50 protein-coding genes, 1 tRNA gene and 1 pseudogene (1 of these 52 cut by a window edge) are annotated in these 46,616 nt (G+C 40.0%); 30 read left to right on the top strand and 22 right to left on the bottom strand.

Annotated features, from left to right (window positions below):
• Nucleotides 1–489 carry the 5' portion of a hypothetical protein gene (locus FMM05_RS11290; RefSeq protein ID WP_143373488.1) on the bottom strand. 3 nt of this gene lie to the left of the window's left edge, so 489 of the gene's 492 nt are visible here — the first part of the coding sequence; it begins with the start codon at nt 487–489; its stop codon lies off the left edge, out of view.
• Between the two features lie 137 nt (nt 490–626).
• Entirely contained in the window at nt 627–1,118 is a 492-nt protein-coding gene (locus FMM05_RS11295) for a DNA-deoxyinosine glycosylase (RefSeq protein WP_143373489.1), read from the bottom strand.
• A gap of 188 nt (nt 1,119–1,306) precedes the next feature.
• Between FMM05_RS11295 and FMM05_RS11300 the strand changes: the two genes are divergently transcribed.
• The 6 genes from FMM05_RS11300 to FMM05_RS11325 all read left to right on the top strand — a co-directional run bounded on the left by FMM05_RS11300 (nt 1,307) and on the right by FMM05_RS11325 (nt 8,718).
• Nucleotides 1,307–1,975, top strand: a complete 669-nt coding sequence (locus FMM05_RS11300; protein ID WP_143373490.1) for a YciE/YciF ferroxidase family protein — start codon at nt 1,307–1,309, stop codon at nt 1,973–1,975.
• Between the two features lie 84 nt (nt 1,976–2,059).
• Entirely contained in the window at nt 2,060–2,716 is a 657-nt protein-coding gene (locus tag FMM05_RS11305; RefSeq protein ID WP_143373491.1) for a DUF6766 family protein, read from the top strand.
• A gap of 35 nt (nt 2,717–2,751) precedes the next feature.
• Nucleotides 2,752–3,909, top strand: coding sequence for a zinc-dependent alcohol dehydrogenase (locus FMM05_RS11310; RefSeq protein WP_143373492.1), 1,158 nt, complete (start codon nt 2,752–2,754; stop codon nt 3,907–3,909).
• Between the two features lie 93 nt (nt 3,910–4,002).
• On the top strand, nt 4,003–4,788 hold the full coding sequence (gene ku / locus FMM05_RS11315) for a non-homologous end joining protein Ku (RefSeq protein WP_143373493.1): 786 nt from the start codon (nt 4,003–4,005) through the stop codon (nt 4,786–4,788).
• Nucleotides 4,789–4,793: 5 nt separating this feature from the next.
• The gene (gene ligD / locus FMM05_RS11320; protein WP_143373494.1) at nt 4,794–7,478 is read left to right on the top strand and encodes a DNA ligase D; all 2,685 of its coding nucleotides are present in this window, start codon (nt 4,794–4,796) and stop codon (nt 7,476–7,478) included.
• Nucleotides 7,479–7,512: 34 nt separating this feature from the next.
• Nucleotides 7,513–8,718, top strand: a complete 1,206-nt coding sequence (locus FMM05_RS11325) for a S41 family peptidase (RefSeq protein ID WP_143373495.1) — start codon at nt 7,513–7,515, stop codon at nt 8,716–8,718.
• Nucleotides 8,719–8,763: 45 nt separating this feature from the next.
• Here the strand turns inward: FMM05_RS11325 and sucD are convergent, their stop codons facing one another.
• The 8 genes from sucD to FMM05_RS11365 all read right to left on the bottom strand — a co-directional run bounded on the left by sucD (nt 8,764) and on the right by FMM05_RS11365 (nt 16,295).
• Nucleotides 8,764–9,636 (bottom strand): succinate--CoA ligase subunit alpha, encoded by an 873-nt coding sequence (gene sucD, locus FMM05_RS11330; protein WP_143373496.1) that lies wholly within the window; start codon nt 9,634–9,636, stop codon nt 8,764–8,766.
• A gap of 124 nt (nt 9,637–9,760) precedes the next feature.
• Complete coding sequence (locus tag FMM05_RS11335) at nt 9,761–10,123, bottom strand: nuclear transport factor 2 family protein (protein ID WP_143373497.1); 363 nt, start codon at nt 10,121–10,123, stop codon at nt 9,761–9,763.
• 7 nt (nt 10,124–10,130) lie between these two features.
• The gene (locus FMM05_RS11340; RefSeq protein WP_143373498.1) at nt 10,131–11,060 is read right to left on the bottom strand and encodes a UDP-3-O-(3-hydroxymyristoyl)glucosamine N-acyltransferase; all 930 of its coding nucleotides are present in this window, start codon (nt 11,058–11,060) and stop codon (nt 10,131–10,133) included.
• Nucleotides 11,061–11,163: 103 nt separating this feature from the next.
• On the bottom strand, nt 11,164–11,730 hold the full coding sequence (efp, locus tag FMM05_RS11345; protein ID WP_143373499.1) for an elongation factor P: 567 nt from the start codon (nt 11,728–11,730) through the stop codon (nt 11,164–11,166).
• Between the two features lie 61 nt (nt 11,731–11,791).
• On the bottom strand, nt 11,792–12,574 hold the full coding sequence (gene lpxA, locus FMM05_RS11350; protein ID WP_143373500.1) for an acyl-ACP--UDP-N-acetylglucosamine O-acyltransferase: 783 nt from the start codon (nt 12,572–12,574) through the stop codon (nt 11,792–11,794).
• Complete coding sequence (locus tag FMM05_RS11355; RefSeq protein ID WP_143373501.1) at nt 12,571–13,980, bottom strand: bifunctional UDP-3-O-[3-hydroxymyristoyl] N-acetylglucosamine deacetylase/3-hydroxyacyl-ACP dehydratase; 1,410 nt, start codon at nt 13,978–13,980, stop codon at nt 12,571–12,573. The genes lpxA and FMM05_RS11355 overlap by 4 nt, the downstream gene beginning before the upstream one ends.
• A gap of 27 nt (nt 13,981–14,007) precedes the next feature.
• The gene (gene lpxD, locus FMM05_RS11360) at nt 14,008–15,027 is read right to left on the bottom strand and encodes a UDP-3-O-(3-hydroxymyristoyl)glucosamine N-acyltransferase (RefSeq protein WP_143373502.1); all 1,020 of its coding nucleotides are present in this window, start codon (nt 15,025–15,027) and stop codon (nt 14,008–14,010) included.
• A 23-nt stretch (nt 15,028–15,050) separates the two neighbouring features.
• Nucleotides 15,051–16,295 (bottom strand): HD domain-containing protein, encoded by a 1,245-nt coding sequence (locus FMM05_RS11365; RefSeq protein ID WP_143373503.1) that lies wholly within the window; start codon nt 16,293–16,295, stop codon nt 15,051–15,053.
• A 189-nt stretch (nt 16,296–16,484) separates the two neighbouring features.
• On the opposite strand from FMM05_RS11365, the gene FMM05_RS11370 reads away from it, so the two are divergent.
• Complete coding sequence (locus FMM05_RS11370) at nt 16,485–16,772, top strand: hypothetical protein (RefSeq protein WP_143373504.1); 288 nt, start codon at nt 16,485–16,487, stop codon at nt 16,770–16,772.
• 153 nt (nt 16,773–16,925) lie between these two features.
• Here FMM05_RS11370 and FMM05_RS11375 read toward each other — a convergent pair whose 3' ends face one another.
• On the bottom strand, nt 16,926–17,300 hold the full coding sequence (locus tag FMM05_RS11375) for a hypothetical protein (RefSeq protein ID WP_143373505.1): 375 nt from the start codon (nt 17,298–17,300) through the stop codon (nt 16,926–16,928).
• A 130-nt stretch (nt 17,301–17,430) separates the two neighbouring features.
• On the opposite strand from FMM05_RS11375, the gene porX reads away from it, so the two are divergent.
• The 10 genes from porX to FMM05_RS11425 all read left to right on the top strand — a co-directional run bounded on the left by porX (nt 17,431) and on the right by FMM05_RS11425 (nt 25,234).
• On the top strand, nt 17,431–18,984 hold the full coding sequence (gene porX / locus FMM05_RS11380; RefSeq protein WP_143373506.1) for a T9SS response regulator signal transducer PorX: 1,554 nt from the start codon (nt 17,431–17,433) through the stop codon (nt 18,982–18,984).
• Between the two features lie 16 nt (nt 18,985–19,000).
• Entirely contained in the window at nt 19,001–19,408 is a 408-nt protein-coding gene (gene tsaE, locus FMM05_RS11385; protein ID WP_143373507.1) for a tRNA (adenosine(37)-N6)-threonylcarbamoyltransferase complex ATPase subunit type 1 TsaE, read from the top strand.
• 53 nt (nt 19,409–19,461) lie between these two features.
• A complete protein-coding gene (locus FMM05_RS11390; RefSeq protein ID WP_143373508.1) occupies nt 19,462–20,655 on the top strand; it encodes an alanine dehydrogenase in 1,194 nt (397 codons plus the stop codon).
• A gap of 39 nt (nt 20,656–20,694) precedes the next feature.
• Complete coding sequence (locus FMM05_RS11395; protein ID WP_143373509.1) at nt 20,695–21,168, top strand: DinB family protein; 474 nt, start codon at nt 20,695–20,697, stop codon at nt 21,166–21,168.
• 158 nt (nt 21,169–21,326) lie between these two features.
• Nucleotides 21,327–22,154, top strand: a complete 828-nt coding sequence (locus tag FMM05_RS11400) for a sulfite exporter TauE/SafE family protein (RefSeq protein WP_143373510.1) — start codon at nt 21,327–21,329, stop codon at nt 22,152–22,154.
• 86 nt (nt 22,155–22,240) lie between these two features.
• The gene (locus FMM05_RS11405) at nt 22,241–22,618 is read left to right on the top strand and encodes a DUF4258 domain-containing protein (RefSeq protein ID WP_143373511.1); all 378 of its coding nucleotides are present in this window, start codon (nt 22,241–22,243) and stop codon (nt 22,616–22,618) included.
• A 91-nt stretch (nt 22,619–22,709) separates the two neighbouring features.
• Nucleotides 22,710–22,787: transfer RNA gene (locus tag FMM05_RS11410), tRNA-Val, on the top strand.
• A gap of 271 nt (nt 22,788–23,058) precedes the next feature.
• Nucleotides 23,059–24,411: a site-specific integrase gene (locus FMM05_RS11415; RefSeq protein WP_143373512.1), complete on the top strand. Its 1,353-nt coding sequence runs from the start codon at nt 23,059–23,061 to the stop codon at nt 24,409–24,411.
• A 168-nt stretch (nt 24,412–24,579) separates the two neighbouring features.
• The gene (locus FMM05_RS11420) at nt 24,580–24,897 is read left to right on the top strand and encodes a type II toxin-antitoxin system HigB family toxin (protein ID WP_143373513.1); all 318 of its coding nucleotides are present in this window, start codon (nt 24,580–24,582) and stop codon (nt 24,895–24,897) included.
• A complete protein-coding gene (locus FMM05_RS11425; protein ID WP_143373514.1) occupies nt 24,875–25,234 on the top strand; it encodes a helix-turn-helix domain-containing protein in 360 nt (119 codons plus the stop codon). The genes FMM05_RS11420 and FMM05_RS11425 overlap by 23 nt, the downstream gene beginning before the upstream one ends.
• 70 nt (nt 25,235–25,304) lie before the next feature.
• Here the strand turns inward: FMM05_RS11425 and FMM05_RS11430 are convergent, their stop codons facing one another.
• On the bottom strand, nt 25,305–26,402 hold the full coding sequence (locus FMM05_RS11430; RefSeq protein ID WP_143373515.1) for a carboxymuconolactone decarboxylase family protein: 1,098 nt from the start codon (nt 26,400–26,402) through the stop codon (nt 25,305–25,307).
• The gene (locus FMM05_RS11435) at nt 26,371–26,877 is read right to left on the bottom strand and encodes a (R)-mandelonitrile lyase (protein WP_317129568.1); all 507 of its coding nucleotides are present in this window, start codon (nt 26,875–26,877) and stop codon (nt 26,371–26,373) included. The genes FMM05_RS11430 and FMM05_RS11435 overlap by 32 nt, the downstream gene beginning before the upstream one ends.
• A 183-nt stretch (nt 26,878–27,060) precedes the next feature.
• Here FMM05_RS11435 and FMM05_RS11440 point away from each other — a divergent pair, with 183 nt between their 5' ends.
• From FMM05_RS11440 to FMM05_RS11465, 6 genes are all read left to right on the top strand, one after another.
• Nucleotides 27,061–27,957, top strand: coding sequence for a helix-turn-helix domain-containing protein (locus tag FMM05_RS11440; RefSeq protein ID WP_143373516.1), 897 nt, complete (start codon nt 27,061–27,063; stop codon nt 27,955–27,957).
• Between the two features lie 68 nt (nt 27,958–28,025).
• A complete protein-coding gene (locus tag FMM05_RS11445; RefSeq protein WP_143373517.1) occupies nt 28,026–28,898 on the top strand; it encodes a helix-turn-helix domain-containing protein in 873 nt (290 codons plus the stop codon).
• A 169-nt stretch (nt 28,899–29,067) separates the two neighbouring features.
• Complete coding sequence (locus FMM05_RS11450) at nt 29,068–30,270, top strand: NAD(P)-dependent alcohol dehydrogenase (protein WP_143373518.1); 1,203 nt, start codon at nt 29,068–29,070, stop codon at nt 30,268–30,270.
• A 9-nt stretch (nt 30,271–30,279) separates the two neighbouring features.
• Nucleotides 30,280–30,753: a cyclophilin-like fold protein gene (locus tag FMM05_RS11455; RefSeq protein WP_143373519.1), complete on the top strand. Its 474-nt coding sequence runs from the start codon at nt 30,280–30,282 to the stop codon at nt 30,751–30,753.
• 28 nt (nt 30,754–30,781) lie between these two features.
• The gene (locus FMM05_RS11460) at nt 30,782–31,972 is read left to right on the top strand and encodes an MFS transporter (RefSeq protein WP_143373520.1); all 1,191 of its coding nucleotides are present in this window, start codon (nt 30,782–30,784) and stop codon (nt 31,970–31,972) included.
• 10 nt (nt 31,973–31,982) lie between these two features.
• Nucleotides 31,983–32,621, top strand: coding sequence for an NAD(P)H-dependent oxidoreductase (locus tag FMM05_RS11465; protein ID WP_143373521.1), 639 nt, complete (start codon nt 31,983–31,985; stop codon nt 32,619–32,621).
• A gap of 64 nt (nt 32,622–32,685) precedes the next feature.
• Here FMM05_RS11465 and FMM05_RS11470 read toward each other — a convergent pair whose 3' ends face one another.
• Both FMM05_RS11470 and FMM05_RS21175 read right to left on the bottom strand, forming a co-directional pair.
• Nucleotides 32,686–32,967 carry a hypothetical protein gene (locus tag FMM05_RS11470; protein ID WP_143373522.1) on the bottom strand — a complete coding sequence of 94 codons (282 nt, stop codon included), beginning with the start codon at nt 32,965–32,967 and terminating at the stop codon, nt 32,686–32,688.
• Nucleotides 32,968–32,974: 7 nt separating this feature from the next.
• Nucleotides 32,975–33,139 carry a helix-turn-helix domain-containing protein gene (locus FMM05_RS21175; RefSeq protein ID WP_235894398.1) on the bottom strand — a complete coding sequence of 55 codons (165 nt, stop codon included), beginning with the start codon at nt 33,137–33,139 and terminating at the stop codon, nt 32,975–32,977.
• Nucleotides 33,140–33,621: 482 nt separating this feature from the next.
• Here FMM05_RS21175 and FMM05_RS11480 point away from each other — a divergent pair, with 482 nt between their 5' ends.
• The 3 genes from FMM05_RS11480 to FMM05_RS11490 all read left to right on the top strand — a co-directional run bounded on the left by FMM05_RS11480 (nt 33,622) and on the right by FMM05_RS11490 (nt 36,504).
• Nucleotides 33,622–35,550: a sensor histidine kinase gene (locus FMM05_RS11480; RefSeq protein WP_143373523.1), complete on the top strand. Its 1,929-nt coding sequence runs from the start codon at nt 33,622–33,624 to the stop codon at nt 35,548–35,550.
• Nucleotides 35,551–35,554: 4 nt separating this feature from the next.
• Nucleotides 35,555–35,956: a response regulator gene (locus FMM05_RS11485; RefSeq protein WP_235894399.1), complete on the top strand. Its 402-nt coding sequence runs from the start codon at nt 35,555–35,557 to the stop codon at nt 35,954–35,956.
• A 71-nt stretch (nt 35,957–36,027) separates the two neighbouring features.
• The gene (locus FMM05_RS11490; RefSeq protein WP_185965566.1) at nt 36,028–36,504 is read left to right on the top strand and encodes a hypothetical protein; all 477 of its coding nucleotides are present in this window, start codon (nt 36,028–36,030) and stop codon (nt 36,502–36,504) included.
• 197 nt (nt 36,505–36,701) lie between these two features.
• Here FMM05_RS11490 and mobB read toward each other — a convergent pair whose 3' ends face one another.
• Both mobB and mobA read right to left on the bottom strand, forming a co-directional pair.
• Nucleotides 36,702–37,982, bottom strand: coding sequence for a conjugal transfer protein MobB (gene mobB, locus FMM05_RS11495; protein ID WP_143373526.1), 1,281 nt, complete (start codon nt 37,980–37,982; stop codon nt 36,702–36,704).
• Nucleotides 37,983–37,985: 3 nt separating this feature from the next.
• On the bottom strand, nt 37,986–38,417 hold the full coding sequence (mobA, locus tag FMM05_RS11500; protein ID WP_143373527.1) for a conjugal transfer protein MobA: 432 nt from the start codon (nt 38,415–38,417) through the stop codon (nt 37,986–37,988).
• A 471-nt stretch (nt 38,418–38,888) separates the two neighbouring features.
• Here mobA and FMM05_RS11505 point away from each other — a divergent pair, with 471 nt between their 5' ends.
• A complete protein-coding gene (locus FMM05_RS11505; RefSeq protein WP_143373528.1) occupies nt 38,889–39,932 on the top strand; it encodes a DUF932 domain-containing protein in 1,044 nt (347 codons plus the stop codon).
• Nucleotides 39,933–40,178: 246 nt separating this feature from the next.
• On the opposite strand, the gene FMM05_RS11510 is transcribed toward FMM05_RS11505, so the two are convergent.
• From FMM05_RS11510 to FMM05_RS11530, 5 genes are all read right to left on the bottom strand, one after another.
• Nucleotides 40,179–41,189, bottom strand: coding sequence for a hypothetical protein (locus FMM05_RS11510; RefSeq protein ID WP_143373529.1), 1,011 nt, complete (start codon nt 41,187–41,189; stop codon nt 40,179–40,181).
• A gap of 186 nt (nt 41,190–41,375) precedes the next feature.
• Nucleotides 41,376–41,615, bottom strand: a complete 240-nt coding sequence (locus FMM05_RS11515) for a hypothetical protein (RefSeq protein WP_143373530.1) — start codon at nt 41,613–41,615, stop codon at nt 41,376–41,378.
• 11 nt (nt 41,616–41,626) lie between these two features.
• On the bottom strand, nt 41,627–42,628 hold the full coding sequence (locus tag FMM05_RS11520; protein WP_143373531.1) for an SPFH domain-containing protein: 1,002 nt from the start codon (nt 42,626–42,628) through the stop codon (nt 41,627–41,629).
• 1 nt (nt 42,629) lies between these two features.
• Nucleotides 42,630–43,928 carry a zinc ribbon domain-containing protein gene (locus tag FMM05_RS11525; RefSeq protein WP_143373532.1) on the bottom strand — a complete coding sequence of 433 codons (1,299 nt, stop codon included), beginning with the start codon at nt 43,926–43,928 and terminating at the stop codon, nt 42,630–42,632.
• Between the two features lie 133 nt (nt 43,929–44,061).
• Nucleotides 44,062–44,583, bottom strand: coding sequence for a hypothetical protein (locus FMM05_RS11530; RefSeq protein ID WP_143373533.1), 522 nt, complete (start codon nt 44,581–44,583; stop codon nt 44,062–44,064).
• 161 nt (nt 44,584–44,744) lie between these two features.
• Here FMM05_RS11530 and FMM05_RS11535 point away from each other — a divergent pair, with 161 nt between their 5' ends.
• From FMM05_RS11535 to FMM05_RS11545, 3 genes and pseudogenes are all read left to right on the top strand, one after another.
• Complete coding sequence (locus tag FMM05_RS11535) at nt 44,745–45,188, top strand: hypothetical protein (RefSeq protein WP_143373534.1); 444 nt, start codon at nt 44,745–44,747, stop codon at nt 45,186–45,188.
• Between the two features lie 113 nt (nt 45,189–45,301).
• Nucleotides 45,302–45,883: a DUF421 domain-containing protein gene (locus FMM05_RS11540; protein ID WP_221932266.1), complete on the top strand. Its 582-nt coding sequence runs from the start codon at nt 45,302–45,304 to the stop codon at nt 45,881–45,883.
• 265 nt (nt 45,884–46,148) lie between these two features.
• A pseudogene (locus FMM05_RS11545) lies at nt 46,149–46,494 on the top strand (PRTRC system ThiF family protein); the annotation flags it as partial.
• Between the last annotated feature and the right edge of the window lie 122 nt (nt 46,495–46,616).

The raw sequence follows: 46,616 nt of genomic DNA on the forward strand, positions 1-46,616 counted from the left end.
CTGACGGTTTTTGTAAGCCGTAGTCATACTAAAAATTTTATTAAAGTAGTTGTCAAGGCATAAAAGGTCGGCATCAGATTTGCCACCACTTTTAATTACACCTTTATCTGTAAGAAATTTTTCAGCACCCATCGGCTGGGCATGTTTCTTTTTAGCTGTCTTTTTAAGGAATATAAGGTTGCTTATTGTTACCCTGTATTTGCCTTCCCTTAACTCAATTTCAAAATCAAAGCTAAAGTCGTCTTTTAAAAAGTCTGATGTGCCCGGACAGGTATTTTTAAGCTCGGTACCGGTGCCTTTATAAACACCACCTTCAGATGATGTAATTTTTAGGCGCACGTGCCTGGAAATAATGGCCGGAATATTAGTTTCCTCACTAATAAAAACATTTTCCCATATAAGCTTTTCATTGCTAATAATAAAACTATTAGCCTGGCTAAAACCGGACAACGAGCACAGGAGTAACAGCAGTAAAGCAATTTTTTTCATCGCTAATAAAAAGTTTATATATTGGCTTAAAACCGTACCAAAGATAAATATTTTTTTAAGCTGCAATGCAAAATTTCCTTACAATTAAATACCAATTTCATTACAATATTCATCATATAAATTGTAACCTATGTGCCTCATTTTAAAACCGGAAGCAGCTTTTGCTGCCATATTTCCAGTTTTTGAGTAAACGTTTTAGTAGCATTGGCCCCACTTGGCGATGGCAGCACATCATATTCTACGTTATTTTTCCTGCCTACATACCTGTCATAATAAGCCGCTGCATTTTTACTGGAAAAGAAAACGTACTTTATTTGTGGATAGGTTTTATAAAAAGCGTCAAAATTATTAGGCACTTCATTTTTAATATTGCTGTCCAGGCTTCCCTCACGCTCACAATACTGCAATACATCCCATAAGGCAATGTGGTTATTTACCAGTAAACTTAACTTATCATTATATACATGGGTTAGCTCTTTATTATAAAGAGTGAACAACAAACGCCAAAACTGGTTACCCCGGTTACCATAGTATTCCTGTACTTGTAATGATTTTTCTCCCGGCATCGTTCCAAGAATCAATATTTTAGAATTATAATTCACAATAGGTTCAAAAGCTTTTTTCATCATTTTATAATTAAAAAACATAATTATATAATTACTTAAACTTATTTTAAGTATTCTATAACACAGCGAGTTAAAGTATTGTTACAACAAATTGTTTTATGATTTTATTAGCAAGGTGTGGCTTAACCATTATCTAACTTTGATTAAGTTCGAGAGGGAAAATACAAACTAATAATCAATACATAAACATTATGGCAACTACCAAAACTACTGCTAAAAGTACAAAAAGTACAGCAGCATCACGAAGTACAGCGGCAAAAACAACTGCGGCTAAATCTACCACTGCAACAAAGGCTACAGCAGCTAAGAGCACAACAACTAACCGCGGCGTTGTAAAAGCAAAATCTACTGCGGCAGAAGGATTAAAAGAACTATTTATAGACAGCCTTAAAGATATTTACTGGGCTGAGAAAGCTTTAGTTAAAGCATTGCCTAAAATGGCTAAAAATGCTACCACCCCTAACCTTATTGAAGGCATAAACAACCATACTGCCGAAACTGAAGAACAAATTGCACGTTTAGAGCAGGTGTTTACCCTTATTGGTAAAAAGGCTGTGGCAAAAAAATGTGAAGCTATGGATGGCCTTTTAAAAGAAGGTACAGATATTATGGAAAGCACTGAGCAGGGCCCGGTACGCGATGCGGGTATCATTGCAGCCTCACAAAAAATTGAGCATTACGAAATTGCTACTTACGGTACACTTTGCGCTTTTGCAAAAACATTAGGTTTAGATGAAGTTGCCGATATTCTTCATACAACACTTGAAGAAGAAAAAAGAGCAGACATTACACTTACAGAAGCCGCTTACAACACCATTAATTTTGATGCTGCTGATGCAGATGATAGTGAGATGGAGTAATACAGCAGCATTGTTGAAAGATGGGGTTTATTTAAACCCCATTTTTTATGGACTAATGTTTTCTTTAACCCAACACGTTTAACCATGAAAGAATTCATTAAAAACAACAGCCTGTCTATAGTATTTATAATTCTGTTTGTTATAACTCTTGCGGCGCAAATAGTGTTTGGGCACCAGGAATATAATAAAGAATTAATAGATAATGGAGGTGCAGCTGTAAACTTGCAGCAATATCTTACATCGGGTCATTTTGTTGAGTCTACTTTTGAGAATTGGGAAAGCGAATTCCTGCAAATGGCTCTTTTTGTAGTGCTTACCATTTTCTTAAAACAAAAAGGATCATCTGAGTCTAAAAAATTTGATGGTACCGATGAAGTTGATGAAAAGCCCAATCCAAACAAAGAGGGTACTCCGTGGCCGGTTAAAAAGGGCGGCTTTATTTTAAAGCTTTACCAAAATTCACTAACCATAGCATTGCTACTATTATTTATTATATCGTTTGTACTTCATTTTTACGGAAGCCTTTCCGACCAAAATGTTGAAAATAAACTTAAAGGTGAAGCTTTAGAAACCACAGCAAATTATATTACCGATTCACGTTTTTGGTTCGAATCATTCCAAAACTGGCAAAGCGAATTCTTATCGGTATTTGCTATAGTAGCTTTATCTATTTATTTAAGGCAACAGGGATCGCCACAATCCAAACCCGTAGATGCCCCGCACGATGAAACCGGCGAATAATTATACATTTTATAAACCAAACTAAATACCATTTTATGAAAGCACTTGTATTTCACAAACCAAAAGACGTAAGGGTAGACACCGTTGATGACCCAATTATCGAAGAGCCAAGGGACGTCATCCTAAAAGTAACATCTACAGCAATATGCGGATCTGACCTGCATATTTATAACGGTTACATTCCGCAGCCGCACAGTATGGTTATGGGCCATGAGTTTATGGGTATTGTAGAAGAAGTAGGTAGCGGCGTAAGCAACCTAAGGGTTGGGGACCGTGTAGTGGTGCCCTTCCCTATCTCATGCGGCACCTGTCACTTTTGCAACATGAGCCTGCCAACACATTGCGAAAATTCAAACCCGGAAATGTACGGACCAGAAGGCGGATTGGCTAAAGGCAAAGGCGGCGCATTGTTTGGCTATACCGATCTTTACGGAGGTTATAGCGGTGGCCAGGCTGAGTACGTTAGAGTGCCTTATGCAGATTACGGTCCGCGTAAAATTTCAGACAACCTTACCGATGACCAGGCCCTGTTTTTAACCGACATTTTCCCTACCGGATGGAGTGCAATAGACTGGGCAGAACTTAAAGGTGGCGAAACTGTAGTGGTATTTGGTTGTGGCCCGGTAGGCATCATGGCAATGAAATCTGCATGGTTGCGTGGTGCCGGAAGGGTAATTGGTGTAGATATATTAGATTACCGTTTAGAAAAAGCAAGGCTTGCCGCTAACGCAGAAACTATTAATGGTAAGGATGTAGATGCGGTAGAAGCAATTAGAGCTATGACGGGCGGCTATGGTGCCGATGTTTGCGTGGATGCTGTGGGTATGGAAGCCGAACATTCGTTTTGGGCAAGTGCAAAAAACCTTATACAAGGCGAAATGGGCACTATGAAAACACTACAACGCTGTTTTGATGCCGTGCGCCGTGGCGGTACGGTAACCGTTGTTGGCGTATACGGTACTCCATTTGATAACTTCCCGTTACACCAGTGGTTTGATAAAGGTATTAAACTTAGGGGCGGCCAGGCGCCGGTGCACAATTACATAGATAACCTTATTAACCTGGTAGAAACCGGCAAGGTAACGCTTGAAGATGTAATAACACATACAGTTGCGTTAAGCGATGCCGCAAAAATGTACGACATCTTTAATAACAAAGAAGATAATTGTGTGAAAGTAGTATTAAAACCTTAGTTTTCAATACATACAATCTCTAACTTTAATAAGCGATAACCATAACGGTTATCGCTTTTGTTGGCTTAATAAAGCCCTAATACAACACAAACTATGAAAGCGATCTGGAAAGGAAGCATAAGCTTTGGGCTGGTAAACATCCCTATAAAGCTATACAGCGGCACACAAACACACAACATTAACCTGGATATGATTCGCCAAAAAGACAAATGCAAAATACAATATGTGCGCGTTTGTAAAAAAGACGGCAAAGAAGTATCATGGGAAGATATTGCTAAAGGCTACCGTAAAGAAAATGGCGATTATATTATAATTGACAAGGATGATTTTAATAAGATATCTCCCGAAAAGACTCAAACAATAGACATTTTTGAGTTTATTAAGGAAGAAGAAATTCCATCTAAATACTTAGAGAAGCCTTATATAGTAGAGCCTTCTAAAGATGCTAAAAAGGTTTATGCATTATTGAGAGAGGCTCTCAAAAAGTCGCAAAAAGTTGGGCTTTGCAAATTTGTAATGCGTACTACGCAGCATCTTGGGATACTTAAGGTTGAAGATGATGCCATACTGCTCATCCAGATTCGCTTTAACGATGAATTACGCGATCCTGAAGAGGCTACGCTCATCCCAACCGATATTAAAATCGCTAAAAAAGAGCTTGATATGGCACTCACCATTATCGACCAGCTTACCGATTCTTTTGACCCCTCTAAATATAAAGACACTTATAAAGACGAACTAATTAAACTCATTAAGAAAAAAGGTGCTGCCAAACCGGGCGAAAAGGTAGAAACCCCTACCCGTTCCCGTAAAAAAACTGCCGCTAAAGACGATTTGTTAGAACAGCTTAAGGCCAGCCTTGCTGCCATTAAAAACTAAGTGTTATGCCTAAATTATCTGAATATAATAAGAAAAGGGATTTTAAAAAAACTGCCGAACCTAAAGGTAAAGTAAAAAAAGGCGGCAAAGAGTTGCATTTTGTAATTCAGAAACATGCGGCCTCCCACCTGCATTTTGATTTCAGGCTGGAGATAGATGGTGTACTTGTTAGCTGGGCTGTACCTAAGGGCCCCAGTGCCGATCCATCCGTTAAGCGCCTTGCAATGCATGTAGAAGATCACCCAATGGATTATATTAATTTTGAAGGCACTATACCCAAAGGCCAGTATGGTGGCGGCACTGTTATGGTTTGGGATACCGGTACATATCTTGCCGAAGGCAGCGATAGTGTTGCTGAAAGCGAAAAACTATTGCGCAAGATGCATGACGAGGGTAATATAAAAGTGGTTATGAGCGGCAAAAAAGTAAACGGCTCTTACCACTTGGTACACATGCACGGCAAAGACCAGGAATGGCTGCTTATGAAAGCAAAAGATGAATATGCCGATAAGAAAGAATTTGATCAAACATCGGTGCTTGCCGGCAGGACGATGGATGATATTGCCGATGATAAAAAATCAGATGTATGGAACAGCAATCGGGATGAAGAAAAGAAGTTAGCGGGTAATAAGGATGCTATTCCTGAAGATGTTGGCACAGATAGCAGCTCTCCTTCCTTTACTGCCGATGATGTGGCCGATGCTAAAAAATTAAAAGAATTTCCTGTTGACTGGCTCCCACAACTCGCAACATTAACCGATGAAGTTTTTGATAATGATGAATGGATTTATGAAACAAAGTATGATGGTTACCGGGCTATAATTCAGGTTAATGGCGGTAAAGTTAACCTTGTGTCGCGCAATGGTATTTCATTTAATAAAAAATACGCCCCTCTGGTACAAGCTTTTGAAGCTGTTACGAATGACGTAGTTTTAGACGGCGAGATTGTGGTAGAAGATGATAAAGGTATGAGCCATTTTCAGTGGCTGCAGTATTTTGCCGAAAATCCAGATCGTGGCAAATTAAAATGTTATGTGTTTGATATACTTTATTTTAATGGGTTCGACCTTACTTCGCTCAATCTTGTTCAACGTAAAAAAATATTAGAGGCATTGTTGCCGCAATCTGATGAGATTATCTATTCAGGACATATTGTTGGCGATGGCAGCAAAGCGCTAAAAAAAGTAGAAAAAGATGGCGGCGAAGGGCTTATTGCTAAAAAGGCAAACTCCAAATACCATATCAATAAGCGTAGTAAGGACTGGCTGAAAATCAAAGTTAGCAAAGAGCAGGAAATGGTTATAGGCGGCTTTACAGACCCGCAGGGTTCAAGAAGCGGTTTTGGGTCGTTATTGCTTGGTTATTACCAGGATGGAGAGTTTATTTACTCCGGTAAAGTGGGCACAGGATTTAACGAAGATTCGTTAACAGACATGCACAAAAAACTACTCAAACTGGAGCAAAAAACATCGCCGTTTAAAACTAAGCCAAAAGAACGTGGTGCTCATTTTGTTAAGCCGGAACTGGTTGCCGAGATTAAATACAGCGAATGGACCGAAACAGGAAGCCTTAGACACCCTGTGTTTATTGCATTACGAACCGATAAAGATCCTAAAGATGTTACACGGGAGCAAGCCATAGCTAAAGATAAATTAGTTAGCAAAGAAAAGATGAAAAAAGTAACTTTAGATACTAAACTCAAAACTTCAGTAAAAAATACAACTGTAAAGGAAGAAACTGTAAAAGGATCAAAACCGAAAGTGAAATCTAAAACAACTGTTTCTAAGTCGGTTTCTAAAAAAGGATGGGATAAAACTAAAGCACCGGTTACCCATCCTGATAAAGTATTCTGGCCTGTTGAGGGCTATACCAAAGGCGACGTAATAAATTATTACGATGAAATGTCGCAGTGGATAATGCCATACATTAAAGACCGCCCACAATCTATGCGAAGGACGCCGAATGGTATTGATAAAGACGGTTTCTTTCAGAAAAACGTTGCCGATTCAGCTCCGGACTGGGCACAGACCGAGAAAATCCATTCTGATTCAACCAAGGAAGATATTGAGTATCTTATTTGTAATGACAAAGAGACCCTTATTTACATGGCAAACCTGGGTTGTATAGAAATTAATCCGTGGAGCAGCCGAGTAGGCAGCCTTGATAATCCCGACTATATTATTTTTGACCTTGATCCTAACAAAGCATCTTTAAAAGACCTGGTTACCACTGCCAATAAAGTAAAAGAAATTTTAGACAGCCTTGGTATTACCGGTTATCTTAAAACATCGGGCGGTAAAGGGCTGCATGTATTTATTCCCATAAAACCTAAATACAGTTATGACCAGAGCCGTGATTTTTCACATATTATAAGCCAGGCTGTTAACAGTGCATTGCCGGATATTACCAGCCTTGAGCGGATGCCCAAAAAACGTATTGGCAAAGTGTACTTAGATTTTTTACAAAATGGCAAAGGTAAAACTATGGCCTGTGCATATTCGCTTCGCCCGCGTGAAGGAGCTACAGCAAGCACTCCATTAGATTGGGAAGAGCTCAACGAAAAAAAATTCGACCTTAAAAATTACAATATTAAAACCCTGCCAAAACGTGTAAAAGAAAAGGGAGACTTGTGGGCCAACTTTTTTAAAGATGCAGTAGATTTAAAAGCTATTTTAGATAAGTTATCCTGATGTAAAGCATTTTTATATATTTGTAAGAAAAGAGATGAATTTCTTACGTTTAGCCCCTATTACCTGCATAATTTTATTTGCTTTAGACTACCAAAATGTACAAGCGCAAAATATCTATAAAGAAGATTTTTTAGAGTTTTGGGAAGACTACAATTCCTACTACGGGTATTTTGATGAAAGCGGTATCGATTGGAATAAAGCCAAAGAAATTTATTTACCTGCAACCGATACCATTAAAAACAATTACGAGTTTACCTGCTTTTTAGAGCGGGTTGTAAACGAATTTCATAACGGGCATGTATCGTTAAATACAAATTACACAACCTCTAACAGGATTATTCCCAGTGGTGCTGATGTGTATGCGGTAAAAAAGGGAAATGCTTATGTAATATCCGATGTCAGGCTAAATTCAATAGCAGAAAAATGCGGGATTAAACCGGGTATGGAAATAAAGCAATTTAATAATAAACCTATTAATGCACAGCTGGAAAAATTCCTGCCAAAGTCGGCTACTGCCTATACTCCGGCAATGTACGATTATGCAATAAATATGCTATTTGCCGGAACTTATGATAAAAAAAGAGAATTTACCGTAAACGAAAACGGTACTTTAAAAACCTATAAGCCAGATGATATTGAAGTTAAAAACTTTGAAGATCTTATCGAATACAAAATCCTTGATGGAAACATTGGCTATATAAAGATCAATAATTCATTAGGTAACAACAGCCTTATTACTGCTTTTGATAAAGCCTTAGATGAATTAATGCAAACCAAAGGCATTGTTTTAGACCTTACCGAAACTCCCGGTGGTGGAAACACTACCGTGGCCCGAGCAATTATGGGAAGGTTTACAGACAAAGAACTCCCTTACCAAAAACACGTAATTAATGAGAAAGAATACGGAACTGTGCGCTCCTGGATAGAATATGTAGTACCCAGAAAAACAACCTACAAAAATAAAGTTGTGGTTATGGTGGGCCACTGGACAGGCAGTATGGGTGAAGGTATGGCTATAGGATTTGATGCCATGAAGAGGGCAAAGATAGCCGGCACAAAAATGGCAGGATTAATAGGCGCTATTTACTCTTTTAATATGAAGAATACTAAAATTGGCTTCCAGATTCCGTATGAGAAAATGTACCACGTTAATGGTACACCACGGGAAGATTATTTACCGCAATATCTTACAAACAACAGTACCGAAACTTTTACCAAAGCGCTAAAACTTATAAAATGATAAAAGCCCCAATTTGGGGCTTTTATATATATGATAATTAAAGGATTAACCTAAAATTTCTTTAACTTTTAATCCAATTTCAGCAGGAGAGTCTACAACGTGTATACCGTTCTCCCTCATGATGCGTTTTTTAGCTTCGGCTGTATCATCAGACCCGCCAACAATTGCACCGGCATGGCCCATTGTACGGCCTTTAGGAGCAGTTTCACCAGCTATAAAGCCAACAACCGGTTTCCTGTTTCCATCAGCTTTAACCCATGTGGCAGCATCAGCTTCAAGCTGGCCACCAATTTCACCAATCATTATAATGATTTCAGTTTCAGGGTCATTCATAAGTAATTCAACAGCCTCTTTAGTAGTAGTACCAATAATTGGGTCGCCACCAATACCTATAGCTGTAGTAATACCTAAACCTTGTTTAACAACCTGGTCTGCCGCTTCATAAGTAAGAGTACCTGATTTAGAAACAATACCTACAGTACCTTTTTTAAACACAAAGCCTGGCATGATACCAACTTTAGCCTCTCCCGGAGTAATAACACCCGGGCAGTTAGGGCCTATAAGGCGGCAATCTTTATCTTTAATATAATCAAAAGCTTTAATCATATCTGCAACAGGAATACCTTCTGTAATTGTAATAATTACTTTAATACCTGCTTCGGCAGCTTCCATAATTGCATCAGCAGCAAATGCAGGCGGAACGAATATAATAGTAGTATCTGCACCGGCAATTTCTACTGCATCTTTTACAGTGTTAAAAACAGGGCGGTCTAAGTGCGTAGTACCACCTTTACCAGGGGTAACACCACCAACAACATTAGTACCATATTCAATCATTTGGGTAGCGTGAAAAGTACCTTCACTGCCTGTAAAACCCTGTACAATTATTTTGGAATCTTTATTAACTAAAACACTCATGATATATATTTTATTAATTTTAGTATTAGCGGTACAAAAATAGGTTTTTAACCAATACCTATAAAGGTTTTTTTATTATTTGTATATCAATTTTGCAGAATTCTCTACCTTATCTTTAAATTTACTAACCGGGATGGCTCATTAAATGCGCTTTAAATAATTTGTCATGTTTAACTTCCCAAATTACCATAAAATGACCCAGTATCATATCTTCCTGAGGGTTTTCTATAGTCGTAACATGATGTGTATAACGCACAGAAACAATATTGCCCTCTGATATTATTTGTTTTATATGAACGTATGATGTTACGTACGATTTTGCAAGTTCCCCGGCAAGGGCAAGTATATCATCTCTGTCAGCCTCAAAATAGCCTTTTGTACTGTACCATTCCAGGTTAAAATCTTTATGGATGTATGTTGCCATAATTTGAGGATTATGCAAAGCACCCGATCTGTAATATTCCTGTACAATCTCTTTTGCTGCCATATCTAATTTATTTTATTCTTTCTAAAATTTCAGGTATGCGCTTAACATTAGCCATTTGTTTTAATTTTTCGCGTGCTTCTTCGGCAGGGCTGCCAAAATATGCTTTACCGCCCTCTAATGATTTAGATACACCTGCCTGTGCTTGTATAACCGCTTTATAACCAATGGTTATAGCACTGGTTACACCCACCTGTCCCCACATAGTAACTTCATCTTCAACAATAACACAACCTGCAATACCGGTTTGCGATGCAATTAAGCATTTTTTACCAATAACAGTGTCATGCCCAATGTGTACCTGGTTATCAATTTTAGTTCCTTCACCAATAGTGGTATCGCCTGTAACGCCTTTGTCTATAGTACAAAGCGCTCCTATACCTACATTATCCTGAATTACAACACGGCCACCTGATAACAGCTGATCAAAGCCTTCAGCGCGTTTTTTATAGTAAAAAGCGTCGCCGCCAAGTACTGTACCGGCATGTATAATTACATTATCGCCAATAATTGTATTGTCGTAAATAGCTACATTAGAATGTATAAGGCAATTTTTACCAATGGTAACGTTATTACCTACAAAGGTATTGGGTTGAATAACAGTACCCTCACCTATTTTAGCTGTTGGCGCAATTGAGACATTAGACTGTTGAAATGGCCTGAAATGGCGTGTAAGTGTATTAAAATCCCTGAATGGATCATCAGATATTAAAAGCGCTTTACCCTCAGGGCAATCTACTTTTTTATTGATAAGTATTACTGTGGCGGCCGATTGTAAAGCCTTGTCGTAATATTTTGGGTGGTCTACAAAAACAATATCGCCGGGTTCTACCACATGTATTTCGTTCATGCCGTATACCGGATAATTATCATCTCCTACATACTCGCTGGCAATAATGGCTGCGATTTCCTTTAAAGGATAAACATTTGGGAATTTCATTCTTTATAAAGTATAAGCTAACTTACTATATTTTTTTTGATACTGCCTGATTTCCTTTACGGAAATGCTATAAATAACAAAGTCGGCTTTCGCCGACTTTCAATTATTGTTTTACACGCTCAAGGTAAGAACCTGTAGCAGTGTCAATTTTAATTTTATCACCTTCGTTAATAAACAAAGGTACGTTTATAGAAGCTCCTGTTTCTAATTTAGCAGGCTTGGTAGCATTTGTAGCAGTGTTACCTTTAACACCCGGCTCAGCATAAGTAACTTCAAGAACAACTGAAGCAGGCATATCTACAGATAGAGGTGCTTCGGTTTCAGCATTGATGATTACCATTACATTCTCACCTTCTTTCAGTAGATCCGGTGCATCAAGAATGTCTTTGTGTAATGAAATTTGCTCATACGTTTCGGCGTGCATAAAGTGGTATTGGTCGCCTTCAGGATACAAGAACTGGAATTTGTGTGTTTCTACCCTTACGTCGTCGATTTTGTGGCCTGCAGAAAAAGTATTATCCAATACTTTACCATTAGTAAGGCTTTTAAGTTTTGTTCTTACGAAAGCCGGGCCTTTACCTGGTTTAACATGAAGAAACTCGATTATTTTGTATATGTCATGGTTAAATTTAATGCATAACCCGTTCCTGATATCTGATGTACTTGCCATTATAAGTATGTTTGAAAATTCTAATTTATTTGTTTATGTATCGTATTGCAGCAGCAGGCTATTAATAGCCTGTATAACCTTTCATTATACCTCTTGATGAATTTCTTATGAAAAGTATGATCTCATCACGCTCTGGAGTTGCCTCCATTTCGGCTTCTATAAGGCTAAGCGCTTGGGTAGTATTATAGTTTTTTTGGTATAAGATCCTGTAAATGTCCTGTATCTCCCTGATTTTTTCTGATGTAAAACCACGCCTTCTTAAGCCGATAGAGTTGATACCAACATAAGATAATGGCTCTTTAGCGGCTTTAGTAAATGGCGGTACATCTTTACGTACCAGTGACCCTCCGGATATCATGGCATGGTCGCCTATGCTAATAAACTGGTGTATGGCTGCAAGCCCACCAATAATAGCATAGTTACCTATAGTTACGTGGCCTGCAAGGGCGACACCATTAACTATTATGGCATTATCGCCAATATGGCAATCGTGTGCAATGTGTGCAGTAGCCATGATAAGACAGTTTTTACCTATTTTGGTAACACCCGATGCCACTGTACCTCTGTTTATTGTAACCGACTCACGTACAGTTGTATTATCCCCTATTATTGCAAGTGAATCTTCACCTCCAAATTTAAGGTCCTGTGGTACAGCAGATATTACTGCGCCGGGAAATATATTGCAATTTTTGCCAATCCTGGCGCCTTCCATAATAGTAACGTTAGACCCTATCCAGGTTCCCTCACCTATCTCCACATTGTTGTGGATGGTGGTAAAAGGCTCAATAACCACATTTTTGGCTATTTTAGCGCCTGGATGTACATATGCTAAGGGTTGGTTCATACTGTAGTAGTGTTTTGTTGTGGGTTTCTGGCTATTTGCGCCATAAGTTCGGCTTCGGCAACCAGTTTACCGTTAGCATAAGCTCCTGCATGCATATGGCAAATACCCCTGCGTATAGGCGATATAAGGTTACAATTGAATACAAGTGTATCGCCGGGAAGTACTTTATGCTTAAACTTAACGTTATCTATTTTCATAAAATACGTAAGGTAATTTTCAGGATCCGGTACAGTGCTTAAAATCAATATACCCCCTGTTTGCGCCATAGCTTCTACTATAAGTACGCCCGGCATAACCGGTGCACCAGGAAAGTGGCCTATAAAAAAGCTCTCGTTCATGGTAACGTTTTTAAGCCCTACCACGTGATTTTCGCTCATTTCTAATATCTTATCTACTAATAAGAACGGCGGCCTGTGAGGCAGCATGGCCATAATTTTATGGATGTCCATCAACGGTTCCTTATGCAGGTCATACACCGGCACCTGGTTGCGCTGTTCTGCCTTAATAATTTTAGACATCTTTTTAGCAAACTGAGTGTTTACAAAATGTCCCGGCTTATTTGCTATTACTTTACCTCTAATACGGGTACCAATAAGGGCAAGGTCGCCTATAACATCCAGTAATTTATGTCTTGCAGCCTCATTAGGGTAATGCAGTGTAAGGTTATCTAAAATGCCGTTTGGCTTAACAGTAATACTGTCTTTGCCGAAAGCAACTTTAAGGCTCTCCATAGTTTCGGGAGAAATTTCCTTATCTACATAAACGATAGCGTTGTTAAGGTCACCGCCTTTAATAAGGCCGTTTTGTAGTAAAGCTTCAAGCTCGTGTAAAAAACTAAACGTGCGCGAATCGGCAATTTCAGCTTTGAAATCCCTAATATTTTTTAAAGTAGCATTTTGTGTACCAAGCACTTTAGTACCAAAGTCTACCATAGTAGTAACCTGGTAATCATCAGCCGGCATAAGTATTATCTCGCTGCCGGTTGCCTCATCAATATATGAGATAACCTCTTTAACAACATACACTTTACGTTCGGCATCCTGCTCTTCTACTCCAACCTTTTCAATAGCCTCCACAAAATATTTAGAAGATCCATCCATTATAGGAGGTTCAGATGCATCCAGCTCAATAATAACATTATCAACATCACAGCCTACAAATGCAGCAAGCACATGTTCTGATGTTTGTATCTTAACACCTTTTTTTTCAAGGTTTGTACCTCGTTGTGTATTAATTACATAATTAGCATCTGCTTCTACAACAGGCTGGCCTTCAAGGTCTACCCTTACAAAAGTGTATCCGTTGTTTACAGGTGCGGGCTTAAAAGTCATTGTAACCTCTTTTCCTGTGTGCAGGCCCACTCCCTTTAATGAAATCTCACTCCTGATTGTGGTTTGTTTAACCATTATATGATTTTTTAATTTACTTCTTTGTTACGATTTAACTTTTTTAAGATCCTCTAAATCAGCTACTATTTTAGGCAAGTTTCTAAAATGAACATACGATTTACTAAAATCACCGTATGCCATTGATGGCGAACCCTGTATAATATCTCCATCCGGAATGTTCTTTGCAACCCCAGATTGCGCCTGTATCCTTACATTATTACCTATAGTAATATGGCCCACAATGCCTACCTGGCCGCCAATAATACAATTGCTGCCTATCTTTGTAGATCCCGCCACACCGGTTTGCGATGCTATAACGGTATTCTCACCAATTACTACATTGTGTGCAATTTGTATCTGGTTATCAAGCTTAACACCCTTTTTAATAACTGTAGATCCCATTGTAGCCCTGTCTATAGTTGTACACGAACCTACATCAACATTATCTTCTATTACAACATTACCTATTTGCGGTACTTTGCTGTAAATGCCCTCTTCATTAGGCGCAAAGCCAAATCCATCAGACCCTATAATAGAACCCGAATGTAAGGTGCAGCCACTTCCTATCTCAGTTTCAGAGTAAACTCTTACGCCGGCAAAAAGAATGGTATTATCGCCAATGGTAACATTATCGCCTACAAAAGTGTTAGGATATATTTTTACATTATTACCTATTTTTACATTTTTGCCTACATAGCAAAAACTGCCCAGGTAAAGGTTATCGCCATATGTAACCCCTTCTGATAATACCGAAGGCTGCTCTATGCCTGATTTCATTAATTTAACCTCGTTATAGTATTCTAAAAGTTTAGAGAATGCCTTATAAGCATCGTCAACTTTAATAAGTGTAGTAAAAATATCGTTCTCCGGCTCAAAAGTACGGTTAACAATAGTAATAGATGCCTGAGTGGTGTATATGTAAGACTGGTACTTTGGGTTAGCCAAAAAAGTAATGGCTCCCTCTGTCCCCTCCTCTATTTTAGATAGCTTATGTACTTCGGCCTGTGGGTTGCCCACAATGTCGCCCTCCAGTATACCTGCTATTTGTTCTGCTGTAAATTTCATCCCGACAAAAATATAAAATTAAATTAAAACGCAGCTTTTTCCAAAAGCACTTTTGGAAAACATAGGTAATACTTAGTTACCGGTTTAGATAACGCCTTTAAATTCAACTGGTCTGATGCCTCAACTACATCTTCAATAGTACGGTCTTTACGTAATATATGTATGGGTTCGCCTGTTTTATTGTAGGCTTGGTTTTTAATTTTGCCCTTAAACACAAAATATTCAGCTTCTTTTTCCGTTAACGCATACTTTTCCATCACATCTTTTTTCAGCAACAATACCTCTTCTTTAGATACTTTGTCGCTTTGCATCCTTATTTTTGGCAGGTCTCGGTTAATGATCATCTTACTCAGTTCGCTCAACACAAAATCATCATTAAACTGCCATGCCTTAATGGCGCTTATGATATCAAAATCATCAAGGTACGAAAATTTAGTGAGCACCTCGCCGTTAAAATCTTCCAGCGATATTTTATTTTGGAGGAAAAACTGCAAAGGATCACTTGCAGTTAAAACCACCCCGTTATGAGCCAGCTCTTTAGCACGTTTTAATATTTTGGTGAGTATAAGTTCGGCTGCTACACTGGTTTTATGCAAATATGCCTGCCAGTACATTAGCCTGCGTGCCACAAGGAATTTCTCTACAGAGTAAATACCTTTCTCTTCAATAACCAGCATATCATCCTGAACGTTAAACATTTGAATCAACCGTTCAGAATTAATATTACCCTCTGCAACACCACTGTAAAAACTGTCACGCTTAAGGTAGTCCATACGGTCCATATCAAGCTGGCTCGATATAAGCTGCAGCATGAACTTGCGGTGGTATTCGCCTTTAAATATTTGTATGGCAAGGGTTAGTTTGCCTTCAAAAATTGCATTAAGGCTATCCATAAACAAAAGCGATATAGCTTCATGGTTTACATTTTCTACAATGCTATGCTCCATAGCGTGTGAGAATGGTCCGTGCCCAATATCATGCAACAATATGGCGATAGACAAGGCGTTTTCTTCTTCGTCACTAATATCAGTGCCTTTAAAACGCAATACACCTATAGTTTTTTGCATAATATGCATACAGCCCAAAGCATGATGAAAACGTGTATGGTGGGCTCCCGGGTATACAAGATACGACATACCCATTTGAGAAATTCGCCTAAGCCTCTGGAAGTAAGGATGCTGGATAAGGTCGTACACCAGCGGGTTTGTTATAGATATAAACCCGTAAATAGGGTCGTTTAATATTTTAAGCTTGTTTATTTGGCTCACAGTAACGCAAATTTTTAACAAATATACTAAAAGCAGGGCGCATACAGTACACTTAAAACACTTTAACGGTTGTTGTAAGGGTTTTAACTAAAATTAATAGTTAGCGTTAAACATAGGTTAATCATATAGTTACGTGCAATTTTATAGCTAAATAGTGTTTAATTTTATAACTGTAAAACTGCACCTACCATGAAAAACCTGTACGCATCGGTTATAGCCTTTTTTGCTTTTACTGCAATGTTGTTTGCACAGCAAACTCAGGAAAAACAAGACCAGTTACAACCCACCGTAACAGAGCAGCAGGTAGAACGCGATGCACAGGCTGCAAAGCTTGCCAGGCAGCAAAAGATTCTTGATAAAGAAAAAGCAATGAGGGAGCAGGCGGAAAAGCAAAAGAATGAAGATAATAAACGTGTAACAACCGGTTCAATTAATACTGTTACTAAGAAAGCTTCAACCAAGCCTGGAAAACAATAATAACGTTATTTTTTGTTACTTAGGTTATTGAAGGAGAAGGCTTGCAAATATTTTGCAGGCCTTTTTTGATTGTAGTTAATATTGCTTAATAACTTTCCTTGCCATATTTCGAGCAGGCCATATCTCAATTTCATAGTAATCATTGTTTCGTCATCAACCACACTTCAAGATTGAAGAATATACCCTTATAGCATAATGCCCCGGAGTCATATTTAACTCTAATTCTATATCATTATTCGGGCAACTTGTAATTTGCAATATTCCTGAATTTAACTCAAGATTTCCTTCAACAATATGATTGTAATTACTCAAATCATATTCTGTATTGGCTTCACTTAAAACAGTTAATTCACCTCTAACAGGTCCGTAACATTCAGTGCCTACTCCAACCACGCCATAGCCAAGTGGCATTCTGCTAATATGCGCTTCATCTGTCCAAAAGCTATCAGCACCTGTATCATAGTCCGCTTCTTTATCAACAATATAAAATTGATTGTGCGTCGTAGAAAAATCAAATTTATGTTTCATAAATTAAAATGAATTTTAAACAACAATAGTAGTAAATTAGAGTTAATGATTTTATAAAAAATTTAGGAATAAATTTGTTAAATAAAACTAACTTGCAGGATTAATTTACGAACAAAAACGTACTCATAATATGAATGAGATTAAGATACTTTGGGTTGATGACGAGATAGACATGCTAAAGCCCCACATTATGTTTTTAGAGAAAAAAAACTATAATGTTACTACCGCAAATAACGGCCAGGATGCACTGGTGCTCTTTGATAAAGAAAATTTTGATATTGTTTTCCTTGACGAAAATATGCCGGGGCTTAGCGGCCTTGAGGTGCTTGCCGAAATGAAAGAGAAAAAAACGCAGGTGCCCATTATAATGATCACTAAGAGCGAAGAGGAAATGATAATGGAAGAGGCTATTGGCTCTAAAATTGCCGATTACCTTATTAAGCCTGTCAATCCTAACCAGATATTGCTTTCGTTAAAGAAAAATCTTGATCACTCAAGGCTCATATCTTCTAAAACCACGTTGGATTACCAAAAAGAGTTCCGCAAAATATCTATGGATATGGGGATGGTAAACTCTTACGAAGAATGGGCCGATATGTATAAGCGCCTTATTTTTTGGGAAATGGAATTGGAAAATATCGAAGACCAAAGTATGGTTGAGATATTAGAGTCGCAAAAAACAGAAGCTAATTCGCAATTCGGTAAATTCATCGAACGTAATTACGAAGACTGGTTCGATCCTAAAGGAGACAAACCGGTACTATCGCACAACCTGTTTAAAGAAATGGTTGTGCCGGAGATAAAGAAAAAACAACCTATACTTTTTGTGGTTATTGATAACCTGCGCTACGACCAGTGGAAAGCTTTTGAAAGTGTTATTGGAAACCATTATAAACTGGAAAAAGAGGCATCCTACTACTCTATCCTGCCTACGGCTACACAGTATGCCCGTAATGCAATATTCTCGGGGCTTACTCCGTTGGAAATGGAGAAAAAATATCCGCAATACTGGAAAAATGATGTTGATGATGGCGGTAAAAATCTTTTTGAGGGCGAATTTCTTACCGAACAGCTTCGCCGTTTGGGGCTTAGCGGCCTTAAGCAGGAATACTACAAAATTACCAACTTTAAAGACGGTAAAAAGCTTGTAGACAACTTTAAAGGCCTTAAAAATAACGACCTTACTACTATAGTTTATAACTTTGTAGACATGCTTAGCCATGCTAAGACAGAGATGGATGTGGTTAAAGAACTGGCAAGTAACGATAAAGCCTATCGCTCGCTTACGCTGAGCTGGTTCCGTAACTCTCCCCTGTTAGAAATTATCCAGCAGGCGCAGCAAATGGGCTTTAAGCTAATCATAACTACCGATCATGGTACCATAAACGTTAAAAACCCAAGCAAAGTTATTGGCGACAGAAATACAAGCTTAAACCTACGTTATAAAACAGGCCGCAGCCTTACATATGAGGATCGTGATGTATACCATGTAAAAGACCCAAAAGCGGTACAATTGCCTACTATAAACATGAGCAGCTCGTACATATTTGCAAAGAACGATTACTTTTTAGCCTACGTAAACAATTACAATCACTACGTGAGCTATTACCGTAACAGTTACCAGCACGGCGGTATATCGCTTGAAGAAATGATTATACCTTTCTTAGTTTTTAACCCTAAATAAGAGCCGCCAAATTTTTATGGAAATTAGTTTCTCCCTGGATCAGATCGATCAGGTGGCACAGCAGATACTGGCACAAAAATTAAAAAACATCATTTTGTTTCACGGTGCTATGGGTACCGGTAAAACAACATTTATAAAGGCAATAGCAAGGCAGCTGGGGGTTAATGAAATGACCTCCAGCCCTACTTTTTCGCTTGTAAATGAGTATACCACTAATGACGATAAAACACTCTATCATTTTGACCTCTACCGCCTTAACAGCGAAGAGGAGGCCTATGATATGGGTATAGATGAGTACTTTTATTCGGGCTCACTTTGCCTGATAGAGTGGCCGGAAAAAACACCCAACCTTATACCTTTAGATCACACTACCGTAACACTAAAAACACTGCACGACGGCAGGAGGCATCTTACTGTAAAATAGTTGCTTATATTTGCCATTTTTTTGTAAATTGTCTTCAATTATTATAACCAATCATGTCATTAACACCTTTTACAAGGCAGCAATTGCTTCCGCAGGAAGAAACCTTAGAAGTAGCCAGGCAGCGCAGCGAATTATTTATTGGCTTGCCTAAAGAAACTTCATATCAGGAAAGGCGCATTTGCCTTACTCCCGATGCTGTAAGTTCGCTTGTAGCACATGGCCACCGTGTACTTATGGAAAGCGGTGCTGGCCTTAACGCCAGCTACACTGATAAAGAATACAGCGATGCCGGTGCCGAAGTTACCCACGATACCAAAAAGGTTTTTAGCTGCCCCGTATTGCTTAAGGTAGAGCCGCCAAGTGTAAAGGAAATTGAAATGATGAATCAGGGTACCCTGATAATATCGGCAATACAATTAAAAACTCAAAAGAAAGAGTATTTTGAAGCCATGCAGGCTAAGAAAATAACCGGACTGGCCTTTGAGTTCATTAAAGATGATGACAGCTCCTACCCTGCCGTAAAATCGCTCAGCGAAATTGCTGGTACAGCATCTATCCTTATTGCTGCCGAACTAATGATAAGCCAAAAGCTTGGTAAAGGATTACTTTTCGGAAACATTACAGGTGTGCCGCCTACAGAGGTTGTTATATTTGGCGCAGGCACTGCTGCCGAATTTGCCGCAAAAACTGCTATGGGCCTTGGTGCAAGCGTTAAGGTTTTTGACAATTCCATCAATAAATTACGCCGACTACAGAATAATCTTAACCAACGCATCTTTACATCTACAATACAGGAAAAGGCAGTTTTAAAAGCCCTTATGCGTTGCGATGTTGCCATAGGCGCCATGCGCGGTAAAGACCGCAGCCCTGTAATTGTAAGCGAAACAATGGTAGAGCGCATGAAAAAAGGCGCTGTAATTATTGATATTTCTATTGATACAGGTGGATGTTTTGAAACATCTGAAGTTACTACACACGAAAAACCGACATTTGTTAAGCACAATGTAACCCATTATTGTGTACCAAATATCCCATCACGCTACAGTAAAACCGCATCGTTATCCATCAGTAATATAATTAGTCCGTTCCTGTTGCAAATGGCAGATGATGGCGGTATAGAAAGTGCTATACGCTGCAACGTGGGTTTAAAACACGGTATTTATTTTTACCACGGCAGGCTTACCAACCGTAGTATAGGTGAATGGTTTAGTATTGATTATACTGATATCAACCTGATAGTGTTTTAAAATAGACTTTCTGATTATTAATGATTTAAAGTTAATAATATGAATATAAAAGAACTTATTGCACAGCACATTTTAGATGTTCATGAGGGTGACAACTGGACTGAAAGTAACATTAAAATTGCACTTGCAGATGTTACATTAGCAGAAGCAATAACAAAAACACCGGCAAGCCCAAATACTATTGCGATGTTGTTGCATCATTTAACCTATTGGAACAGGATTATGGTTGAACGAATTAGCGGGATCAAATCTATAATTCCTGAAACAAATGGGTTTGAAATTAATCCACTTGTAACAGAAGAGGATTGGCAACAGTTAAAAAACGATAATATGCTTTCGGCACACAAGTTAGCTTCTTCAATACTAAATTTTGATGAAAGCAAATTACTTCAGCCCATACTCCCCGGCTATTCAAGTGCCTACAAAAACCTTCAAGGAAGTTCAGAACATATCCATTACCACTTGGGGCAAATTATCATCCTTAAAAATCTTATAAGGTCCTCAAAAATATAATTTTTACATAATAAACTTATTACTCTACTAAATCCATATTCTTACCATATTATTATAGTTCAGGGAATTAAATTACACTTCGTGAAAAATAAATTATAAAATTCCGTATTTTATTGCGATGTTTGTAATCAATAAAACAAATATAATAGTCCTCTTTTTTGGAAAGTGCAATACTAATACTCGCCGGATTTATTATAGGCACCTGCGGTACCCTTATAGGTGCAGGTGGGGGTTTTATATTAGTACCTCTATTATTAATTTTCTATCCGCAATTGGGTCCTGAACTTACTACAGCTATATCTATAGCTGTAGTTGCCTTAAATGCCATATCGGGCACCATCGCCTATGCACGATCAGGTCGGATAGATTATTCAGCAGGTTTGGTTTTTGCAGCGTATACCATACCCGGATCTATATTAGGTGTAATTACGGTAAAGTATATTCCAAAAGAGTTATTCAATATAGTTTTTGGTATTCTACTACTTACATTGGCGGTATATCTTTTCCTCAAAAATAAAAAAAACATTGGAGGCATGGTAATGCCTTCTCCTACTAATGGCCGCAGGCAACATGTTTTAATTGATAACGAGGGTATAACTTATCGCTATTGTTATAATAGTATATACGGTAATATCATAAGTGTTGTAGTAGGATATATTTCTCCACTGTTAGGCATTGGTGGTGGTATAATACATGTGCCCGCCATGGTAAACTGGTTAAAATTCCCGGTGCGTATTGCAACGGCTACTTCGCACTTTATATTGGCTGTAATGGCTACGGTAAGCGTTATTACACATACCTTTCAGGGAACATACAAAAGCCCTGAAACGGTACATATGATATTATTTCTTGCTATAGGCGTTGTTCCCGGTGCCCAACTTGGCGCAATGCTTTCGCACAAAATAAAAAGCCACGTTATATTACAAGTATTGGCGGGCTGCCTTGTTATTGTAGGCATCAGGATTTTGATGTGCAGCATTAAATAATAGTCAATCCTTGTTCTTAATTATTACGTCTGTAAGCAGCTTTACAACCGTCTTAATTGCTTACTTTTGCAGAAATTTTTAAATCAATGAAGCTTAAATTTCGATTAGCATATTATCTGTTTGGCCTTACCCTTGGCGGCATGCTTGTAGTTTTTATATTTAATAAACGTGGACAGGATTTTTGCTACCTGCCAAACTGCAGGGCTTTAAAAAACATCAGGGAGAAAGGTATTATTATAAAAGAAGCCGGGAAACAGCAGCTTTCAGCCACAGGAGTTACCCAAAATGATATTATGAGGTCGCTTGAATACGGCGACATAGATTTTTCTAAAAGTAATGTGCCACATGCGGGCGGCGGTAAGCTTTATGTGATTGAAGGCAGGACAGCTGAAAATGAACCTATTATATTTGAAGTTGTAAATTATAGTGACAGAGCCGAACTTTTGAATGTAAAAAAAAAATAATTTTTAGGTAAAATCCTTGTAAATATAAATACTACGTGTATCTTTGCACTCGCAATACGGAACAAGTTACCTGTTAAGAATTGCAAGATTGGGGCGATTAGCTCAGCTGGTTCAGAGCACCTCGTTTACACCGAGGGGGTCGGGGGTTCGAACCCCTCATCGCCCACCACAATTCAGCTTTATATCATTATAAAGTACATTAAAACAATGAAAACCTGCAAGTTACGGCTTTGCAGGTTTTTTATTTTTACCCCTGCACCATCAAAATTTTCAAAAATACACAAAGTTTTTGTGGCAAATCTGTGGCAATTTCAAATTGCAAAAAAAATTGCCACAAAATATGCTTTAAGTTTTTGATTATCAACATGTAAAGCTGCTTAACGACTTGATTTGAAAGCACTATAATTCGACCTTTATTAATTTTTTAAAACGTTGAATTTATGTTAGAGAACAGTTTCGGAATCACCTTCTTTTTGAAGAGCTCCACAAGTAAGACAAATGTGAGGTATGTTTACCTTAGAATCACAGTAGATGGGATACCTAAAGAGACATCTACCAAACGCAAATGGGTAACCGACCGCTGGGATCAAAAAACAGAGCGGGCTACGGGCGGGAAAGAGGATGCAAAAATTTTAAATTTCTTCCTCGATGCAATGCACATGAAGATCCAACAGCACAAAAGCGAGTTAATGCTTGCAGGCCAAATACTCACGACCCAAAAGCTGATGGATTTTGTAATGGGTAAGAATGTTTCTAAGGCAACAATCGTTCAGGAGTTCCAAAAGCACAATGATGAATTATTGGCTTTAGTTGAAAAGGGCGAATACGCCATAGGTACGCATGTGCGTTTTGAAATTGCCAAAAAGCACCTTAAGGAATATCTGCGTTACAAGTATAAAGTGGAAGACATGGATTTCCGGGAACTCAATTTTGAGTTCGTAAAGGATTATGAGTTTTACCTGAAGACGGTTAAGAATATCAGCCATAACACAGCCGTGAAGTACATTACCAATTTCAAGAAGATTGTATTGCTTGCCATTGACAAGGAGATTATAGCAACTGATCCCTTCAAACGATTTAAGGCGAAGAAAATTAAAATTCATAAAAAGCCGCTTAGTTCCTATGAACTTGCACAATTGGAAAATCATACTTTTTCTACCCCACGCCTTACCACGGTACGGGATATTTTTGTGTTCCAGTGCTATACGGGGTTAGCATACATCGATGCCTTTAACCTTAAGAAATCGGATATAAAGTCGGGTATAGATGGTGAAATGTGGATTATTACCGAAAGGCAAAAAACCGGTAGTAATATCAACGTACCACTTTTGCCGAAAGCTAAAGCCGTCATGGAACGCTACAAAGACCACCCGCTTTGCTTACAAAGAAATTCTGTGCTGCCGGTAACCTCCAACCAAAAGATGAATGCCTATCTGAAAGAAATAGCTGACCTCTGCGGCATAGAAAGCATTCTGAACACCCACAAGGCCAGAAGAACCTTTGGAAGCACTGTAACACTTAATAACGATGTGCCAATCCATGTAGTAAAAGAGTTGCTGGGGCATCAATCGGTAAAACAAACTGAAGAGTATGCTATAACGGAACAGCAATCTGTTGCAAGGGAAATGAAGCAATTGCAGCAAAGATTGCATCATAAAGCTGAATTGCCGGATGTTCCATTGCCACCGGATATTTTAAGGATGCAGGAAGAGCTTGTTTCTCTAAGGAAACAATTGAAAATAGTGAATGAGGATAAACCGGAAATTATAAGCGTTCTGCGTATTTGTAAATAAAGTTTCTATGTCAGTTTTATAATTGTCGCCACAGTGTGGCGACAATTATAAATACCATTAAATCAACAGTAAAATTGTCTCATCAGCGATGAGACAACTTCCGTGTGAAATCTTTAAAATAAAAACAAATAACAATGTAACCAAATTGGTAACATTTAATATATTTGCATGAGGATAATCGCTGTAAAAACAATAAGGGAATACTGGGAGCAATTTCCGGATTCGGAGAGGCCGCTGCAATACTGGTATAAAGATGTGACCGCTGCTGAGTGGAATAGCCCGAACGACTTAAAAGTTCAATTTGGGAATGCGTCGATATTAACTAACAAACGGGTCGTTTTTAATATACATGGCAATACCTACCGCCTAATTGTAGATATTGAATACCGTTTGAAGATAGTATTTATACTCTGGTTAGGGACACATAAAGAGTACGATAAGTTCAACGCAAAAGAGATTAGCTATGTTAAGACTGATAAAAAATGATTCACAACACGAAGATACCCTTGCCCGTATCTACGAATTAATGCAACTTGATTTGCAACCAGACACAGAAGAATCCGATGAACTGGAAATCCGTTCGATGCTGGTTAAAAAATATGAGGATGAATATTATCCCATTCCTGAACCCAGCCCTATTGAAGCAGTAAAATACAGGATGGAGCAAATGAATTTAACCGATGCTGAACTTTCTGAAATACTTGGTGCGCGTTCACGCAAATCTGAAATCCTGTCGGGAAAAAGAAAACTTAGCCTCTCAATGATACGTGCTTTAAAGGAAAAACTCAACATCTCGGCAGACATTTTAATTCAATTATATTGATATAAATACAGGCAAAAGCGGAATATGTAGTAACGTATTCCGCTTTTCTAATTATTGCTTAAATAATAATCTATTCCAACTTCCTAAATATTTCCATCATCGCATCGTTATCTAAAGCAGCCATATCAATTAACTTCAAAGATTTGACCATTTTTAAGGTTGCAGCTTTATAGTGTTGAAAATGGGGTGTTTGCAAATGCGATTGGTAGGCAGCGTTATTGGCATATATCTCAACGATCCTTATTTGGGTTGGGCTTTCCTTTTGGAACATCGGGAAAATAGCAAGCACACCCGGCTCGATGCTTACCGATGCTGCCGCTTCCTCTTTTAGGATGGTTTTATACTCTTCCAAATGTTCGGGCAGGATCTCAATTTCAGAAATACGCACCATCATATCGGCTTGTACCACCGGATGCTCAGGTTTTGCCAAAGCTTTTCTTACGGTATTGGCCTGCGTTAAGTTTATGTGCTTCTCTATAAGGCTTGCTACTTCAAGCAATTGCGCTTCTGTCAATCCGGTATTCATTCCCATCTTGATATGCGATTGCAATTGCCCCTCAACGCCAGTCATGGCAGCCAGCGCAGAAATAGTTACCAATTCCCGTTTCTGGTAGGTCAGTACCGTGCTTTCAAAGATATCGGCAAAAAGGTGCTCTTTTAAAAAGGCATCGATACGTGGGGCAAATTCGCCAAAGCCCGGTGCAGGCTTTGCTTGGGGAGTCTTCGTTAAAGCTTCCAAAACTTTCCTTCCGCGCTCATACTTACCATTTGCTGAGCTTTCCATTATTTCTTTACCAACAGTATCTTTGATTCCTGCTGCTTTTCGTTCGTCTAACACAGTTTTAAATGTGCCCAGTGCATTGAGGCTTCGCGGAAAACCGCAGTATGCATACAACTGTACCAAAGCCTCTTTGATTTCGTTAACGGTTAGTTTTGCGTCCAGCGCCGCAGTTAGCTGGATTTTTAGTTGTTCCTGATCTCCGGTAGCTGTAAGGGCAGCTATGGTTACGAGGCTTTGCTGTTGCGGGTTAATTTCCGTTAGGGGTGTTTTATTTTGTGCTGTCATAGCATTGGTAATTAGGGTAAATACTAACAACACAACATAGTGAAGTGCTTGTTTGTTTACTTTTCTGAAATTATTTTTTATTGACTTCATTGTATTCTTCATCAGTTACCGGTTTTAGCCATACAACATTCTCTTCTCCTTTAAAGTTGGTAATGGCAATGTGCACCATTTTGCTTTGGGCAGCGGCACCGTGCCAGTGCTCTACACTTTCAGGGATGTTTACTACGTCACCTTTTTTAATGGCCTGTGCAGGCTTACCCTTTTCCTGATACCAGCCTTCGCCTTCAGTCACAATCAGTACCTGTCCTTTAGGGTGCGTGTGCCAGTTAGTCCGTGCACCGGCTTCGAAAGTTACGTTACCCATTGCAAATTCGTTGTTTTTATCGCGCGCTAACAGGGGCGACAGGTAAGCCTGTCCTGTAAAATAGCCGTTAGTCAATAGTTCGCCTTTAGGAAAAATGGCCGTGTTATTTTGTTCTGACATTTTGTTTTCGTTTTTAGGGTTTTGGCAGCCGACCGTAAGGGTTGCCGTAATAATTAGTAATGCTGTAGTAATTTTTAAAGTGGTAATTTTCATAAAGATAGTATATAATGGCATAGGCCTCAATGCAGATAGGATCTGGCAATTACAAATTTCGGTATTATACAAAGGATACCCCTTACCCATATTACGGTACTTTTTACCACTTTTACTGATATTGCCCTGCCGGGGTAGCAGCGAGCCATAACTTCTGTAAATTTGTATGATACTGATACACAAATGGAAGAGGTAAAGAGAATAGATACGGTAAAAAAATACAACAACCTTATTGGTGTAGATACCCTGCACCCGTTAGTGAGCGTTATTAATTTTGATGATATACAGCCTTTAGAGCACTACAAAATGCTGGTTGATGTTTATGCAGTATTCCTTAAGGATATCCGTTGCGGCGATATGAAATACGGCTGCCATAATTACGATTATGATGATGGCACACTGGTATTTATAGCACCCGGGCAGGTCTACGGCGTAGACAGTAGGGGCGTTACCACAAAACCATCAGGATATGCGCTGGTATTTCATCCAGACCTGATAATGGGTACACAGCTTGCCCGCACCATTAAAGACTACTCATTCTTCTCGTATGAAGTAAATGAAGCCCTACACCTGTCTAAAAAAGAAAGGGCTACCATTGTAGACTGCCTGAAAAAAATCGAATCTGAAATCGAACAGAATATTGACCAGCACAGTAGGACCCTCATCGTTTCAAACATTGAGCTGTTCTTAAATTACTGCAAGCGATTTTACGACCGCCAGTTTATAACCCGCATCAATATAAATAAGGACATTTTAACGCGGTTTGAAAATTTACTGGCTGACTATTTTAAATCGGGTAAAGCACAATCGTTGGGCGTGCCCGGTGTCGCCTACTGTGCAGAACAATTATACCTTTCCGCCAACTACTTCGGCGACCTTATTAAAAAAGAGACCGGAAGTACAGCGCTGGATTATATCCAGACCAAGCTGATAGACGAAGCTAAATCAAATATCAGTAAACCGGAGAAATCAATTAATGAAATAGCACTGCAACTGGGATTTAGGTACCAGCAGCATTTTACAAGGCTTTTTAAGCAAAAAACAGGCATGACCCCTAATGAATTCAGGAGCCTGAATTAAAATCCGGTTGAGGTCATTAACGGCTCATGCATTACATTAAAATTATTTGAAATTCTTAACAGGTACTTATGAAAAATATAATAGATAACACTGCAACGTTTGCACAGCCCGGCCACATTACCAAGAGTGCCGGCTTTACTATCCAGTGCAGTGATTATACTAACCAATCGATGAAAACCTACAGCAGGAAGGATTTTTATAAGATCTGCCTGTACGATGGGGAATGCACTATTGATTACGCTGATAAAGGCATTGCCGTTAATGGCAAAATACTTTTCTTTGGCACCCCGCATATTCCGTACTCCTGGGAAGATATCAATAAGAATATTGCCTATTCCAGCCTTTTTACCGAGGAGTTTCTTAAGACCAATAATAATTCAGAAAGCCTCCAGCAGTCGCCACTATTTAAAATCGGCGGCACACCTATCTTTAACCTGACAGACAGCCAGGCTGAAGCGATTACTGAAATATGTAACAAGATGATCGATACTTATAATACCGATTACTTGTATAAAGAAGACCTGCTACGCAATTATATCAACCTCATTATCCATGAGGCATTGCAGATGAAACCCTCTGATAGTTATACAAAACATAAAAATGCGCCTGCCCGTGTAGCCTCACTTTTTATGGAATTATTGGAAAGGCAGTTCCCCATTGAGACACCCCAGGCACCTTTGAAATTGCGTAATGCAACTGATTATGCCCAGGGACTTGCAGTGCATGTAAACCACCTGAACCGCTCGGTAAAGGAAATTACCGGTAAGTCTACTACATCTCATATAACCAATCGCATTATTGCCGAAGCCAAGGCGCTCTTAAAACATACCGACTGGGGTATTGCAGAAATTGCCTTTAGCCTTGGGTTTGAATATCCTACCTACTTCAACAATTATTTTAAAAAGCAAACGGGCACCAATCCTACTGCTTTCAGGGAATAATGTTCTAAGGATTTATTTTCTTACCCGCCTTATTCAGTCTTGTTTGAAATTCTTAAGCTTTCGTTTGAAAATCGTTAGCCTTAAGCAGCACCTTGCGGCTAATTTTGTCCTATATAACAGTTGCCTTACTACTTAGATATCAAAATTATAACTCCTAATTTAAAACGCTATGGACACATCCGATACTACCCCTTCAAGAAGGAAATTTCTTCAGCAAACGGGGTTGGCCGGTGCAGGTTTAGCCCTTGCCGCCCCTTTGCAGCTTTTTGCAAATACCAATGAAACTACTACAAATCAAATAATGTACGACATGACAAAGAATATCAAAACAAGAGGCTACGCAGCCAAAGATAATTCGGGCAAACTAAGCCCGTGGGAATTTGAACGCAGGGCGGTTGGCGATAATGATATCCTGATCGATATCAAATATGCCAGCATCTGCCATTCGGATATCCACCAAATGAAAGGCGACTGGGGTAAACAACCTTACCCGCAGGTACCGGGGCATGAAATAGCTGGGATTGTTGCCGCAGTTGGTAAGAATGTTACCAAATTTAAAGTAGGCGACCGTGCCGGGGTGGGCTGTATGGTAGATAGCTGTATGACTTGTGAGAGCTGTACACACGGCGAGGAACATTTTTGTGACCATGGCGCAACGGTAAATACCTACGGCAGCCCCGACAAAACCTCTCCAAGTGGGATTACCCAGGGTGGTTATGCTACTAATATCGTAGTGCGCGACCATTTTGCAGTACACATCCCTGCCCATATAAGCCTTCAGGAAGCGGCGCCTTTACTGTGCGCGGGTATTACTACCTATTCACCGCTTGTAAACGCTAATTTTAAAATTGGTGATAAAGTGGGGGTTGCCGGAATAGGCGGCCTTGGGCACCTTGCTGTGAAGCTGGCAGTTTCTAAAGGCGCCGAGGTGTATGCCTTCACAACCTCTGCCGATAAAGTAAAAGACATATTGGGCTTTGGTGCTAAAGAAGTAATTGTGGTGGATGATGCAGCAAAGTTTAAGCCTTATAAAAAGAAACTGGATTATATGATCTCTACCATACCTGCCCAGTTCGACCTTGCATCCTATGCATCGGTTGTAAAACCGGGAGGGCATTTCACGCAGGTAGGGATGCCTGTAGGATTTGAGCTTACCCTCAATAACCTGGGGCTGGCCAGCACACGTGTAAACTTCAATGCATCGCTTATTGGCGGCATACCGCAAACCCAGGAAGTGGTTCATTACTGTGCCGACAACAAGATCGTACCGCAGATCCAGATCATAAAAGCAAGTGAAATCAATGATACGTGGGTAAAAGTGCTCAACAAACAGGCACGATACAGGTACGTAATTGACGCTGCTACATTTTAAACCATATGTATGAATGCAGTAAAGCATCTTTATATAATTATAGCATGTATTGTTTGCCTTGTATCCTGTGGTGCCGACCAGCATCCGCAGGAGGCAAACGATCTTGCTGATAACAACATTGCTAACCCTAAAGGTAACACCATGAAAATTACTGTAAGTACAACCATTTTTACAGCCACACTTTTAGAAAATGCAACTGTAAATGACTTTAAGAGGCTGCTGCCCCTTACTGTTAGTATGAGTGAATTAAATGGAAACGAAAAGTATGCTGACCTGCCTGTAAAGCTCTCAACAAACGCAGTCAACCCGGGAACCATTGAGACAGGCGACCTAATGCTTTTCGGCCCGAATGCCCTTGTGGTCTTCTACAAGACATTTCCGGCATCATATACCTATACTAAGCTTGGCAAAATTAATAATACTGAAGGGCTTGCCGCTGCGTTAGGAACGGGTAATGTGAGTGTGACCTTTGAATTGCAATAGCATATTGCAGAACAAAATACTATATTAAATGATACTACAGAATAGCCAGGACAGCAGCGCCAACGGAGTAATAACACCGTCGTGGAACGCGGTCTTTTCGCTTGCCCTTGCCGTTGCAGCGTTAATTACCGCAGAATTCCTTCCGGTTAGCCTGCTTACACCCATGGCACGCGACCTCCATATAACAGAAGGTCTGGCAGGGCAAACGATTTCCTTTACCGCCATTGCTGCAATGATTACCAGCCTGTTCGTAACAGTGGTAACCCAGCGGTTAGACCGCAGGCATGTGCTGTTATCGTTCTGCCTGTTACAGGTACTATCGAATTTACTGGTTGTATTTGCTCCCAGCTTTACTTTACTGTTACTTGGGCGTATCCTGCTTGGTATTGGCCTCGGAGGGTTCTGGGCAATGTCTGCAGCTACGGCAATGCGGTTAGTGCCGGAGCATCTGGTTCCAAAAGCCTTATCCATTATCTTCGGAGCCCTGTCTATTGCCACGGTAGTGGCCGCGCCCATGGGCAGCTTCCTTGGGGCACTTATAGGCTGGCGCAATGTTTTTCTTATTGCTGCTGCTATAGGGGTTATCGCTATGGTTTGGCAGGCAATGACTCTGCCTTCAATGCGGACCGGGAAACGCGTGCAGGTGACTACGCTGTTTCATGTATTAAAGCGCCCTAAAATAAAGGAAGGGTTGCTTGCAACCATGTTCATATTTATGGGTTATGCTACATTTTTTACCTACCTGCGCCCTTTTTTAGAAAAAGCCGCGGGTGTGGATGAGAATACACTGTCCATTATACTGTTAGGTTTTGGTATAGCCAATTTTTTTGGCACAACACTTAGCAGGTTCCTGCTTGAAAAGAAATTAAAACAGTCACTGTCCATTGTCCCATTAGTAATGGGTATCCTGGTCGCTGCCATGGTACTATTTAGCCACAGCCTGATAATAGTTTCTGTATTGATTGCTTTATGGGGAATGGCATTTGGTATAGTGCAGGTGGGATGGCCTACCTGGCTAACACGTACCATTCCCGATGAGGCAGAAAGTGCCGGAGGTTTACAGGTTGCCACTATACAACTCGCCATTACAATGGGAGCTGCCTTTGGTGGAATATTTTTTGACCAAACAGGGGCATCCGGGGTTTACATCGGCAGCAGCATAATCACTCTACTGGCGGCTTTTATAGCTGTTTTTGCTTTAAAGATAAACGACCATTAAAATAAATTGTATGCCTTTAAAAGAAGATTTGAATTGGCGTTATGCCACAAAGAAATATGACGCTACAAAAAGTGTTGCCACTGAGGATATTGAAAAAATCATTGAAGCTGCGCGGCTGGCCCCATCGTCGTATGGCTTACAGCCTTACAGGGTTATTTCGATAAGCAATCAGGAAATTAAAAATAAAATAGTCCCGATTGCCGGGAACCAGCAGATTGTGGCCGATTGTTCGCACCTTTTGGTATTTGTGGCATGGGACGGTTATGACAAGCAACGTGTTGATAAGATATTCAATGACACCACTGACCAGAGAGGCTTGGCGAAAGGAACAGTCTTCGGTAGCCAGACCGAGGCTATTGTTGAATCACAAATTAACCTTTCCGAAATAGAAGCACGTATTGATACTGCAAAACAAGCCTGCATTAGTTTAGGTTTTGCTATAGCACAAGCTGCCGAACTAAAAATTGACAGTACCCCAATGGGGGGGGTTAATAATGCAGAATTGGATCATTTACTGGGACTTGATTCAAAAGGTTTAAAGAGTGTTTACCTTTTGACGTTGGGTTATAGGCAACGAGAAGGTGACTGGTTGGTAAACCTTAAAAAGGTCAGGACGCCGAAAGATGAGTTTGTGATTGAAATTAAGTAGCCCAGACCCTAGCATAGGAAAAATAGTGTCGCAATTTAAATTTTAATAAATCGTTGTTCACATTTTAAAATAGCAACTCTACCTCACTTCTATATCCCGGATGATAGCTTGGCGTATATCGGATATACCCCATAGCCTGTAGTTCCTTAAAATACTTATGGTAAGTCGGCAACGTTTTGATGTGGGACAGCGCCATGATTTTACTTCGGCTCACCGTTATTATTTTTGGTTGCCCCTGCCTGTAGCCAAGGTATAGGATAGCACTCAGCAAGGCAAAATGCCATACGTTAAGCGCTGTGTCCCGTTCAAATAACTTCAGGTATTTTAGAAGGTTGTGAAGTTCCATAATAACCCTATTTGTCCTTGAACAAATTCATGATGTCTGCCCTGCTATAGTAGTAGGAACCCAGCACTTTTTTAAAGCGGATCTTGCCGGTAATACGCAGGTTCTGCAACGAACCAGCAGAAATATCCAGCAGCTTGCGAACCGCACGGCTTTTAAGCCATTCCAACGCCAACTTATTGTTTTGGTCTTTATGGAATCCTCTATAATCTTACGGAAGTCGTTCATCATGACAAGGCCAAACTGCCTCAGATCATCCTTAGTGATATACTCGCTCATCATTTTTAGAATTAAATACACGTGCTACTAATTTAATAGTACTGCGCAGGCACTGTGCAACACTGTCATTGAAAGGCAGCAGATGTCAATCAACGGTATATCGAGTAGCGCTACTTTGTTATGTTAAATTTGCCATCAAGTTGTATACAGCACTATTAATATTATCTTCCTAACAGATTATTGTTCAGTTTTCACAATTAAGTATTATAATAAAGCCATTCGGCTTTGTTTAGGGACGTTTGACCTTGCAATCCTTACATTTCATCGATATAAACTAAAAATTGAAACCGCAACGTTTAATTTTGCGTATTTTATTGTAAGTGTTCATATTATAATATATGTACTTAACTATCTCACATCATTTATCTCCACTATTTAATGCCTACTATAGTTTTATCAAACATTATGTGCCCAGTAAGAGCGGGAGTTGCAATTTTATCCTGTAGTGCGATAGCAATAACCGGCTGGTTATTAAATATTTCATTTCACACCTCGATATATGGTTCGGTAACATTGAGTACAGCGCTCTGCTTTGCTCTATTGGGATGCTGCCTTATCAATGCTTCCAAATACTATAAGCTGCCCTACTTTTTTTTAGGTGTTAAGATTTTGGTGTGCCTATACTGCACTGCTTCAATAGTAGAGGATTATCTTTCGTGGAGACACGGATTTGACCGTTTTTTTTACAGCGGACAAGTTGGAACTATGCAAAATAGGCTTAGTTTGACAGGGATGCCGCCCATTACCGCCCTGCTTTTTATCATGGTCAGCTTTGGGATGATCGGAGTTATGTACATAAAAAAATATGTTTCCTTTTTCCAGTACTTTTTTCACGTGGTAACCTTTGTTTCGTTTATAATTATCATAGGCTATTTATTTAAAATACCCGACCTGTATTCCTTTTACTTCAAAACAGTTACGTCCTTTTACACGTCGATTTTATTCTTTTTTTTATCAATCGGGGCTTCATTGCTCAGCCCCTCAACAGGCCTAACGGCCGTATTTACGATACATAATACAGGAAACATTATAGCCAGGCGTTTGTTTTTACAAATGATGTTTGCCATAGTTATTATTACCTATCTCAGGTTTCAGGTCCAGCAATATAATTTTATAAGTTCGGATTTCAGCGTTGGGCTCATGGTAATAGCGTTCGTAACGACCAGTTTGTTTTTTACCCTGAAGGCATCTAAAAGACTCAATGATGCTGAATTGCGCAGAAATATTGCTGAAGAACGTTTTAAGCTTGTAGTGGAATCGGCTCCCAATGCCCTGGTTATGAGTGACAGTTCAGGCAATATAACCCTGGTCAATGTAAGGGGGGAAAACTTGTTTGGATACTCGCGGGAAGAACTTATTGGCCAAAAGATAGAAGTCATCATACCGGAAAAATTTAGGGAGCACCACCCTAAAAACAGGGATTCGTACCATGGGGCACCGGTGTCACGTTACTTCGGCGCAGGGGCAGAATTACACGCTGTTCATAAAGATGGGTTTGAGTTTCCCGTTGAAATTGGCCTGAACCCCATTAAAGATGGCAATGAAACCGGGGTACTGGCATCTATAATCGATATAACTGAGCGAAGGAAACAGGAAAATCTGATCAGGCAACAACTTATTGAACTTAAAATTAAGAATCAGGAGATGGAACAATTCAGTTATATCGCCTCTCACGATTTACAGGAGCCATTGCGGACGGTCTCAAATTACATCATGTTGCTTAGAGAAGACTATACGGAACAACTTGATGAGGAAGTCAGGGCACATTTGGAAATGATGGACTCCGCCGTAAGCCGTATGAGCATGCTTGTACGGTCATTACTTGATTTTGGTCGTCTGGGTCGTGATAAAAAATTGAGTAGTACCAACTGTAATTCGTGCCTTTCTAATGTAAAAGCAGATTTGAATAATCTGATACTCCAAAATGGTGCAACTATAATTATTGAAAATTCACTCCCTGCACTTAATGTATACGAGATAGAATTCAGGCAATTATTCCAAAATCTGGTTAATAATGCAATCAAATTTAGGAGAGAATCGGTACCGCCGATAATAAAAATAGGATGCGTTCCTAAAGATGATTGCTACGAATTTTATATAGCTGATAACGGTATTGGCATAGATGAAAAATATTCAAAGCGAATTTTCCAGATTTTCCAGCGCCTCCACAGAAGTGATGAATTTGAAGGGCATGGGATTGGTTTGGCCAATTGCAAAAAAATAGTTGAAATGCATGGAGGAAGCATATGGGTAGAATCCAATCATGGTGAGGGCAGCATTTTTAAATTCACAATTTCTAAATTATAACATTTTGGAGAAGCTTAAAAAGATATTACTTATTGATGACAATAAGGTAGACAATTTTTTTCATGAACGTGTGATCAGGAAATTTGATAAAAACATTACTGTTATTTCCTTACTATCCGGTGAAGAAGCACTGGAATATTTAGCGGAATTAGATTCAGCAGAACTTCCTGACCTGATATTTTTGGACATTAATATGCCGCGAATGAATGGGTGGGAGTTTTTGCAGGAGTACAACAAATTTGAAGAAGTGCGTAAAAGTTGCAACATCGTGGTGATGCTCAGCACATCTGAAGATCAGGAAGATAAGGATCGAGCTTTTGAACAAGGTATCGCGGCAGATTATAGATCTAAGCCCCTTACCGAACCAATGCTTATGGACATAGCTAAAAAGTTTATCTTTATATAAAACAGAAGGTCGTTGATCACACCTTTAGGTGATGTACATTTGTAGATGAGGTCATTCACTCAGGGAATTTAATGATTAACCTCAAAGTGCTAAAACGCTATCTTATAATTACGGAAGATATAACCAATAAACTAAGAGATATGAAAATGATGCCAATGTCTAATGAGTCTTTAGAGCAGTTTATTAAACAGTTTCTTCCCGAAGGTGTGCTCGCACATAATGAGAATCTTGAGCTAATGTCAATCTCAAAACTGATAGCCAGAGTTTACCAAACTGTTAATGAGTCTGATACTGTAGAAATTATATTTAATGCCTTTTATAATTTGCGTTATCCAATGTCGGTAGTAGAACCTGTCCATGAGAGCAGGAAATTCCTACCTTATCTAACTACTAATTCACATAGGATTTATGTTGCAATAGATAGTTCCAGGATAATTGAGATAAACAATTTGTTAGAAATTGCGATTAGACAAGAACCGCTTATACCTTCCGAATTAAAAGATGCTTATCGCAACTTTAGCCAATTCATGTCAAATACTGCTTCTTAAAGGTAAGCCCACACCGTATATTTTTATGAAACGTCACCGTATATCCACCAATTTACAAGGATAAACTGAACCCAAAAGGCATTCCCATCCTATGTGGGGAAAGCCTTTTGGGTTTTAGATCGGCAATGCCAATTTGCAACTTCGCTTCTTCGTCGCTCCGATGCAAAATGGCAGGCGTGTTTTCTGAGATGGTTCGTCTATCTCTTCCTGCCCTTTGACCTTTTTTTCATTTGCCGTGCAAATTCGTCTTCTTCATAATCTTCACCTGCCGTTTGCGGGACTAACCCACCAAAAATATCCGAGAGAGCATTGGCAGCATTTGAAAGCGATGGATTTGTTTGATTTTCAGAAGTTTTGTTCTGAGTAATAGATTGATTGGTATTGGTAGCCGATCTTTCTGAACCTGGAGTTTGCAAATCAATTTTTGGTTTGCTGTCGTTGTTCCACCAGTCATTAAATACACCGGCACTAAGATTTTTTGCAAGTTGCGAGCCATTCCAAACCGACCGGGATTCATGGTCAATAAATGTGATGCCATAAATACGGTTGTCGGCTGTGCGCCTTACAACCGTATTAATACCTACGTTTTTTAATCTCACTTTAAAATCATCCTCACCGGTGGCAGCTTGTATCGTTTTTTCAATGGTGGTTTTAAGTGTTGACCTATCAGGGCTGTTTTGCAATTGCTCCCTTGATTTATTGAAATGCAGTTGCAGTTCACTATAACCTGCGCTTTTACCGAACAGCGAAGCTTTAAATGGATTGCTTGTCTTTTCTCCTTTTTCATTCAGGGCAAAATACACCAGTCCCTGACGGGCTGTTCCATTGTATTGTCCTTTGATTTCCTCAGCGGTAATATTGAATAATGAAAGCAGAGCATTGTAGGTGCCAAGGGTTGTATACTGGTAGTATTTTGGCAGGTAACGGATAACAGCAGCAATTTGGCTTTTGATATCGCCAGCTTTATAATCGACCGGTTTGAAGACTAGATTGATTTGGCCATGCTTCTTTTCGACAGCACCTTTTAAGTTGTAGTCCCGTTCCAGTTCCCGGCAGGATGCCATCGAACGCCTTTTTTCAAAATTATCGGAAATCTTTCTCCCCTCATCGTCCACACATACTGTTACAATATGGATGTGGCTACGCTCAATGTCATTGTGCTTAAACACAATGAAAGGCTGTTTACCGTACCCCATTTTTCCCATATAATCTTTAGCCAATCTTTTGTAGTCGTTGTCGGATACTTTATCACTGGGGTCAGGGTTTAGCGAGATATGCACTATAGGCTTTTCCGTTTTCCTATTAGCCGCAAGGTGCACCTGGAAAGAGTTAGCAATCTGTGGGATGGTAAAAGTACCGTCCGGTGATTCAATGATTTTCTGGCCTGTCAATACTGTTGCAGTATTATTGTTTACCTTATCCATATTATAAGTTAATGCACCGAACAGACTTTTGCCCCTTCCGATTTTCGCCACCATAGATTACTTTTTAAGATGGTTGGTTTCAAACTCTGTAGTAAGCTGTATGATCTTTTTGGCTAATGCTGAAAGTTCCATGGTCTGCTTTTCCAAACGGTACAGATAAGCCCCCGCTTTTTTTTCCGTGAAGTTACTGTACAGCATTTTGATCAATTGGTTGTAGTTTATACCGATCGCACGAAACTGCCCGAACAAGCCAGTAAGCTTCACATGGTAATCCATTGCGGCTTTATCAATTTTTACTGTAGTGATTGTTTTTTGGAAAATACAGGCGGTGATAAAATGTGCCATGACATTCATACCCGATTGTTCGAATAACGAAAGAAACTTAGCATTTTCAGCCGCAGTCAGGCTGATGGAATAACGATAAACAGCACGGTCATCCTTTGGATGCCTGCCTCCTTTATACTTTTTATACGGGCTATCATTTTCCATTTACGGTTTTCCTCATTTATTACAGAGTGAATATAATGATCAGGTTGGATATAAGCCCGATATAGTCATGCTATGGCGAATATTGGCCTCAATTGGCCAGTTAGTTATCATTAGCTGTTCGATGCCCGTTGGCGTTGCTATTTTTAGTCTGATGATGTATTGTCAAAATACATTGATAGAACTTTTCCCAAGATGCACCGTTAAAAGGCAGCTAATGTATTGCGGGTAAAGCCAGTGGTAAAAGCAAAAGACTACGGCATTATGGCTTTGCTCACACACTCACAAACCCACCCTTCGGGACTTATTCCGTTTCCTTTTGTTTTACCGCTTTACCCGCATTGTTTACCTGCTTTCTTTTTCCGGTTTTCTTTTGGGAAAAAGTTTTGCGGAGCGCAAGCGAGGCAGGACTGTACCAGATTAGAGGACAGGCAGGAGATACAAACAGATTGTATCATTTTAAATTGAACGATTATGGCACATAATTTAAATTTCAACACACAGACAGGGCAGCACGCATTTATGAGCGTTAAGCAGCCTGCATGGCACGGATTAGGTCAGATTGTAGAAGACTACCCTACAAGCCGCGAGGCAATTGCCTTTGCTGGCTTGGACTACGAAGTGGCTAAAACCCCGATTTTTGCCAAAGGCACTGGGCTTTTTGAGAGTTTCCCCGTTCCTGACCAGTTCGCCACGATGCGCACCGATACCAAAGCAGTGTTCGGTGTGGTCGGCAAGGATTACCAAATCGTGCAGAATGCCGATGCATTCGCCTTTTTTGATGCCATTGTAGGCGGTGGCGATGGGGTGCTCTATGAAACAGCTGGCGCAATTGGTAATGGGGAACGTATTTTCATTACCGCCAAACTGCCCGGCTATATCCGTGTAGGCAATGGCGATGATGTAACTAATAAATACATTTTCCTGACTACCTCCCACGATGGCAGCGGCAGCATAACCGCAGCCTTTACGCCTGTAAGAGTTGTTTGCCAAAACACACTAAATGCAGCGATGAAAACAGCCACGAACGTGGTACGCATACGCCACACCGCAGGGGCTAAAGAACGCCTGGAGCAGGCGCACAAAGTGATGGGCGTTGCCGATAACCTGTCTTTACAGTTGGAGGGCATTTTTAACCAGTGGGCAAAAACCCGCATTGAAGATAAACAGGTCAAAGAACTGATACAGTTAGCCCTTTGCCCAAATAAAGAAACCTACAACCTTTTGAAAAAAGGGGCTGCTAATGAACTTTCAACCATGTATAAAAATGCCTGTGAGGCTGCTTTTGAGTACGCAATGGCAGATGATACGCAAAGCATGGAAACGACCAAAGGCACATTGTTCGGTGCATACAATAGCGTTACGGGCTATTACCAAAATGTACGCAACTTCAAAACGGGTGAAGATAAACTGAAATCCATATTCTTAGGTGGGACAGCACAGGCACGAGGACAAAAAGCCTTTGACCTGTGCGATGACTTTGCCAAAAACGGGGCAGCTGCACTGATACTGAACTGAGGTAAAACCGCAGCCCTGCAAAGCAGCGCTGCAAATATTATTATGTTATATAGTTAAACAAGCTTGTAGGATTTTTATTGCGCGCGGGCAGCCTTCAGGGCTGCCATCTACTGCATAGCGGTTCCTCATCGTGAAGTAGATGGTCACTTAATCGAATGACTTTGTAAATTAAAGATGTAATATGGATTGATGTGATAATGAATATATTGAAATCCAGGTTATCTTATTACTAAGTATTATTGTGGATTACTCCCCACGTTTAATTTGGTAATCACTTACAACTTTTCCTGCCGGAGAAATAACCAATACCCCGGATACATAATCATGGTCGTCATCTGATGCATATTCTATTGCAAAACCCTCCATACACTTTGCAGCACTTTCGTAATTAAAAGTGATGGAAGGCTGCGTCCATAGTATCTCGCCGGTGTTTGCATTTAAACTTTGCAGCATTACAGGTCCTTCAGGCTTGGCGGTTGCGCCTGTAGCTATAATTAGGCTTACGTCGTCCTGATACAGTATTTCAGGGTCGAAGAACTTTCTGTTAGGAACCAAATTAATAGCAGTTTTAGTTTTGCCGGTTTCCGCAGTAATTTTCATTAATCTATCAGAATTGTCAAACTGAAACCAGCTTGCAGGATACGTGTTGTAAATCGCTTCATCCCTCTCGTCATAATCAGAAGTAAGCAAATCACCATTCGGTACAAAAAAGTATTTGTTCCCATCGTTAGTAAGCAGGTCAAAGTACTCACTCCTCAGGCTGATGGTGGCCAGCCCGGCACTTAATTCAGGATGGCTGTTGAAGAGCGATTTGGTAACATCAATTAATTCATTGCTTTTACGATCAAGTGTAAATAATTTTTCGTCAGCATAGGTCATATAGATCGTTCCATCCTGAAACGTTTCAAATAGGGATTGGTGGTCATCAAGGCGCCTTTTACGCTCAAATATCAGCTGGTCTTTAATTTGTTTCTTAGTAACAGGGTCTATAAATACTGCGTGCACGTTGATATAATCTACGTTATTATTTTCGCCTACTATATTTTCCCGCCCTATACGCATGAACACCGCCTTGCCTGTAGCTGAGTTTTGATAAACAATTTCACCACTGTAATATTCATATTTATCATCAGGTTTGTAGGCCGGAATGGTAGTATTGTTTGAGAAAGAACCGATAACTGCATTAGCTACTATAAATAAGATTAAGACAGCCACTACCGCAATAATTACAACACGCTGCGTATTTTTTTTTGCCACTGTAGCACCTGAAAAATCCTGATAAGGTGTGTGACTGATATTTATATTGATATCATCGTTGTCTAAAAAATATTCTGTATCACAATTTAGACAACGAAAATAGTCAGTCTTTATTTCTGTTTTTTTGATGCTGCCGCAGTTTGGGCATTTGATTGCTTTTATATTCTTAGCCACTTTTGATGTAAATTATAATTTAGGATGTGCCCTGCTGCCACTTTTGCGGTCGTAGCCGCGACGGTCATTACGCAATAGTGCGCCGTAAATAATTATAAGTATAATAATTGCAACGCCCAGTAATACAAGAGTTGTGGTACTTTTTAGCACAGCAGTCAGGCTGACAATCTCAATACCCCAAATTCTGAGTACGAGTATTCCTATCAGCGCAATGCTGAGCAGCAGTAGTATAATGCCAACGATACGTTTCATTGTGAATTATTTTAAAATTTGTCCAGCCATTCTTTTTTCTTATCATCAAACTCCTGCTGGGTTATAATACCCTCGTTAAGCAACAATTTTAATTGCTGCAATTTAGAAACGATGTCCGGCGCATCCGCGTTTAATTGTGCGTCCTTCGCAACATTAAATGTTTTACCCAGATCCATGCCAACGCCTAATTGCAACCCCGCACCGGCAAGGCCGCCTTCATTGCGTGCCGCATCGCGCAGGGCTTTCAGTTTTTCCATTTCTACATAGGTAAGCCCGCCTTCGCCCGCAGCCATCGCGTCAGAAGTAATGTCTGCTACTTTACCAATACGTTCACTGGTAGCCTTGTCAAACAGCGTCCCGTTTATTTTAAAGTCTGTAAGTGCAAACCCTAGCTTTGTAACTTCAGGATGCAGCTGTTCACTGATTTTTTCAGAAAGGCTGGGCAGCTGTGCGTCGATATGCTGGTAAGAGAGGCCACTTTGTGCCAGTACCGAAGCAAGGCTTTGGGGAAACCTGCTCTGTAGCAACTGTCGAGCTTCCGAAACATAGTATGTATCCTGCGAGCCGATCACGTTTGAGAACAGGTACAACGGGTCGGCTATCTTAAAAGAAAAACTTCCGTTAGCACCGAGTTCTACAGGAATTTTGTAAAAGGGATCCATATATTTTACGGGCTGCGAGGTACCCCATCCCTGATTTACAATTTCGGCTGTGCGATAAAAGTAGACCTTCAATTTATGCTCACTTTCAAAATTGGTTCGCAGCTTAAGCAATGTGGTCACGAACGGATGATTATCTGTTTCTAAGTCGAATATTCCCTCATCGCTCAAATGGTCGGTCACTTTACCTTCGTATACCAGAATAGCGCCCTGTCCGGGAGCTACTATAAGTTTTGATGCATTTTTAAGCTCATCACTGTGAGACGGGAATTTGTAGACCAATACATCCGGCTGCTGGTCTTTCCACTCAATAACCTGTGAGAGCTGGCCCCTGAAAAAATCTCCTAAACCCATATTATAATAGTTTAAATTCTTTAACCAATTTACCGTTCATATCTACGGCCACGGCAAACATGCCGGAAAATGCCACAAAGCCGTTTTTATACCTGATGGCATTTTCATCCAAATAAACGTCGTCAGTAAAGGGATAAGTAAATACAATGTCGCCTGTTTTAGCATCGAGGCATTGCAGGGCAACTTTGGCATTTTTGCCGGCAGTTGTTTTCATACTGATCAGGATATAATCCTCATCATAAAAAAGCGTTTTTGGCGAAAAATATAACCTCCCCGGTGTGAGGTCTTTATACTTAATTAGCAGGTCGCCAGTTCCCCTGTAGGGCTGCTTTATAAGTGCCCCATTGTTGCCGTAATAACTGCTCCATTCAAAGTACGTCCAGTCGTTAGGCCCCCCCATATTATCTTTTTGGGTAAACTTGTAAAGTTGTATTTTCTCATCCGGGAAGCTCGTACTCTGTTGGCTGAAGTCGTAGAACGTAATTGTTTTAGCTTTTGCATCTTTAATTTTCAGGGAACGCTCTGCTTGCCGTACCTGATCCTTGTCAAATACAACATTTGCAATTGGGTAGTACGAATAATTTTTACCGTCATTGGTAAGTACCTTCATACCGTCACCATAACTATCATTTATAAAATCGTAATCTGCTATACCGGCAGATAACTCTGCGTGTTCCTTATCAAGCGTTGTAACTGACTTAAGGCTCATAGATTGCTTGTCTAATTTGTACAGTAGCATGTTGTTTGCTATGGCATAAACATCGCCATTCCTGAAAGTCTTAAAAACAAAATTTTCGCGTTCCGCTTTGGGTATTTCAAAGCGCTCCGCCTTTATTTCTTTACCGGATAAAAAGTCGTAATAGATAGCATACTTACCCGATTTTGACGTGTCATCACCTGTTATTATGTCCCGCTGCCCAAATAGTATCAAGATTGGCATATTGTTTTCATCTGTAAAAGCCACAACATCGTGGTCCCGCCAACTATATTCTGTATCCGGTTTTTCGACGCCTAAGACTGTATCAGGCGAATTTGATGATTGAAATGTTAACCAGAATGCCAATAAAGAGCCGATAATTATAAATAGAAATACAAGGCCTATGACTGCTGCAGGTTTTTTGACAGGAGCGTTTCCGGTGTGGGCAGGATTATAGTTTACATTATGGGTAATGGTGATATCATCATCGTCCAGAAAATATTCGGTATCGCAATTTGTGCATCTGTAATAATCTGCCCTGATCTCCACTTTCTTTGTGGAGCCGCATTTCGGGCATTGTATCGCTTTTATTTCCCTGGCCATTTATTGAAGAAGGATATATTTTTATTGTAAGGTTGGATCGTTACTCAAATATAAAGATTTAAAAGACTGCTAAATATATCGATGTAGCGGCACGCAGCCTTATTAACAAACATTTATATAAATCGTGCCGGGATTATGTGTCCATCCGTGATTTTTCAACTTGTAATTTCCTACTTGCAGAGTAAGCCCTGAAACACGTGATGCTTGCAATTAAGGTTATTATTATCTGAAGGTAGATAAAAGTAAACCGGAAGAAATTGCTCAGTGGGTTGGCGAGCTTATAGATGTAAGGTACAAAATGATAGGTCGGTTCGGAGTAATGGTAAAGATAATACACCATTATGATCCTGAACAACGTAATGGCAGCGAGGATAATCCCGAGCAGGATATAGTTGTCGGTTCGTTTTGGATTTATAATCGCTATCCATAACGCCAGCCCCAGGCAAACCACCATCTCCACCATAAAGTAAGCAACATGCACTATAGTATAAGTCGCACTATAGTCCGGTTCTTTAGAATGCAGCAAGGCCAGGAAATCCAGCACCTCGATCAGTAAATAAAAACTATAAAGCCCAAAGAGAACTGAGCAGGATAAAACCTGCCTGCGTGCAGAGGCGGAAAGTGAGAGTAATTTTTTGGTATGAGGTGCTTCCATTGTCGTAGCGATGCGATTAAGATTGAATGAATTTGTTGCGTATATCAAGTTACTCATAAAATAATATATACCGGGGATTCCCCCGTTAAACATTTCTAAAATACAACTACAGGTCATCAAATTATTGCGTAGGTAGTGAGCAATTTCCAAAAACTATTCTTTTGTTAATTAACAAATTCTTGTACTACAGGCAGTGTACTTTTATGATAAACCGGCAAACAATGTATACCTATACCATGACTTTTGTATCGCCTGAACCCGTCAGCGACATTGGGGCAATATCCCATAGTCCCGACGCGTCGCAGTTGGTAGCCCAAAAAATCGCTCAGAGGATGCTCGAACTGGCCGATTTTAACTGGACCACTGAATACAGTTTTGACAATTCGCTATCCTATCTTCAGGCACCATACACCATCAGTTTTGTCGTCGAAGTGCGGGTGACCTTAGATATGCTGACCCTACAGGACAGGGAAGCAATTTATAAAAGATGCTTTGAGGCGTTAGTTAAACATGAGGTGCTGCTTACGAAATCGCATTGTATCGAAAATGAGGACACGGACAAAATAAAATGCATTTTGTGTTTTGACATGCAATCTGCCGCCTAAAAATTAAGTAAATGGAATTTGACTGGAATAAAATTTTTCTATCAGACCTGGACTGGTCATTTGCATTAGAGATTATCTTCAGGACGATCCTGATGTTTGCCCTGATTTTATTAATGCTTCGACTATCCGGAAAAAAGGGGGTGCGGCAGCTCAGTATCTTTGAGGTGGCTATAATCATTGCGCTGGGTTCGGCGGCGGGTGACCCTATGTTTAATGATGAAATGGCTATCATACCGTCAGTTATTGTTTTTGGCGCAGTGCTTCTGTTTTACAGGCTGTTGACGTACCTGGCGGCTAAATCAAAACGATTTGAGGATATCTTAGAAGGAAAGGCTATGTACGTAATAGAGGATGGCCTGTTCACCCTCGAAGAAAAAGCAACAAACACCTTTGCTAAAGATGAATTCTTCGCGGAGATGCGCGAAGCCGGGATATCGCATACCGGGCAGGTCGAGACAGCCATCTTAGAATCGAATGGCAAGGTGAGTTTCTTTTATTTTGAAGATGATAATGTTATCTATGGAATGCCCGTACTTCCTAAGCCCTATGCAAAGCGATCGAAGGACATTAATGTTAAAGGGTATTATTCGTGCACCTATTGCGCTTACACTGAGCAACGGGCACAGCCCGGGGCCTGCCCAAGGTGCCGCAACGACCAGTGGGTTCCCTCCATCAACACCAAACGTGTTACCTAATTACATTAACCAAATCATTTATTCAAACTATTAGATCATGAAAAGCATTATTAAACTTTCTATTTTCTCAGTATTGTTATTGAGTACGTTAAACCTGGCAGCGCAAACCGACGAACGTAATAAAATCCAGATGGTGGTGAGTTATGAGGGTAAAACCATTACGACCGACCTTACCAACGTGGGTATGGGCATTACCCGGTATAAGGATTATACAGAACCCGGAGCAGCTACTGCTAACCCAGCAGCAACGAAGGAAAAAAGTATACCCCGATACTGGATGGATTTCGGGAACAGCGAAGCGTTAGGTCAGGTCATCCTCTCCACAATCGGGGGCGATACAACAGCCTACATCCGATACTTTTGAAACCGTAGCTACCCTGCCTTTTGTAACCGAGGAGTTCGGCGCACTCCTGCGCCAGTCGGAAAATCAGGACAATACCCCAAGCTGCTCCCTTGCCGAAGCCCTCGAAAAACAAGACTTGTTTATCAATTCGACCCTTGCCCAAATGGGCGGCTCCCTCTTGTGGAACTTATTTCACAAAGGCATGACGCCGTACCGTGGGTTCTTCCTGAATTTGGAAAATTTCAGGACAACACCCGTATCGGTTTGAAAAATGACCGCCGCCGCGGATTTCACTTTCTTAAATTCGTGGCGGCGCCTCACGCAACCTCTTAAATCCATGCACAGCCAAATAAACTCCGTATTTTAACCCTAATTTAAGCTTCTTTAAAT

Origin of the sequence: Flavobacterium zepuense (genome assembly GCF_007097145.1) — a bacterium.
GTDB lineage: Bacteria > Bacteroidota > Bacteroidia > Flavobacteriales > Flavobacteriaceae > Flavobacterium > Flavobacterium zepuense.

Bases quoted from the DNA above. Each gene is read 5' to 3' on its own strand.
- FMM05_RS11295 (WP_143373489.1), bottom strand. From the start codon at position 1,118: ATGATGAAAAAAGCTTTTGAACCTATTGTGAATTATAATTCTAAAATA.
- FMM05_RS11300 (WP_143373490.1), top strand. From the start codon at position 1,307: ATGGCAACTACCAAAACTACTGCTAAAAGTACAAAAAGTACAGCAGCA.
- FMM05_RS11305 (WP_143373491.1), top strand. From the start codon at position 2,060: ATGAAAGAATTCATTAAAAACAACAGCCTGTCTATAGTATTTATAATT.
- FMM05_RS11310 (WP_143373492.1), top strand. From the start codon at position 2,752: ATGAAAGCACTTGTATTTCACAAACCAAAAGACGTAAGGGTAGACACC.
- ku (WP_143373493.1), top strand. From the start codon at position 4,003: ATGAAAGCGATCTGGAAAGGAAGCATAAGCTTTGGGCTGGTAAACATC.
- ligD (WP_143373494.1), top strand. From the start codon at position 4,794: ATGCCTAAATTATCTGAATATAATAAGAAAAGGGATTTTAAAAAAACT.
- FMM05_RS11325 (WP_143373495.1), top strand. From the start codon at position 7,513: ATGAATTTCTTACGTTTAGCCCCTATTACCTGCATAATTTTATTTGCT.
- sucD (WP_143373496.1), bottom strand. From the start codon at position 9,636: ATGAGTGTTTTAGTTAATAAAGATTCCAAAATAATTGTACAGGGTTTT.
- FMM05_RS11335 (WP_143373497.1), bottom strand. From the start codon at position 10,123: ATGGCAGCAAAAGAGATTGTACAGGAATATTACAGATCGGGTGCTTTG.
- FMM05_RS11340 (WP_143373498.1), bottom strand. From the start codon at position 11,060: ATGAAATTCCCAAATGTTTATCCTTTAAAGGAAATCGCAGCCATTATT.
- efp (WP_143373499.1), bottom strand. From the start codon at position 11,730: ATGGCAAGTACATCAGATATCAGGAACGGGTTATGCATTAAATTTAAC.
- lpxA (WP_143373500.1), bottom strand. From the start codon at position 12,574: ATGAACCAACCCTTAGCATATGTACATCCAGGCGCTAAAATAGCCAAA.
- FMM05_RS11355 (WP_143373501.1), bottom strand. From the start codon at position 13,980: ATGGTTAAACAAACCACAATCAGGAGTGAGATTTCATTAAAGGGAGTG.
- lpxD (WP_143373502.1), bottom strand. From the start codon at position 15,027: ATGAAATTTACAGCAGAACAAATAGCAGGTATACTGGAGGGCGACATT.
- FMM05_RS11370 (WP_143373504.1), top strand. From the start codon at position 16,485: ATGAAAAACCTGTACGCATCGGTTATAGCCTTTTTTGCTTTTACTGCA.
- FMM05_RS11375 (WP_143373505.1), bottom strand. From the start codon at position 17,300: ATGAAACATAAATTTGATTTTTCTACGACGCACAATCAATTTTATATT.
- porX (WP_143373506.1), top strand. From the start codon at position 17,431: ATGAATGAGATTAAGATACTTTGGGTTGATGACGAGATAGACATGCTA.
- tsaE (WP_143373507.1), top strand. From the start codon at position 19,001: ATGGAAATTAGTTTCTCCCTGGATCAGATCGATCAGGTGGCACAGCAG.
- FMM05_RS11390 (WP_143373508.1), top strand. From the start codon at position 19,462: ATGTCATTAACACCTTTTACAAGGCAGCAATTGCTTCCGCAGGAAGAA.
- FMM05_RS11395 (WP_143373509.1), top strand. From the start codon at position 20,695: ATGAATATAAAAGAACTTATTGCACAGCACATTTTAGATGTTCATGAG.
- FMM05_RS11405 (WP_143373511.1), top strand. From the start codon at position 22,241: ATGAAGCTTAAATTTCGATTAGCATATTATCTGTTTGGCCTTACCCTT.
- FMM05_RS11415 (WP_143373512.1), top strand. From the start codon at position 23,059: ATGTTAGAGAACAGTTTCGGAATCACCTTCTTTTTGAAGAGCTCCACA.
- FMM05_RS11420 (WP_143373513.1), top strand. From the start codon at position 24,580: ATGAGGATAATCGCTGTAAAAACAATAAGGGAATACTGGGAGCAATTT.
- FMM05_RS11425 (WP_143373514.1), top strand. From the start codon at position 24,875: ATGTTAAGACTGATAAAAAATGATTCACAACACGAAGATACCCTTGCC.
- FMM05_RS11430 (WP_143373515.1), bottom strand. From the start codon at position 26,402: ATGAAGAATACAATGAAGTCAATAAAAAATAATTTCAGAAAAGTAAAC.
- FMM05_RS11435 (WP_317129568.1), bottom strand. From the start codon at position 26,877: ATGAAAATTACCACTTTAAAAATTACTACAGCATTACTAATTATTACG.
- FMM05_RS11440 (WP_143373516.1), top strand. From the start codon at position 27,061: ATGGAAGAGGTAAAGAGAATAGATACGGTAAAAAAATACAACAACCTT.
- FMM05_RS11445 (WP_143373517.1), top strand. From the start codon at position 28,026: ATGAAAAATATAATAGATAACACTGCAACGTTTGCACAGCCCGGCCAC.
- FMM05_RS11450 (WP_143373518.1), top strand. From the start codon at position 29,068: ATGGACACATCCGATACTACCCCTTCAAGAAGGAAATTTCTTCAGCAA.
- FMM05_RS11455 (WP_143373519.1), top strand. From the start codon at position 30,280: ATGAATGCAGTAAAGCATCTTTATATAATTATAGCATGTATTGTTTGC.
- FMM05_RS11460 (WP_143373520.1), top strand. From the start codon at position 30,782: ATGATACTACAGAATAGCCAGGACAGCAGCGCCAACGGAGTAATAACA.
- FMM05_RS11465 (WP_143373521.1), top strand. From the start codon at position 31,983: ATGCCTTTAAAAGAAGATTTGAATTGGCGTTATGCCACAAAGAAATAT.
- FMM05_RS11470 (WP_143373522.1), bottom strand. From the start codon at position 32,967: ATGGAACTTCACAACCTTCTAAAATACCTGAAGTTATTTGAACGGGAC.
- FMM05_RS11480 (WP_143373523.1), top strand. From the start codon at position 33,622: ATGCCTACTATAGTTTTATCAAACATTATGTGCCCAGTAAGAGCGGGA.
- FMM05_RS11490 (WP_185965566.1), top strand. From the start codon at position 36,028: ATGATTAACCTCAAAGTGCTAAAACGCTATCTTATAATTACGGAAGAT.
- mobB (WP_143373526.1), bottom strand. From the start codon at position 37,982: ATGGTGGCGAAAATCGGAAGGGGCAAAAGTCTGTTCGGTGCATTAACT.
- mobA (WP_143373527.1), bottom strand. From the start codon at position 38,417: ATGGAAAATGATAGCCCGTATAAAAAGTATAAAGGAGGCAGGCATCCA.
- FMM05_RS11505 (WP_143373528.1), top strand. From the start codon at position 38,889: ATGGCACATAATTTAAATTTCAACACACAGACAGGGCAGCACGCATTT.
- FMM05_RS11515 (WP_143373530.1), bottom strand. From the start codon at position 41,615: ATGAAACGTATCGTTGGCATTATACTACTGCTGCTCAGCATTGCGCTG.
- FMM05_RS11520 (WP_143373531.1), bottom strand. From the start codon at position 42,628: ATGGGTTTAGGAGATTTTTTCAGGGGCCAGCTCTCACAGGTTATTGAG.
- FMM05_RS11525 (WP_143373532.1), bottom strand. From the start codon at position 43,928: ATGGCCAGGGAAATAAAAGCGATACAATGCCCGAAATGCGGCTCCACA.
- FMM05_RS11530 (WP_143373533.1), bottom strand. From the start codon at position 44,583: ATGGAAGCACCTCATACCAAAAAATTACTCTCACTTTCCGCCTCTGCA.
- FMM05_RS11540 (WP_221932266.1), top strand. From the start codon at position 45,302: ATGCTTCGACTATCCGGAAAAAAGGGGGTGCGGCAGCTCAGTATCTTT.